The 57,671-nt window shown below is 28.8% G+C and carries 54 protein-coding genes, 3 pseudogenes, 1 riboswitch and 1 other annotated feature (1 of these 59 running past the window's edge); of the genes and pseudogenes, 7 read left to right on the top strand and 50 right to left on the bottom strand.

Annotated elements, in window-relative coordinates; translation table 11 throughout:
* The 25 genes and pseudogenes from LLF98_RS13705 to LLF98_RS13585 all read right to left on the bottom strand — a co-directional run.
* Positions 1-401 carry the 5' end (the start) of a helix-turn-helix transcriptional regulator gene (locus LLF98_RS13705; protein WP_291704531.1) on the bottom strand. Its footprint begins 865 nt before the window's first position, so the window shows 401 of its 1,266 coding nt (coding positions 1-401); the start codon lies at positions 399-401; its stop codon lies beyond the left edge, outside the window.
* Positions 402-421: 20 nt separating this feature from the next.
* Positions 422-1,723, bottom strand: a complete 1,302-nt coding sequence (locus tag LLF98_RS13700) for a helix-turn-helix transcriptional regulator (RefSeq protein WP_291704529.1) — start codon at positions 1,721-1,723, stop codon at positions 422-424.
* A gap of 268 nt (positions 1,724-1,991) precedes the next feature.
* Positions 1,992-2,165 carry a YtxH domain-containing protein gene (locus tag LLF98_RS13695; protein ID WP_291704527.1) on the bottom strand — a complete coding sequence of 58 codons (174 nt, stop codon included), beginning with the start codon at positions 2,163-2,165 and terminating at the stop codon, positions 1,992-1,994.
* 126 nt (positions 2,166-2,291) lie between these two features.
* Complete coding sequence (locus LLF98_RS13690) at positions 2,292-3,254, bottom strand: ribonuclease H family protein (protein WP_291704525.1); 963 nt, start codon at positions 3,252-3,254, stop codon at positions 2,292-2,294.
* A 116-nt stretch (positions 3,255-3,370) separates the two neighbouring features.
* The gene (locus LLF98_RS13685) at positions 3,371-4,333 is read right to left on the bottom strand and encodes a DUF1232 domain-containing protein (RefSeq protein ID WP_291704523.1); all 963 of its coding nucleotides are present in this window, start codon (positions 4,331-4,333) and stop codon (positions 3,371-3,373) included.
* A 219-nt stretch (positions 4,334-4,552) separates the two neighbouring features.
* Positions 4,553-5,386, bottom strand: coding sequence for a MetQ/NlpA family ABC transporter substrate-binding protein (locus LLF98_RS13680; protein ID WP_291704521.1), 834 nt, complete (start codon positions 5,384-5,386; stop codon positions 4,553-4,555).
* An 11-nt stretch (positions 5,387-5,397) separates the two neighbouring features.
* Positions 5,398-6,036: a methionine ABC transporter permease gene (locus LLF98_RS13675; RefSeq protein ID WP_291704519.1), complete on the bottom strand. Its 639-nt coding sequence runs from the start codon at positions 6,034-6,036 to the stop codon at positions 5,398-5,400.
* Entirely contained in the window at positions 6,036-7,001 is a 966-nt protein-coding gene (locus LLF98_RS13670) for a methionine ABC transporter ATP-binding protein (protein WP_291704517.1), read from the bottom strand. Before LLF98_RS13670 ends, LLF98_RS13675 begins: the two co-directional genes overlap by 1 nt.
* Positions 7,002-7,095: 94 nt before the next feature.
* Positions 7,096-7,210: riboswitch (SAM riboswitch) on the bottom strand.
* Positions 7,211-7,489: 279 nt separating this feature from the next.
* Positions 7,490-7,957 (bottom strand): SsrA-binding protein SmpB, encoded by a 468-nt coding sequence (gene smpB, locus LLF98_RS13665; protein ID WP_291704514.1) that lies wholly within the window; start codon positions 7,955-7,957, stop codon positions 7,490-7,492.
* 119 nt (positions 7,958-8,076) lie between these two features.
* Complete coding sequence (gene rnr / locus LLF98_RS13660) at positions 8,077-10,281, bottom strand: ribonuclease R (protein ID WP_291704512.1); 2,205 nt, start codon at positions 10,279-10,281, stop codon at positions 8,077-8,079.
* A gap of 428 nt (positions 10,282-10,709) precedes the next feature.
* Positions 10,710-10,943: a preprotein translocase subunit SecG gene (gene secG, locus LLF98_RS13655; protein WP_291704510.1), complete on the bottom strand. Its 234-nt coding sequence runs from the start codon at positions 10,941-10,943 to the stop codon at positions 10,710-10,712.
* Between the two features lie 112 nt (positions 10,944-11,055).
* A complete protein-coding gene (eno, locus tag LLF98_RS13650; protein WP_291704508.1) occupies positions 11,056-12,348 on the bottom strand; it encodes a phosphopyruvate hydratase in 1,293 nt (430 codons plus the stop codon).
* Between the two features lie 228 nt (positions 12,349-12,576).
* On the bottom strand, positions 12,577-13,176 hold the full coding sequence (locus LLF98_RS13645; protein WP_291704506.1) for a protein kinase: 600 nt from the start codon (positions 13,174-13,176) through the stop codon (positions 12,577-12,579).
* Positions 13,177-13,292: 116 nt separating this feature from the next.
* Positions 13,293-14,831 carry a 2,3-bisphosphoglycerate-independent phosphoglycerate mutase gene (gpmI, locus tag LLF98_RS13640; RefSeq protein ID WP_291704503.1) on the bottom strand — a complete coding sequence of 513 codons (1,539 nt, stop codon included), beginning with the start codon at positions 14,829-14,831 and terminating at the stop codon, positions 13,293-13,295.
* Between the two features lie 283 nt (positions 14,832-15,114).
* The gene (gene tpiA, locus LLF98_RS13635) at positions 15,115-15,861 is read right to left on the bottom strand and encodes a triose-phosphate isomerase (RefSeq protein ID WP_291704501.1); all 747 of its coding nucleotides are present in this window, start codon (positions 15,859-15,861) and stop codon (positions 15,115-15,117) included.
* Positions 15,862-16,024: 163 nt separating this feature from the next.
* Positions 16,025-17,200, bottom strand: a complete 1,176-nt coding sequence (locus LLF98_RS13630; protein ID WP_291704499.1) for a phosphoglycerate kinase — start codon at positions 17,198-17,200, stop codon at positions 16,025-16,027.
* A gap of 128 nt (positions 17,201-17,328) precedes the next feature.
* Complete coding sequence (gap, locus tag LLF98_RS13625) at positions 17,329-18,330, bottom strand: type I glyceraldehyde-3-phosphate dehydrogenase (RefSeq protein ID WP_291704496.1); 1,002 nt, start codon at positions 18,328-18,330, stop codon at positions 17,329-17,331.
* 54 nt (positions 18,331-18,384) lie between these two features.
* Positions 18,385-19,464, bottom strand: a complete 1,080-nt coding sequence (locus LLF98_RS13620; protein ID WP_291704494.1) for a sugar-binding domain-containing protein — start codon at positions 19,462-19,464, stop codon at positions 18,385-18,387.
* Between the two features lie 837 nt (positions 19,465-20,301).
* Positions 20,302-21,138, bottom strand: coding sequence for a DegV family protein (locus tag LLF98_RS13615; protein WP_291704492.1), 837 nt, complete (start codon positions 21,136-21,138; stop codon positions 20,302-20,304).
* A gap of 20 nt (positions 21,139-21,158) precedes the next feature.
* Positions 21,159-21,620, bottom strand: coding sequence for a tRNA (cytidine(34)-2'-O)-methyltransferase (locus LLF98_RS13610; RefSeq protein ID WP_291704490.1), 462 nt, complete (start codon positions 21,618-21,620; stop codon positions 21,159-21,161).
* A 265-nt stretch (positions 21,621-21,885) separates the two neighbouring features.
* Positions 21,886-23,319 (bottom strand): VanW family protein, encoded by a 1,434-nt coding sequence (locus tag LLF98_RS13605; RefSeq protein ID WP_291704489.1) that lies wholly within the window; start codon positions 23,317-23,319, stop codon positions 21,886-21,888.
* 354 nt (positions 23,320-23,673) lie between these two features.
* Entirely contained in the window at positions 23,674-24,615 is a 942-nt protein-coding gene (locus LLF98_RS13600) for a glycoside hydrolase family 25 protein (RefSeq protein WP_291704487.1), read from the bottom strand.
* A gap of 102 nt (positions 24,616-24,717) precedes the next feature.
* Positions 24,718-24,870 (bottom strand): annotated as a pseudogene (locus tag LLF98_RS13595) (HAMP domain-containing protein); the annotation flags it as partial.
* A gap of 6 nt (positions 24,871-24,876) precedes the next feature.
* Positions 24,877-26,796, bottom strand: a complete 1,920-nt coding sequence (locus tag LLF98_RS13590) for an ABC-F family ATP-binding cassette domain-containing protein (protein ID WP_291704485.1) — start codon at positions 26,794-26,796, stop codon at positions 24,877-24,879.
* A gap of 362 nt (positions 26,797-27,158) precedes the next feature.
* The gene (locus tag LLF98_RS13585) at positions 27,159-27,629 is read right to left on the bottom strand and encodes a hypothetical protein (RefSeq protein ID WP_291704483.1); all 471 of its coding nucleotides are present in this window, start codon (positions 27,627-27,629) and stop codon (positions 27,159-27,161) included.
* Positions 27,630-27,872: 243 nt separating this feature from the next.
* On the opposite strand from LLF98_RS13585, the gene LLF98_RS13580 reads away from it, so the two are divergent.
* The gene (locus LLF98_RS13580) at positions 27,873-29,174 is read left to right on the top strand and encodes an aminotransferase class V-fold PLP-dependent enzyme (protein ID WP_291704481.1); all 1,302 of its coding nucleotides are present in this window, start codon (positions 27,873-27,875) and stop codon (positions 29,172-29,174) included.
* A gap of 99 nt (positions 29,175-29,273) precedes the next feature.
* Here the strand turns inward: LLF98_RS13580 and LLF98_RS13575 are convergent, their stop codons facing one another.
* Positions 29,274-30,491, bottom strand: coding sequence for a 6-phosphofructokinase (locus tag LLF98_RS13575; RefSeq protein WP_291704479.1), 1,218 nt, complete (start codon positions 30,489-30,491; stop codon positions 29,274-29,276).
* A gap of 188 nt (positions 30,492-30,679) precedes the next feature.
* Here LLF98_RS13575 and LLF98_RS13570 point away from each other — a divergent pair, with 188 nt between their 5' ends.
* On the top strand, positions 30,680-31,231 hold the full coding sequence (locus tag LLF98_RS13570; protein ID WP_291704477.1) for a manganese efflux pump: 552 nt from the start codon (positions 30,680-30,682) through the stop codon (positions 31,229-31,231).
* A 169-nt stretch (positions 31,232-31,400) separates the two neighbouring features.
* Positions 31,401-31,814: a Fur family transcriptional regulator gene (locus LLF98_RS13565; protein ID WP_291704475.1), complete on the top strand. Its 414-nt coding sequence runs from the start codon at positions 31,401-31,403 to the stop codon at positions 31,812-31,814.
* Between the two features lie 160 nt (positions 31,815-31,974).
* Here the strand turns inward: LLF98_RS13565 and LLF98_RS13560 are convergent, their stop codons facing one another.
* The 5 genes from LLF98_RS13560 to cysK all read right to left on the bottom strand — a co-directional run bounded on the left by LLF98_RS13560 (position 31,975) and on the right by cysK (position 36,332).
* Positions 31,975-32,880 carry a D-alanine--D-alanine ligase gene (locus LLF98_RS13560; protein WP_291704473.1) on the bottom strand — a complete coding sequence of 302 codons (906 nt, stop codon included), beginning with the start codon at positions 32,878-32,880 and terminating at the stop codon, positions 31,975-31,977.
* A 186-nt stretch (positions 32,881-33,066) separates the two neighbouring features.
* Complete coding sequence (nth, locus tag LLF98_RS13555; protein WP_291704471.1) at positions 33,067-33,684, bottom strand: endonuclease III; 618 nt, start codon at positions 33,682-33,684, stop codon at positions 33,067-33,069.
* Between the two features lie 20 nt (positions 33,685-33,704).
* On the bottom strand, positions 33,705-34,409 hold the full coding sequence (locus LLF98_RS13550) for a lysophospholipid acyltransferase family protein (protein WP_291704469.1): 705 nt from the start codon (positions 34,407-34,409) through the stop codon (positions 33,705-33,707).
* A gap of 304 nt (positions 34,410-34,713) precedes the next feature.
* Positions 34,714-35,304, bottom strand: a complete 591-nt coding sequence (epsC, locus tag LLF98_RS13545) for a serine O-acetyltransferase EpsC (protein WP_291704466.1) — start codon at positions 35,302-35,304, stop codon at positions 34,714-34,716.
* A 116-nt stretch (positions 35,305-35,420) separates the two neighbouring features.
* Complete coding sequence (gene cysK / locus LLF98_RS13540) at positions 35,421-36,332, bottom strand: cysteine synthase A (RefSeq protein ID WP_291704464.1); 912 nt, start codon at positions 36,330-36,332, stop codon at positions 35,421-35,423.
* A gap of 99 nt (positions 36,333-36,431) precedes the next feature.
* Positions 36,432-36,698: a binding site (T-box leader), on the bottom strand.
* Positions 36,699-37,033: 335 nt separating this feature from the next.
* Here cysK and LLF98_RS13535 point away from each other — a divergent pair.
* A complete protein-coding gene (locus LLF98_RS13535) occupies positions 37,034-39,070 on the top strand; it encodes a YgiQ family radical SAM protein (RefSeq protein WP_291704462.1) in 2,037 nt (678 codons plus the stop codon).
* Positions 39,071-39,218: 148 nt separating this feature from the next.
* Here the strand turns inward: LLF98_RS13535 and LLF98_RS13530 are convergent, their stop codons facing one another.
* Together LLF98_RS13530 and LLF98_RS13525 are read right to left on the bottom strand one after the other, a co-directional pair.
* Positions 39,219-39,884, bottom strand: coding sequence for a hypothetical protein (locus tag LLF98_RS13530; protein WP_291704461.1), 666 nt, complete (start codon positions 39,882-39,884; stop codon positions 39,219-39,221).
* Positions 39,885-39,935: 51 nt separating this feature from the next.
* Positions 39,936-40,814, bottom strand: coding sequence for a YegS/Rv2252/BmrU family lipid kinase (locus tag LLF98_RS13525; protein WP_291704459.1), 879 nt, complete (start codon positions 40,812-40,814; stop codon positions 39,936-39,938).
* Between the two features lie 316 nt (positions 40,815-41,130).
* Between LLF98_RS13525 and pssA the strand changes: the two genes are divergently transcribed.
* On the top strand, positions 41,131-41,652 hold the full coding sequence (pssA, locus tag LLF98_RS13520; protein WP_291704457.1) for a CDP-diacylglycerol--serine O-phosphatidyltransferase: 522 nt from the start codon (positions 41,131-41,133) through the stop codon (positions 41,650-41,652).
* Between the two features lie 87 nt (positions 41,653-41,739).
* On the opposite strand, the gene LLF98_RS13515 is transcribed toward pssA, so the two are convergent.
* The 8 genes from LLF98_RS13515 to LLF98_RS13480 form a co-directional block, all read right to left on the bottom strand.
* Entirely contained in the window at positions 41,740-42,087 is a 348-nt protein-coding gene (locus LLF98_RS13515) for a hypothetical protein (protein ID WP_291704456.1), read from the bottom strand.
* A gap of 18 nt (positions 42,088-42,105) precedes the next feature.
* Positions 42,106-42,468, bottom strand: a complete 363-nt coding sequence (locus LLF98_RS13510; RefSeq protein ID WP_291704454.1) for a hypothetical protein — start codon at positions 42,466-42,468, stop codon at positions 42,106-42,108.
* The gene (gene rbr, locus LLF98_RS13505; protein ID WP_291704452.1) at positions 42,465-43,022 is read right to left on the bottom strand and encodes a rubrerythrin; all 558 of its coding nucleotides are present in this window, start codon (positions 43,020-43,022) and stop codon (positions 42,465-42,467) included. The genes LLF98_RS13510 and rbr overlap by 4 nt, the downstream gene beginning before the upstream one ends.
* A 190-nt stretch (positions 43,023-43,212) precedes the next feature.
* Positions 43,213-44,583 (bottom strand): SpoVR family protein, encoded by a 1,371-nt coding sequence (locus LLF98_RS13500; protein ID WP_291704450.1) that lies wholly within the window; start codon positions 44,581-44,583, stop codon positions 43,213-43,215.
* Positions 44,584-44,587: 4 nt separating this feature from the next.
* Positions 44,588-45,760: a sporulation protein YhbH gene (gene yhbH, locus LLF98_RS13495; RefSeq protein WP_291704448.1), complete on the bottom strand. Its 1,173-nt coding sequence runs from the start codon at positions 45,758-45,760 to the stop codon at positions 44,588-44,590.
* An 8-nt stretch (positions 45,761-45,768) separates the two neighbouring features.
* Positions 45,769-47,691 carry a PrkA family serine protein kinase gene (locus LLF98_RS13490; RefSeq protein WP_291704564.1) on the bottom strand — a complete coding sequence of 641 codons (1,923 nt, stop codon included), beginning with the start codon at positions 47,689-47,691 and terminating at the stop codon, positions 45,769-45,771.
* 236 nt (positions 47,692-47,927) lie between these two features.
* Positions 47,928-48,356, bottom strand: a complete 429-nt coding sequence (locus LLF98_RS13485; RefSeq protein ID WP_291704446.1) for a UDP-N-acetylglucosamine pyrophosphorylase — start codon at positions 48,354-48,356, stop codon at positions 47,928-47,930.
* A gap of 139 nt (positions 48,357-48,495) precedes the next feature.
* On the bottom strand, positions 48,496-48,642 hold the full coding sequence (locus LLF98_RS13480; RefSeq protein WP_291704444.1) for a hypothetical protein: 147 nt from the start codon (positions 48,640-48,642) through the stop codon (positions 48,496-48,498).
* 62 nt (positions 48,643-48,704) lie between these two features.
* Here LLF98_RS13480 and LLF98_RS13475 point away from each other — a divergent pair.
* Both LLF98_RS13475 and LLF98_RS13470 read left to right on the top strand, forming a co-directional pair.
* Positions 48,705-49,084, top strand: a pseudogene (locus tag LLF98_RS13475) (hypothetical protein); the annotation flags it as partial.
* A complete protein-coding gene (locus LLF98_RS13470) occupies positions 49,080-49,289 on the top strand; it encodes an efflux RND transporter periplasmic adaptor subunit (RefSeq protein WP_291704442.1) in 210 nt (69 codons plus the stop codon). The pseudogene LLF98_RS13475 and the gene LLF98_RS13470, both read left to right, overlap by 5 nt.
* 92 nt (positions 49,290-49,381) lie before the next feature.
* Here the strand turns inward: LLF98_RS13470 and larB are convergent, their stop codons facing one another.
* From larB to LLF98_RS13425, 9 genes and pseudogenes are all read right to left on the bottom strand, one after another.
* Complete coding sequence (gene larB / locus LLF98_RS13465) at positions 49,382-50,128, bottom strand: nickel pincer cofactor biosynthesis protein LarB (RefSeq protein ID WP_291704440.1); 747 nt, start codon at positions 50,126-50,128, stop codon at positions 49,382-49,384.
* A gap of 145 nt (positions 50,129-50,273) precedes the next feature.
* A complete protein-coding gene (larE, locus tag LLF98_RS13460) occupies positions 50,274-51,095 on the bottom strand; it encodes an ATP-dependent sacrificial sulfur transferase LarE (RefSeq protein WP_291704438.1) in 822 nt (273 codons plus the stop codon).
* Positions 51,096-51,128: 33 nt separating this feature from the next.
* Complete coding sequence (gene larC, locus LLF98_RS13455) at positions 51,129-52,505, bottom strand: nickel pincer cofactor biosynthesis protein LarC (RefSeq protein ID WP_291704435.1); 1,377 nt, start codon at positions 52,503-52,505, stop codon at positions 51,129-51,131.
* An 88-nt stretch (positions 52,506-52,593) separates the two neighbouring features.
* Complete coding sequence (locus LLF98_RS13450) at positions 52,594-53,751, bottom strand: aldo/keto reductase (RefSeq protein WP_291704433.1); 1,158 nt, start codon at positions 53,749-53,751, stop codon at positions 52,594-52,596.
* Positions 53,752-54,194: 443 nt separating this feature from the next.
* Positions 54,195-54,974, bottom strand: coding sequence for an iron export ABC transporter permease subunit FetB (gene fetB / locus LLF98_RS13445; protein WP_291704431.1), 780 nt, complete (start codon positions 54,972-54,974; stop codon positions 54,195-54,197).
* 55 nt (positions 54,975-55,029) lie between these two features.
* Complete coding sequence (locus LLF98_RS13440) at positions 55,030-55,659, bottom strand: ATP-binding cassette domain-containing protein (protein ID WP_291704429.1); 630 nt, start codon at positions 55,657-55,659, stop codon at positions 55,030-55,032.
* Positions 55,660-55,916: 257 nt separating this feature from the next.
* Positions 55,917-56,062: pseudogene (locus LLF98_RS13435) on the bottom strand (energy-coupling factor ABC transporter permease); the annotation flags it as partial.
* A gap of 104 nt (positions 56,063-56,166) precedes the next feature.
* The gene (locus LLF98_RS13430; RefSeq protein ID WP_291704427.1) at positions 56,167-56,877 is read right to left on the bottom strand and encodes a FadR/GntR family transcriptional regulator; all 711 of its coding nucleotides are present in this window, start codon (positions 56,875-56,877) and stop codon (positions 56,167-56,169) included.
* Between the two features lie 158 nt (positions 56,878-57,035).
* Positions 57,036-57,671, bottom strand: a 636-nt coding sequence (locus LLF98_RS13425; RefSeq protein ID WP_291704425.1) for a transposase, incomplete at its 5' end; no start/stop codon positions are given.

Raw genomic sequence — 57,671 nt, 5'->3', positions numbered from 1 at the left:
TGAGAAACTATCAATTGAATATTCTCAGTCTTATTTTCTTCTACATAATAAGAAAATAATATATGTGTTAATTTAAATGCTAAATCATAATATTTATATTTAAGTGCATAACTTAAATTATCCTTCAACTTATTTTCAGAATCATTATCGCATGAAATATTATTTTTTATAACCTTTAAATTATTTAATATTTGTTCATAAACATCTTCTATTAAATAATCCAAATCAATTTCAATTTTTTCTGATATATATTTAAGTAACTCATTATCTGCCTTAATCTTGCCATTTTCTATGCAACTCATTTTAGCAATTGAAATTTTATTTTCACATAATTGCTTCAATGTAATTCCTTTGAATATTCTAGCCCTTTTTATTTTTTCACCAGTAGACAGTATTTCCAAATATATCACCCATTTACTTCTTAATTTTTTAATTTTTCTGCCCCGTTAAATAATTGTATTCCTTGGCTTAAATAGTATGAAGCTTCTTCATCTTTATTCTTCTCTATAAAGAATTTTCCAATCCTCATAGCTAATTCACCGGCTTTAACTAACCTTCCACTATTTTTTGCCAACATATACGTGTCAACTAATACATTCTCTGCTTGTTCCATTTTTTCGTCAATATTAAATAAAGTATATTTAATTAATTTACATTCAATTTTTCTGTCAATATCATTTTCTTCAATACTATTTTCAATATTATTCAATATTATGCTACATTTTTCAGTATTCTTTAATTTTAAATAATTTTTACAAATATCTATTAATATATCATTTATATAACCAACATGATTTTGAGCACTAATGTTTTTTGATATTTCATAATGTTTAAGTGATTCATCTAAATGACCCAATTCATAAAATAATTTTCCTAAGTTATGTTCGATATTAACTATATCTTTGTTATATTGTATTTTTTTATAAACTTCTAATGTTTTCTTTGAATACTTTATAGCATTTGATAAATCACCTTTTTTGTTAAAATCCTCTGCTAAGCAAAATAAATTTTTTGCATAATCTTCATCATTATATATTTGTTCAAATCTTTTTTTTGCCAAATATGAGTACTCCAATGCTAAATCTAATTCTTCTATATCATAATATGTTCTAGCCATATTATAATGTATTTCTCCAATCAAAAAATCATCTACAAAATTATTATCTAAGTATACTTTTTCAGCTTGTTTCAAATAACTACTAGCTGAATGATATGCTTTTAATTCTAAAGCTATATTGCCTACATATAAAAAAGTTTTTATTATTTTTTCATAATGATTATTTTTATTAAAAATTACATTTGCTGATAAAAAAAATTTTTGTGCCATAGGAAAATCTTTCTTATATATATAAGCTTTAGCTGTTATAAAATATATCATTGCTTTTCTATCTTCTAAGTTATATTTCTCACAATAATATAAAGCATTATCAATATATCTTTGTCCCTTTTCATAGTCTCCTTGTAATACACATGATTCTCCTAATTGTTCATAATAAAGACTAATTTTCTCAGCTTGACTTTCTTCTGATTCCATTAAATATTCTACAGTTGTATTTAATGCATCAGCCAAATATTCTAATAAGTCAACCGAAGGGTTCGAACGACCTGATTCAACCAAGCTTATTTGTCCTGGAGTTATTCTGTCTTTAGCTAGATCTTTTAAAGTCATATTTAATTGTTTTCTTTTTCTTTTAATTTTTTCTCCTAATGATAGAATTTCCATTTCTTCAATCCTTCTCTATTCAACAAATTATTTAATTATTTATTATAATTTTCTTTAATTATACCATAAATCCATAAAAAACTGCATAAAAATATACTGTACTCCAATTTTTATATAATTTAATTTTATTATCCATTTTTCTAGTTAAATTTATAAATCTAATATATTTTTATATTAATTTCTAAATAAAAAAAGATGAAAATTTAATTTTCACCTTTTTATATTAAATTAAAGTTTAAATTTTATCAGCTAGCTAGTTTAAAATTATTTATCTCATCCAATCTTGTATTCCACTGTAAGTGGATTCAGCCATATTTCTCATTTTTCTTCCTGCTCTTTTCATTGTTCTTCGAGTATTTCTATCATAATATGGCATCATAGCCATTTCAACAGCTACTCCAATTAAAATTCCTGCCATCATTCCCTTTGAAAATCTTTGCATAATCAACACCTCTTTAATATTAATTTATTTTCTATAAGTAGATTATGCATTAATCAAAAAGTTATCCAAGTTAATTTTTTCTACATTTATTATCTATTTCAAGCTTAGGAACGTAAAAGAAATATACTAGTTATTTTCTTGAATATTATTTAACAAATATAAAATAAATTTTTCTTTTTCCTTGCTTAATAGTTTTGAAATCGCCTTTTTACCTTCTTTAGAATTACTTTTATATAAACTCATAATTTGCTTAAATCTAAGTTCATCAGCGATTTTATCATTTTTATTTATTATTTTATCACTTTCTGCAATCTCATGAATAACTTTATTTTCACCACTAACTATTATATTATTTCCAGAATTAGGTGCTATACTTAAAATTTCATTTTTCACTTCATTGCTAGAAACTTCTATAATATTTTTATTAAGCCATTTTTCGACTATTCTATCAGAAGTTATGCCTAAACATTCTTTACATTTTTCATCAACAAGCTCGTTAAATAAATCTCCCGTATGGCTGTCTACCTTGACAAATATAACTTCAATTCCAGAATTCATTAATTTTTGCATCTTATTATAATATTCTTTAGATGATTCTTCCTTTCTATCCCAAGCACCAGTTGCATGATGAGCTATTCCTTCATAATCATGAAATAAAATTATTTTTGTCTGATTTTGTTTTAAAGCATATTCAACAGCTCTAATAGCACCTTCAAGCTCTCCTGCTATTTGTCTTATATTCTTTTCTGATGCATCCTTTGTAGCATTACTTTCTATGTATTCTACAACGTTATTATTAACACAAATTACCCCATAAGAATATCTTCCATCAGAAGAATTATAGCTACCATCAACATAAGCATGAAGGCAATCCTTAGGATAGTTTTCATCACTCTTTTTAAGCATCCTATTTCCTTCATTTAAATACATATTTGCATCATCAATACTTTCAAAACTCTTGTATTTGGCTCCTTTTGCTCCTTTAACATATTTTAAGCATTCATCCCATGTATTAACTATAATATTTTCTATCTTCTTATTATTCTTAACATCAAATCCACATTGTATTGCATAAACTTTCTTTGCCATACTTTTATTCCTTTCTTTTTTAATTCCTTATTCAAGCCTCTTCTAAAAAATAATTAGTCAATATATTATCTTTTTCTAATGTGTATCTATATTATATTCAAATATCACAAGTCCTTCTATAATGTAGATAATTCTTCTACAATTTCACATAATTTTTTTACATTTCTAGCTCCTGTAAAATTAACTAAATATTCAACTCCATTTTTCAATACTAAAAATAACTCATTTTTACCTTGCCAATTTTCTACTATTATTGATAATGGAACATCATTAAAAATTTTGTTTAAAGCAAAAAATCCAACTCCAATATCATCAATTGCACCAATAAAAGGTACTTTATTAGGTATTATATCTGTAGGTATTGTTATGTATGCAATAGCTGCTGACATCATTAATTTAGTTTTTATAGGTACTCTTTTATCCTTAAGCAATCTATAAATTAAGGACATTATATCTGGTAATATAAATATATATTCTTTATACTCTTTTGCAACTTTCGGTAGCTTGTCCCCTAAAATCTTTCTTCCATTAGAATAATTATCTTCAACCTTATTTACAACTTCCAGTGTAGCTAAATTATCCTCCTTTTCTTCCTTAACCTCTTCAGCTTCAACTTTCTTTATTAATTCTCCAGGCATTGAAGCATTAATATCACTAGCTTCAACCCATACTTCTGATTTCTTAATAAAAACTTCATTAATATTTAAATCAACAAAATGTACATCCTTAAGTATTGTATTTATATTAACTATCACTTTATCTTTTTCACTATCTATTCCATATTCTTTAAATGTTTTTGCTAGTTGTTTTAATGCAAAACTTCTTAAAATTCTAGAAATTCCAAGATTTAAAATCTTCACTTTAACTATTCTAGCAATAATTTTATTATTAACGCATTCAATTAATTCTACTTTAACAAAAAATTCTATATTAATTCCCTTTTTGAAACTTCCTTCTAATATTATTCCATTATCAATATTTACACTTTTTATAGCTAAGCCTTCAATCTTAACAAACTCATTAATAATGCTTAATATATCACTTCCAAGTAATTTAACCTTAACCTCTGATATGTTCATAACACAATCCCCTTTTAATATAATTCCTACTTTTACCATTTTACCTTTTTATACTTTCACTTACAATTAAAAACATTATTTTCTTAATTATGATTAAAAGTATACATTATTTTTATTAAATATTAAAGATAAAGAAAAATCCTCCACAAGTATTTGCTCTACTTGCAGAGGAAATTATTTTCAAACACTAAACTATAATATTTTATGATTTATAATTTATTAAAATACTGGAATTACTGATCCATTACTATATTCTTTTTCTATAAATGCTTTAACTTCTGGTGAAGTCAATGCCTTTACTAAAGCTTGAATCTTTTCTTGTTTTTCATTGCCTTCTTTTACAACAATTATATTTGTATAAAGCTTAGCCATTTCTGAACTCTTATCTTCAATAATAATTGCATCTTTTGCTGGATTAAATTTAGCTTCTATTGCATAATTACCATTTATTACAGCTGCATCAACATCATCTATTGATCTTGGAACTGCTGCACCTTCTAACTCTGTGAACTTTAAGTTTTTAGAATTCTCTGTTATATCTTTTGGTGTAACTAATTCACCGTCTTTAATTTTTATTACTCCATTGCTTGCTAATAATTTTAATGCTCTAGCTTCATTTGGTGGATCGTTAGGAATAGCAATTGTAGCTCCATCCTTGAGTTCATCTAAGCTCTTAATCTTCTTAGAGTATAATCCCATTGGCTCAAAATGAACACCTCCAACTGAAACCAATTTAAATCCTTTTGATTCATTTTGTTCTTTTAAATAAGGCGCATGTTGAAAGAAGTTTGCATCTAATTCACCTTCAGATACTGCAGTATTAGGTTGAACATAGTCATTAAATTCAGTTATTTCTACTGTATATCCTTCTTTTTCAAGTAATGGTTTAGCTATATTTACTATTTCTTCATGTGGCTTTGGTGTTACTCCAATCTTTATTACCTTATCATTTTTAGAATCTTTACTTGCTGTATTCGTCGTTCCTCCGCAACCTACTAATCCTAATGCCACTATTCCGGCTAAAACTACTGATAAAATTGATTTCTTTTTCATATTCATTCCCCCTATTTTGATAATTTATTATAAAAATAATTTCCTAAAAATTGTAGTCCTTGTACTACTATAATTAAAATAACACATGTTACTATCATTACATCGGTTTGGAATCTTTGGTATCCATAGCTTATTGCAACTTGACCAAGTCCTCCACCTCCAATAGCCCCTGCCATTGCAGAATATCCAACAATGCTTATTATTGTAAGAGTTATTCCTGACATTATTGAAGGAACTGCTTCTTTAAGCATAACCTTAAATATAATTTGAGTATTTGAAGCTCCAAAAGATTTTGCTGCTTCAATTATTCCTTTATCAACTTCTCTTAAAGATGATTCTATAACTCTTGCAACAAAAGGTGCTGCTGCAATTGTAAGTGGAACCATAGCTGCTTCTGTACCTATTGATTTACCAGCAATTAATCTCGTTAAAGGTATAATTATTACCATCAATATAATAAATGGAAAACTTCTTAATGTATTAACTATAAAATCTAAAATAGTATAAATTATTTTATTAGGTTTTAATCCATCCTTAGCAGTAACTGTTAATATTATTGCAGGTATAAATCCTAAAATAACTGAAAAAGTAGTTGATACAAAAACCATTTCTAATGTTTCTATTAAAGCTTTTCCTATTATCTGACTCATTATTCAAGCACCTCCAATAGAATATCTTTGTTTTCAAGATATTTTATAACTTTGTCTTTGTCTTCTTCTCTTATATTTATTACAAGTCCCCCTAATACTTCATCTCTAAATTTTTCAAGTTTACCCCAAACTATTGAAAAATCTACTTCTAACTCTCTAGCCATTTTAGTAATTAGTGCATTTTCTGAAGAATTGCTTGGGAAGAATAACTTAATATTAACTCCATCCTCTGGTAATATGCCATCATCTTCTTCTCCCAAGAATTTTTTTAGTGAAGTTCCTGGTTTTAAAAACAAGTCCTCTGCTTTTCCTTCTGCTTTTATTTCTCCACCATCTAGTAGTGCAACCTTCTCACAAACTTCTTTTATAACTTCCATTTGATGGGTAACCATTACTATTGTTATCCCTAGTTCTTTATTAATTTTAGAAAGTAAAGATAAAATATCTTTTGTAATTTTAGGATCCAATGCTGATGTTGCTTCATCGCAAAGTAATATCTTTGGATCTAATGCCAATGCCCTTGCTATTGCTACCCTTTGTTTTTGCCCACCACTAAGTTCTGATGGCTTGCTTAATTTCTTGTCTTCTAAACCAACTAACTTAAGTAATTCTAATACCTTATCTTTTATTTCATTTTTATTGTAACCCCATACTTCAAGAGGAAGTGCAATATTATCAAAAATATTTTTTCTTGCCATAAGATTAAAGCTCTGAAAAATCATCCCTAAATCCTTTCTAAATTCCCTAAGACTTCTACCTGTTAATGAAGAAACTTCCTTACCCATTACATTTATAGATCCTCCATTATAAGATTCAAGCCCATTTATACATCTAAGCAATGTAGATTTTCCTGCACCACTATGTCCTATTATCCCATAAATTTCGCCTTCTCTGATGCTTATTGATACATCTTTTATAACTTGTGTTTCCCCAAAACTTTTAATTACATTTTTAATTTCTATCAAAACACATTTCCTCCTTTGACTTTGTTTCCAGATAACTAAAACAAAAGCGCCAGAGAATAAATCTCTAGCGCATAAAACACGTTGCAAATTTATCCTCTCATCTATCAGCTAAAAGCTGTTGGAATTAGCACCATAAAAATATTGATAAAAACCAACATTTCGGTTGCTGGGTTTCACAGGGCCAGTCCCTCCACCACTCTTGATAAGATATACGATTATTTAATTTAGTTTCTGACATGATTATATAAGCATTTCTTTTATTTGTCAATAACTAAAAATAATCAACAATTTCAAATCCACACTATTATTATCAGATTTATTTTATTATATACTTATTCTTGATATTACAAGTACTTTTATATCAATTTATAAATTTCATATACACATAAATAATAACCTGCATACTTAGATGATTAATTCTATCAAAAAAGCATGCCTCAGAGAAGATCCCAAAGGCATACTTTTTAATATTTATTTCTTTTATGACTTTATCTATATTTCTCTTTCATTGCTCTATCTATATCTCTCTTATGATCTTTTTCTAACATAGAATCTCTCTTGTCATAGTTTTTCTTACCTTTGCATACTCCAAGTGCAACCTTAACCTTACCTTCTTTTAAATAAAGTGATAATGGTATTAAGGTATATCCATCTTGAGACACTAAACCATCAAGTCTTCTTATTTGATCTTTATGAAGTAGTAATTTTCTTTCTCTTACAGGATCCACATTAAATATATTCCCTTGTTCATAAGGGCTTATATGCATATTTTTTATAAATATTTCACCATTAGAAATATCAGCATAACATTCTTTAAGATTAACCCTGCCCTTTCTTATAGATTTAACTTCTGTTCCAACTAACACTAACCCAGTTTCCATTGCTTCTTCCACAAAATAATCATGTCTTGCTTTTCTATTTTCTGCTAAGGAATTCTCATTCTTTTTTCTTGCCATTTTAATCACCCACTATGGTTTATTTTCTTAATAAAATTATATTATACCCATCTTTGTAAATCAAATAACTACATCTCTTACCTAAAAATACTCTGCTTTTGTAGCTTATTTTATTATATTTATTCTGGTATTTCGACTTTCAATATGTCAACATTATCCTTAGATATCTTTAACGCCTCACTATCTTCTCTTTTAGGTTCTTGTGTAATTCTAAAGAATACTTCTCTATTAGCTATATCTACATTTACACATTCTACTTTTACTTTATCTCCAAGTTTATATATTTTCTTAGTTCTTTCACCCATTAAACTAAGGTGTGCTTCATTAAATATATAATAATCATCATCTAAATCTGTAATATGAACTAAACCTTCAATTGTATTTGGCAGTTCAACAAATACTCCAAAGGATGTAACTGAAGATATAATTCCTTCAAACTCTTCTCCAACTCTATCTTCCATATATTCAGCTTTTTTAAGATCATCAACTTCTCTTTCTGCATCTTGTGCTTTTCTTTCCATTTCCGATGATTGCTTAGCTGCATAACCTACTATATTTTTTAATTTATTTATTCTCTTTTCGTCCATCTCTCCATGCAAATATTCTTTTATAATTCTATGAATTTGCAAATCTGGATATCTTCTTATTGGAGAAGTAAAATGACAATAATACTCAGCTGCAAGTCCAAAGTGGCCACTACATTCTGGTGCATACCTTGCTTGCATCATAGAACGTAACAATAAAGTACTTACAACAGTTTCTTCATTTTTCCCCTTAACTTTTTCCAAAATTTCTTGGAAACTCTTTGGGCGTATTTCTTCTGTCCACTGAACAGTATATCCTAAGTTATAAACAAATTCTTTAAATTTAGCTAACTTCTCCTCATCTGGATTTTCATGTATTCTGTACACAAAAGGCAAATGAGTTCTAAACATATGCTCTGCAACTGTTTCATTAGCAGCTAACATGAATTCTTCTATCATTCTATTTGATATTTCACGATCATAAGGTTTAATTTCAATTGGCTTTCCAAGTTCATTTAATGTTATTTTTGCTTCTGCTATTTCAAAATCAATAGCTCCTCTTTTAGTTCTCTTTGTTCTTAATATATAACAAAGTTCTTCCATAGTCTTAAAGTCTTCATAAAGATAATCATATCTCTTTATTAATTCTTCATCATGATCTTTTAAAATCTTTGTAACATCTGTATATGTCATTCTTTCATTAGTCTTAATAATAGATTCTACTATTTCATGATCTACTACTTTTCCTTTGTGATCTATCTCCATAAAACAAGTTAATGTCAATCTATCTACTTTGGGATTTAAAGAACATATACCATTAGATAATTTTCTAGGTAACATTGGAACAACTCTATCTATTAAATAAACTGAAGTTGCTCTTTTTAATGCTTCTTTATCTAAAGGATTATTTTCTTTTACATAGTTAGTTACATCAGCAATGTGGACTCCTAATTTAAAGTTTCCATTACTTAATTTTTCAATAGATACAGCATCATCTAAATCTTTAGCATCTTCTCCATCTATTGTAACCATTCTTAAATCTCTTAAATCTCTTCTGCCTTTATACTCTTTTTCATCAATTTCCTCGGAAATACCCTCAGCAAAGTTCAGTACTTTATCTGTAAATTCTTCAGGAAGTCCAAGTTTTTTGATAATCATTAAAATATCTATTCCTCTATCGCCTTTTCTTCCTAGAACTTCTGTTACAACACCTTCTGCCTTTCTGTTTTCACCTGGCCATTTCGTTAGTTTAACTGTAACAACATCCCCATCTTTAGCACCATTTCTATCCTTTTTTGAAATAAATACATCTTTAGATATTCTAGTATCTTCTGAAACTACAAATCCAAAGTTCTTGCAATCTTCATATACGCCAACTACCTTAGTTGTATTTCTTTCCAGAATTTCAACTACTTCCCCTTCTCTTTTCTTAGTATTTGTATCTTCTCTAGTTACTTTAACAGATATTTTATCACCATTCATAGCTCCATTAATAGAAGTACTTGGAATAAAGACATCCTTTTGTCCTTCTTCATCCGGAATTAAAAATCCAAATCCTTTTGCATGTGCTTGAAGTTTTCCTATAACTAAGCCTTCTTCTTCCTGACTGTGCTCAGCTATTCTATACTTATTTTTATTCGTTCTCATAATTAAACCTTCATGTTCCATCATTCTTAAAGTCTTTTTAAACGCATTATATTCATTTTTCTTTATATCAAATATAGCAACCAAATCTTCAATCTCCATCGGTTTATACGCAGATTCTTTCATAAAACTTACTAACGTTTGCTTAATTCCCATGACAATTACCTCCATTATACAATTTACTATATATTATTCCTATATACCTATATACTACCACATTAATGTCCTACAATATATATTTTATCTTACTTATGTTATTAGTATTGACATATATACACTAATTTATTTATTCATTTTTGTTTAGTTAATTTAACAATATCAAGAAAATCTGTTTTTTAGATTGTTTTATTGTTATATTCTTTTATAAGTAATTAATTATTGCTTTTATAAATATTATTCTCAACTTTCACATCTTATAACTTTTCCAAAAAGAGCAAAGTGGCTGAGCCACGTTCTCTCTTAATCACATTTTTTACAAGCCAATGTTTGCTTAGCCATTGATATAACTGGCTTTCAAAATCTAAAAATTCTATATTTTCCTAGACATAAAAAAAGGCTACTTAAAATAAAGTAGCGCAGATTTATTATTTTATTAAGTTTAACACAATTGTATTTATTGCAAAAAGTGCCATAAACATAATTGTTAATCTTACAAGAATTACTTCCTTAGTTCTTGATTTATTTTTTGAAAAGAATGTATCTTGTGTACTTCCTTGTATTAAACCACTTAAGGCATCAGCTTTACTAGGTTGCATAAAAATTGTTATAACAACACCTAATCCAAATAGCACCTCAAATACTAATAATATATTTTGCATAGGTAACACCTCCTATAATAGTCAATAACATCAATCTAAATAATATCATATTTATTGATTCATTACAACTTTCTGTAGTAAAAATTACATCTAAGCCTACTTATAGAAACTTTTACTTTATATTAAAAAAGGCTTTCTTACCTCTATATTCAGCCACATCATCCAATTCTTCTTCTATTCTTAATAATTGATTATATTTTGCAACTCTTTCAGATCTAGCTGGTGCACCAGTCTTTATTTGACCTGCATTTACAGCTACAACTAAATCAGCTATTGTTGTGTCTTCAGTTTCACCTGATCTGTGTGACACAACTGCTGTATATCCAGCCCTATTAGCCATTTCTATAGCATTTAGAGTTTCTGTTAATGTACCTATTTGATTTAACTTAATAAGAATTGAGTTACCTACACCAAGTTCAATACCTTTTGTAAGTTTTTCAGTATTGGTAACGAATAAATCATCACCCACTAATTGAATTTTCTTTCCCAATTTTTCAGTTATTAATCTCCATCCATCCCAATCTTCTTCAGCCATACCATCTTCTATTGATATAATTGGATATTTATTAACCCATTCTTCAAAGAAATCAACCATTTCTGCACTTGTTAATGTTCTTCCTTCATTTTCTAATACATATTTACCATCTTTATAATATTCTGATGAAGCTGCATCAATTGCAATAAAGATTTCTTCTCCAGCTTTATAACCAGCTTTTCCTATTGCTTCAATTATAACATCAAGTGCTTCTGCATTTGACTTCAAGTTCGGAGCAAATCCACCCTCATCACCAATACCAGTTGCATATCCTTTATCATTTAAAATCTTTTTTAATGTGTGATAAACTTCAGCACACATTCTTAAAGCTTCACTAAAAGTTGGTGCTCCAGCTGGCATAATCATAAATTCTTGTAAATCTACAGAGTTATCAGCATGTGATCCTCCATTTATTATATTCATCATAGGAACTGGTAATACTTTTGCATTTATCCCACCTATATATCTATACAAAGGCATACATAAAGCATTTGCTGCTGCATTTGCAACAGCTAGTGATACACCTAATATTGCATTAGCTCCTAATTTTCCTTTGTTATTAGTTCCATCTAATTCAATAAGCATTTTATCAATATAAGTTTGATCAAATACATTACATCCAATTAATTCTTCTGCAATAGTATCATTTACGTTCTTAACTGCATTTAAAACACCTTTTCCTAAAAACTTATTTTTATCTCCATCTCTTAGTTCTACAGCTTCATACATTCCAGTTGATGCACCTGATGGTACTGCTGCTCTTCCCACAGTTCCATCTTCTAAATATACTTCTACCTCTACTGTAGGAAAGCATCTTGAGTCTAAAATTTGTCTTGCAACTACATCTACAATTTCTAAATAATCTTTCATTTAATATTACCTCCTCATTTTATAAATTATATTGATAAATATTATCAATATAATTTTGCTACATAACATACCAATTGAAAAGCATTTTTTCATTTACCATAATATTATTAGTAAATTATTTAGTGAATATTCATATTAATATAGCATAATAAAAAAATTCGAAATTATATAGATACCCAAAGTCTAAGAGTAGCTTATACTTTGGGTATCTATATTCAATATTTACTTCTATTCTAACATAGATAAATTTGTCCTTTCACAGTACCTTTTAAATTTCAATTCCCATGATGCTGCTTTCTTTGAATCTATTTTTCTTATACCTTTAAAAAATTCCTCTAATACTCCAATTTTATTTAATCCTTTCATTAAATGCCTTGGATGATCAACTTTTCTAGTATAAGCTTTTTTAGGGTCTATTATCATAAGCTTTTCATTATTTGAAACATATATATCTTTACATCTAATATCCTGTTTTTGGAATTTAAGCCTTTTAAATTCTAATAGTAAATCATATATATTTTCGATTAATCTTTGACTTAATCCATTTTGCTTTATATGTTTATCAAGTCTTTTACCCTCTACCATATCTCTTATCACATAGAACTTCCCCCTTTTATATAAATGTGGAAAATACTTAGATCCATTAGTTTTAGCAAGGATACTTCCTTCATCATTACATACCTTTTTTCTTAAAAATATTTTGATAGCTTTCTTATCTGGTAATTCGTACACCACACCATTATTTCCCTGGCCTAAATAATTAGCTTCTCTAAATAAATTTTCAGTAATTTCATCAAAATCAGCAGAATATGCAAAATTTTTTTTCATATCATCAACCCTAAATCCTTTTTATAAATATATTAATTCAAGATTTAGTTTATGCAGTAAAAATAATAGTCTAATCTAATTAGACCATTATTTTTTTCAGATACCTTAATTTTAAATTATTTATTTACTATTAAATTTTCTCCAGTCATCTCAAGAGGAATTTCAAGTCCTAATTGAGTTAACATTGTTGGAGCAATATCAGCAAGTTTTCCATCACTTAACTTCTTATTTTCTGTATGATTTGACACCCAAGCAAATGGTACTGGATGTGTAGTATGAGCTGTAAATGGATTTGCTGTTGAGAAATCTATCATAGTTTCTGCATTACCATGGTCCGCAGTAATAAACAAGCACCCATCCATTTCTAAAATTTTATTTGCAATGTTTCCTACACATTCATCAACTGCTTCAATTGCTTTAACAGCTGCTTCAATAACTCCTGTATGACCAACCATATCTGGATTAGCAAAGTTTAATATTATCATATCATATTTATCACTATCTAATCTTCTTAGCAATTCCTCTGTTACTTCATATGCGCTCATTTCTGGCTTTAAATCATAAGTTGCAACCTTTGGTGAAGGAATTACTTTTCTATCTTCACCTGGATTTTCTTTTTCTACTCCACCGTTAAAGAAGAAAGTAACGTGAGCATATTTTTCAGTTTCAGCAATTCTTAGTTGATTTAATCCTTTGCTACTTACATATTCTCCAAGAGTATTAGTTAAAGTTTGTGGATTATAAGCTACATTTACGCCTTCTAAAGTCTTATCATATTGAGTCATTGTTACAAAAGTAAGATTTAAGGTTTCTCTCTTAAATCCAGTAAATTCTTTATCATTAATAGCTCTAGTTATTTCTCTAGCTCTATCTGGTCTAAAATTAAAGAATATAACCGAATCTCCATTTTTAATATTAGCAACTGGGTTACCATTTTCAGTTATTACTGTTGGTAAAACAAATTCATCTGTTTTATTATCGTGATATGAATTTTCCATAGCTTCTACCGCACTATTTGTAGTTTCACCCTTGCCTAAAACTAATGCGTTATATGCGAGCTCAACTCTTTCCCATCTATTATCTCTATCCATAGCATAATATCTACCACTTACAGTTGCAATCTTACCTACGCCTACTTCAGACATCATAGCTTCAGTTTTTACTATGAATTCTTTTCCTGATGAAGGTGGTACATCTCTTCCATCCATAAATGCATGAACGTAAACATTTTGAACCCCTTCTTTTTTAGCAAATTCTAAAAGTCCTCTTAAATGATCTATGTGTGAATGAACTCCACCATCTGATAAAAGTCCCATTAGATGAAGGCTTGATCCGCTCTTTTTAGCATTATCCATAGCAATTTTAAGGGATTCATTTTTAAAAAAATCTCCATCTGAGATTGCTTTTGTAATTCTAGTTAATTCTTGATATACTATTCTACCTGATCCAATATTTAAATGTCCAACTTCTGAATTACCCATTTGACCTTCTGGTAATCCAACTTGTAAGCCACTAGCTTGTAGCTCTGAAGTAGGATATTTTTCAAATAATTTATCTAAATTAGGTTTCTTTGCTAAACTCACAGCATTTCCTTCTGATTTCGGTGCAATTCCAAAACCATCTAATATCATTAACATAACAGGTTTTTTTGACATTTTCCTATTCCTCCAAATATTTTATTTAAAATAATAACATATTAAATATTATCTTTTATTATACAGGTCTTATAAATCTCTTAAATTATATTATTCTTTTATATTTGTTGCAACTTATAAACATTGAAAATCAAAGTATAAGGTAATTTAAGCATATCTACCCCAAAATCTCCTTATATGGTTTGAAAAATACTCAAGTTGCCTTATTAATTACTATTGTAAAAAAGCTACCTAAAAAATGATTTTCTATTAATCATCTTTAGATAGCTATTTAAACTAAATCTTAATAATTAGCTATTGCAGAAAAATCAGCAGCAACTAAACTAGCTCCACCAACTAATGCTCCATCTATATCAGACATTTCCATTTGAGCTTTTATTGTGTTTGGTTTAACTGATCCACCGTATTGGATTCTTACTTTATCAGCAACTTCTGATCCATACATTTCAGCAACCATAGCTCTTATTGCTTTAATTGTTTCATTCGCTTGTTCATCAGTAGCAGTTTTACCTGTCCCAATTGCCCAAATTGGCTCATAAGCAATAACAAGCTTTTCTGCTTGGTCATTAGTTAATCCAGCTATATCAACTTTAATTTGAGCTTCTATAACTGTATTAGTAGTTCCATTCTCTCTTTGTTCTAAAGATTCCCCACAACAAAGGATTGGAGTAATGTTGTGTTCAAAAGCCTTTTTAACTTTTTTGTTTAATGCTTCATCAGTTTCATTGAAGTATTCTCTTCTTTCACTGTGTCCTAAAATAACATAGTCAATTTCCATAGCTTCTAACATTCCTACAGAAACTTCTCCTGTGAAAGCTCCGCTTTCTTCAAAGTGCATGTTTTGTGCTGCAACCTTTATGTTTGATCCAGCTACTGCTTTTTTAACAGCATCTAAACATACAAAAGTAGGACATATAACTACATCACATGTAGCATCCTTAACTAAGGACTTTAATTCTTCAACCATTTTAACTGCTTCTTCAACAGTTTTATTCATTTTCCAGTTACCTGCAATAATTGCTTTTCTCATTACATACACCTCATAATTAAAATTTTAATAAGAAGCTTTTGGCCGAGAGCTTCTTAAATCTGTTTAATCTATTATTTTTTAGTAATTACTATTTTGAGTTTATTTAAGTTTATTCCAATCAATATACTTAAATAAAATGTATTAATTTCCCTTATATTAAAAATTAATCGTTTAATGAAGCAATTCCTGGTAATACTTTGCCTTCTAAGAATTCAAGTGATGCTCCACCACCAGTTGAAATATGAGTCATTTTATCTCCAAATCCTAAGATGTTAACAGCTGCAGCTGAATCTCCACCACCGATTATAGTTGTAGCATCTGCATCTGCCATAGCCTTAGCTACTGCAATTGTTCCTTTATTGTAGTTTTCGAATTCAAATACTCCCATTGGTCCATTCCAGATAACTGTCTTAGCATCTTTAATAGCATCAGCATATAAAACTTCTGTCTTTGGTCCGATATCTAATCCCATGCTTCCTGCTGGAATATTTTGATCTTCTGTTACTGTAGCTTCAACATCTTTAAATTCTGCAGCAACTCTGTGATCTACTGGTAATAAGAATTTAACACCTTTTTCTTCAGCTTTAGCAACCATTTCTTTAGCATAATCAAGTCTATCTTCTTCAACTAATGAAGTTCCGATTTCATATCCTTGAGCTTTTAAGAATGTATAAGCCATTCCACCGCCAATTATGATTGTGTTAACTTTATCTAAAAGATTGTTTATAACAGCAATCTTATCAGAAACTTTTGCTCCACCTAAGATAGCAACGAATGGTCTTACTGGACTTTCAACTGCATTTCCTAAGAATTTTAATTCTTTTTGAATTAAATATCCACATACAGCAGTGTCAAGGTAATCAGTTACACCAACAGTTGAACAGTGAGCTCTATGAGCTGTTCCAAATGCGTCATTAACAAATACATCAGCTAATGAAGCCAATTCTTTAGAGAAATCTGCAATATTCTTAGTTTCTTCTTTTCTGCATCTTGTATTTTCTAATAATACAACATCTCCATCTTTCATATCAGCAACAGCTTTTTTAGCATTTTCGCCAACAACTTCTTCATCTCTAGCAAAAACTACTTCTTTTCCAAGCATTTCACTTAATCTTGTAGCAACTGGTGCTAAAGATTTAGAAGCATCTTTTCCTAAATGTGAACAAAGAATAACTTTCGCATTATGTTCAACTAAATATTTTATTGTTGGAAGTGCTCCAATTAATCTATTTTCATCAGTTATAACACCATCTTTTAATGGTACATTAAAGTCACATCTAACTAATACTTTTTTTCCATTTACATCTATATCTTCAATTGTTTTTTTATTGAAATTCATTAAAACTCACCTCAAAAATTTATTTTTATAAATATTTTAAAATAGTCTGGCTTTATAGCCTTATACTACAAAACCAGACTTATTTACTTTAACATAAATTTGCGCAATTATGTTTAGTTAGTTTAATATTACTTTAAGTTAGCGAAGTATCCTAAAGTTCTGATTAATTGGTTAGTGTATGACATTTCATTATCATACCAAGAAGCAACTTTAACTAATTGTTCTCCATTAACTTCCATAACCTTAGTTTGTGTAGCATCGAATAATGATCCGAAGCTGCTTCCTATAATATCACAAGAAACTATTGGATCTTCAGTATATCCGAAAGATTCAGTTGCAGCAGCTTTCATAGCAGCATTAATATCTTCTGCAGTTACTTTCTTATCTAAAGTACAAACTAATTCAGTTAATGAACCAGTGATTGTTGGAACTCTTTGAGCTCCTCCATCTAATTTTCCAGCTAATTCTGGAATAACTAAACCGATAGCTTTAGCAGCACCAGTTGAGTTAGGGATTATTGAAGCTGCAGCAGCTCTAGCTCTTCTTAAGTCACCATTTCTGTGTGGAGCATCTAAAGTATTTTGATCGTTAGTGTAAGAGTGGATTGTAGTCATGAAACCTTTTGTTAATCCAAATTTATCGCTTAATACTTTAGCAAATGGAGCTAAACAGTTAGTAGTACATGAAGCACCTGAAATAACTGTATCATCTGCCTTTAAAATATCGTGGTTTACATTGTAAACTACTGTTGGAAGGTCGTTTCCAGCTGGAGCTGAAATAACAACTTTCTTAGCACCTGCTTCAATATGAGCTGAAGCTTTTGCTTTTGATGCAAAGAATCCAGTACATTCTAAAACGATATCTATGTTTAATGCTCCCCAAGGTAAGTTTGCTGGGTTAGAATCAGCAGTAACCTTGATTTCCTTTCCGTTTACTACGAAAGCTCCTTCTTTAACTTCGATTTCTCCATCGAATTTTCCTTGAGCTGAATCATATTTGAATAAGTGAGCTAACATTTTAGCATCTGTTAAATCATTGATTGCAACCACGTTAAATTCAGGGTTGTTAATCATTAATCTTAAAGCCAATCTACCTATTCTCCCAAAACCATTAATTGCTACGTTTACCATTATAATTACCTCCTAATAATGTTTTTCTTTTTTTATAAAAATAAATTTTACAAGCTACTTTAATAACTGAATTTCATTATCTAGTCTCTTTAGTAGTCCATAGGCTGTTGCCTCATCTGTAACTAATACCCCATTTATGTCATTAAATTCAGTTGATATTATGGACTCAACTTTATTCTGCCCACCTGCCACTGCAATATGTGTTTTTATTTTTCTTGCTTCATTAATTTTAATTCCAACAGCGGTAGTTTCTAAGATTATTTTTGAGTCTTTGTTAAAATAACATCCAAATGCTTCTCCAACAGCTCCTTGATTAATTAAATTATCTATTTCCAGCTGTGGAACCCCTCTTTTTCTAGCCATCTGAACAGCATTACCTATACCATATATTAAGATATCTGCTTTATGTATAGTATCTATTACTGTCTTAAGAGCTTCTTCCTTAAGTAATGTATCTATTGTATCTAAACTTAAGTTTTCTGAAATATGAAGCATTTTATAGGTACCATTTAGCTTTTTAGCTAAAGTTGCAGCTAAAGTATTTGCTTGTGTTTCAACTTTCTTACCCATGCCACCTCTTGCTGGTACTACTTGAATATTTGATAAATTTGTTATTTTAGGAAATGCCTCTACAACTTCTTTTAATGTGCTTCCACCTGTTAAAGCTATAATAGAATTATCCTCTAAAACATCTTTCACATAATTTGCACAAGCTTTTCCCAAATCTTTTAATACTAAAGGATTTTCTTCAACATCACCTGGGACTATGATTACCTTTTTTAAATTAAGAGAAGATTCTATTTTCTTCTCAACTTCTGAAAGGCCTTTTATTTGATGAATGAAATCATTTAATTTATATATAAGGTCTATACCTTCACTTGTAACTGTCATTCCAGAAGTATTTATCTCAATTAATCCTTGTTCTTTTAACAAACCTATTTCTGTTCTAACTGTTCTTTCACCAACACTTAACGTATCCGCAAGAACTCTTCTACCTATAGGCTCATTATCAGCGATTGTTCTGAGTACGTTATACCTTTTCTCTAATGTATTTACAAGCTCAGGAACTATCTTTTTTTGTAACTCCAATATTTCCTGCAACTCAAGCACTCCTTTGGTCTCTATGCGTCCCATATTATTTCAATATGTCCCATATTTACTATTATAAAACACCTTGATGAAATTTTAAAGGCTTTAGTAAAATTTTTTTATAATATTTCCAAAAAAAACATAAAAACTCTAATATAAATAATTATTAGTAAACTTTTTTTGTAACTTATCCCATGATTTTATAATTAAATCTATTTTATCCAATATTCCCCTTAAACGTACTAGGTATCCTTATAATTATAATTTTAACTAAACTTAATTTGCGTGAAATCTCGCTCTTAAAAGTTTCACTTTATTCTCTTTATTTCATTTTTTATTTTTATAGTTCTATAACTTGTTAATAAATACTTATCTTTAACATAAGCATTTGTTTCTGAATCTTGATTGCTTTGCAAGGCATCTTTATAAGTTTTATAGATTGTTGCATATTTTGTGTTAATACCAATATCTGTTCTTACGTCATTTTCATTCTAAAATTCAAATTTATACATATTCCTCCTTATGACTATGTATTAGGCTCTTAATTAAACGTATTCATCAGACCAAGTATTTTAATTAATAATCTTTATATAGTATACCCTGTTCTACCTTCATAATGCAAGTTTACTATAATAACTTTAATTATAAAAAGATACCTTATATATTATGCTCAAGCTCATTTCAATTAATATCCAAGTACTTTAGACATAATAAAAAAATAACAAGTAAACAGATCCGATATTTGGCTTCATAACACGTAAGCATGCTTACCTAAGTGTTTAACGCAAAATATACATCACATCTTTAGCTTGTTATTTTCTTTCATATGCCTTAATTAAAATTGGTATAAATCATGTCTTTATTTTTTATTATATCTTAAAATTATTTATTTAAAAATGCTAATCCACAGCATCCTCGCCCGGAATGTATGCTTACAGTTGATCCAACTGGACATTCAATAAAGTTTACATTACTATTTTTCATATGTTCAATAAGAGCTTCTTTAACCTCAACATTATCTACATTAACTAATATTACCGGCACTTCATCATCTAAGTTTGCATTTTCTAAATCATTTATGATTTTTTTAATTGCTTTTTTATTTCCTCTAATCTTATCTTTTACAGACATAATCCCATCTTTGATTTCAACTATTAATTTTATTCCAAACACACTACCTACTATACCAGAAGTCTTTGAAATTCTGCCTCCCCTTACAAGATATTCTAGGGAATGAAAATAAGCTTTAAGCTTAACATTATCTTTTACATTGTTTATTTCTCTTTCTATTTCTATAATGTTATAACCCTTTTTTCTAAGCTTGACTGCTTTTAAAACTAATATTCCAAGAGCAGCAGAAACATTTCTTGAATCTATTACAAGTATATTATCACTTTCTAATGAATCCTTTGCTATACATGCTGATTGATATGTTCCACTCATAACTGAAGATATATGAATTGATATAATTTTATATCCCTCATTTAAATATTTTGAGTATGATTCAATAAATCTATTAGGAGTTACTTGAGCCGTAGTCGGAAATATATTATATTTTTGTATTTTTTCAAATATTGCATTAGAATTTATTTCAGCCCCATCTAGATAACTCTCTTCTCCAAAGTTTATTAATAATGGTAAAACTTCTATATCATATTTTTCATATATTTCTTTCGACAAATCAGCAGTACTATCTGTTATAATTTTTATTTTTTCCATTTTTCTTCAATCCTCTTTGATTATTTCATATCTGGAAATCTCATCTGCCTTAGAGCTTCATAAGCTACTATAGCCACTGTATTGGATAAATTTAAACTTCTAGCACTTGATTTTATCATAGGAACTCTAAATCCAATATTGCTTTCATGTACTTTTTCAGGAACTCCACTCGATTCTCTTCCAAACATTATAAAATCTCCTTCTTTAAAAGAAATCTCATCAAAATGATTTTCTGCATGAGTAGTTAATAAATAAATTGTTTTATCTCCATACTTTTTCATGAAATCTTCATAACTTTCATGTATTTCTAAGTCTAAGTCTTTCCAGTAATCTAAACCTGCTCTTCTAACTTGTTTATCGTTTATTTCAAATCCTAATGGTTTTATTAAATGCAATTTGCTATCTGTAAGAACACAAGTTCTTGCAATATTCCCTGTATTTTGAGGTATTTCAGGTTGATATAATACTATATTTAAATTCAAAATTTCACCTTCTCCTATTTTTATAAAAAAATTAGTCCACTTTTATTTTAAAATTATACTATACGGTTCATAACAAGTCAAAATTTTCATTATCTAATAATATCTATAATGAAAAATTTATACTACTTTAGGCTTTGAACTCAAACTTCTCCACAAATTTTAATCTTTTTAGCTTTTTTAGAAATAAAAAACATATTCTCTTTAATATATTAATTTAATTTTAAAGAAAATATGCTCTGTTTTGATTTTATTCTAAATATTTAATTTATGGTGCTGATTTTGCTATTAGTGGTGGTTGAGTTCCTTTTTTTACCATTATCCCAACACTTGCATAGTTATCTGTTGATATAACATCTCTCTTTACTTCTACTCCATTTTCATAAGTAATTTGATATGATTTTACTTTATATCCAGTCACACCTATACCTTCACTAACTTCTTTTCCTTCTGGTAAACTACTATCTGGCACTACTTTAGTTTCAGGAGGTATGGTTTCAAGAACTTCATTTACCATATCATATGTTTTTCCGTTTAATTCACTAGGATCTCCATATATATTATAAGTCACTACTTTACCTACAGTGCTTCCTTGAATATAAATTGGAAAATCATAAGTATTTTTAAATTTATAGTCTAAATATCCATAAGAAACTGTTGCGTCAAGTCCTGGCTCTGCGTAGCCTACTACCATAGAGTGATTTGTTCTTTCAACAGATCTTAAATTAGCTTTCATTACTGCTCTATAAAGCGTAGTAGATACTTGGCAGATACCACCACCAATTCCTGGCTCTACTTTATTCCCTACATATGTTCCTGCTTCTTGATAGCCTCTTTCAATTGTTCTAGGTCCTACGATATCATTAAAACTAAATGTTTCTCCTGGCATAACTACTGTTCCATTTATAACTCCAGTTGCTATTTCTATATTATTACTTCTCCCTGCTGCAGAGGTAGAGTAACTTGTTGAAAAAGATCCCATTACACCCTTTATTTTTGATAAATCCTCTTTAGCTACTCTTGGTTTTGTTGTTTCTAAATCCACTGTTACTTTATTTGTAGAATTAAGATCTCCATTTATGCTTTCTTTTAATTTTGAATCTAACGTCTCTAAATTTATTGTTCTTCCATCTGCTTCAGATTTAACAGCTATCTTACCCTTTTCTATACTAATTGTAGCGTCCTTTGCTGATTGAGTAACATCCTTTTGTAATTTTTCTTCATATGCTCTTAATTTTTCTTCATCATAAGAAAATCCTAATGAAATCTGATTTTTTTCATTATTTGAATTTTTTATGGCCATATATTTCTTAAAAATTCCACTTTCTTTTCCAAACTTATAAGCTTGTTCTACTGTTCCATCTATATCATATTTTGGCATTATATCTGAATAAATAAGTTCGTATTGCTTGTCCCCTATAGCTATAGATAATTTTTTATTGTCTATAGCTGTCTCAAATGTTTCAGTAAGCTTATTTTTTGCTTCTTCTTTAGTCATGCCTCCAAGATCTACATCTTGTACAGTTACACCTGGATACATTTTATTATCCCAATCTTTAACTATACCTTTTATTGATAATGAATATGCAGCTAATGCCGCGACTCCTATTACTACAACTGCTGCTATTGCTAGCATAATCTTCTTTTGTATTTTAGCAACCTTTTTGGAAGCTTGTGCTCTTTTGCCAGTACCTTTTTCCACCCGTTCTTCTCCTTTCAAGGAATTAGTATTTTAATAATCTAAAATTCATATGTTTTATCATTACTTTTAGATAAAATATTGATGAAAATTTACAATAATATTAAATTTTCATCAATATTTTTATTATATCATATTAAAACTGTTATATGATAGTAATATTATTATATATGATATCAATAGGAATTAGATTTTGAACCTAAAAAAAATAACAACCCAATATATGATGTATATTTTATACCCCATTAAGATATCTGATTCATTGGTGATAGTTATCAATGAATCGTATCAATACAGTATGGTGCAAAATTGACTCATATATTGATTAGTTATTTTTTTGAATAAATCTGATTTGGTCTATAAATTTATTTTTGCACGTGTTTTAGATGTTTCTCCGTCATAGTCAAAAGCTTCAATTGCCACTTCTACAGGAGCATTCTTTTTAATATTTAATTTATCTCTAGTTATTAAATAACTTGTAGCATTCTCATCAACTGTGCCTACCCATTCCTTATTTACAAAAATATTATATCCTAATAAATCTATATCTTTATTCCTATTCCAAGAAACATATATATTTCCCTTTTCAAATCTTGCTTGCAATCCAGTAACAACATCTGGTTGAGTTAATAAATCTACATTATCTGGTCCCCAATTAGCATCAACAGGATTTCCAATTCCTGCAATGTTTTGATCTTCACTATATTGCCAGATCCTCCATCTAGTCCATCCTCCAACATTTGGTGGAAAGTCAGGATTAATAGGAATCTTTGTATACATAGCAATCCATAAAGGCATATTCTTTAGAGGATAACCGCGTCCCGGAATATAGAAATTATCATAAAGTTCTACAAAATTTGTTCCTGTATAAATCATAAGTCTTCTTCTAGTTTTTCTTTCAAATCTTTTTCTAAATCTATCAATCCAATTAATCAATGTTTTTGTAGATATTGATTTATCTAATGGTGCTTCTACGTCTATAACAGGGAATAAATCACCATAATCCTTGTTCCCAAAACCATCCTGTAATGTATTTATAAAATCATCACATTGTCTATCAGCATCTGTTAAATCATACGATGGTAATGAAAAATGATATGCTCCAACTGGAATTCCATAACTTCTACTAGTCTTTGCATAGTCTACAAATTTTTGATCAGCTCGAAACCTTCCTGTAGCTGATCCTGAAGCTCTCAAATATAAAAAGTCTACTTTTGTTGCCAGTATATCAAATTGAACATTTTGGGTATATTCATTTATGTCTACTCCAAAACGACTATTAGGGTTTTTATCTTGCATATTTCCTCCAAAATAAAAAATACTTCTCTAATATAAATATTACTTTATCTCAAAAAAATACCTATAATTAATAAATAATCATAGGTTTAGTTGTGCATAGAAACTTATTTTATCGCCTATTCCCTTAGCCATATAATTTATATTGTAAGCTATATTTTTAATTTCATCTGTGCCTTTTTCTTGTAATCTATAATTAAGATTTTCACTTGCTATTATTTTAAGGCCAGTTGCAATTTCATCTAAATATTTCATCTTCTGATGTTATTTTGAAATTTCTTCCCACTGTTCGTAGAGTTTTTCTATAATTTCTTCAAGAACTTTAATTTCCTTATTTACTCTTTCACTTTCCACTGGATTTGAGTAAATTTCTTCTTTGCAAAGTTCTTCTTGTAATTTTCCAAGGGCTTCTTCATTTGTACTTATGTTATTTTCCACAGTTCTAATCTCATTTTGCTTAGCTTTAACTTCTTTTTCTAAAGCTTTTTTCTTTTTCTTATCTTCATTTAATTGAGTTTTAGTTTTTCCTGTAGCTAAACCTTCATAAGTTTCAAATCTTTGAGGATTTTTTTTCTTTTCAGTATAATAGGTATAATTACCAAGATATTCGTAAGCTCCATATTCTTGTAGTTCTAATATTCTATGAATTACTTTATTTAAGAAATATCTATCATGTGAAATTACAATTAATGTACCATCATAACTTAACATTGCTTCTTCAAGTGCTTCTCTAGAAGGAATGTCTAAATGGTTGGTAGGTTCATCTAGAAGAAGTAAATTTGATTTTGATAGCATTAATTTCAAAAGATTTATTCTGCATCTTTCTCCACCACTTAATTTATTTATTTCTTTAAATACATCATCACCTCTAAAGAGGAATGAACCAAGAAATGATCTAAGTTCACTTGTGGTGAGCTCCGGAAAATCGTCCCATACTTCATTTAATACTGTTTTATCTGGATTTAGATTGGATTGTTCTTGATCATAATAACCAACATTAACATTTACCCCCAATACTTTAACTCCAGAATCACTTTTAATTTTATCCATTATAATATTGAAAAGAGTAGTTTTACCACGTCCATTTTCACCTATTAACGCGATTTTTTCTCCTCTTTTTAAATCAAAAGATACACCAGAAAATAATTTCTTATCAGCATAGCTTTTAGTTAAGTTTTCAATATGAAGTACATCATATCCACTTTTAACCGATGCTTCAAATTTAATCTTGGATGCAGCTTTTTCTTTATCCGGAGCATCTATAATTTCCATTTTATCAAGTGCTTTTTCCCTACTTTCAGCAGCTTTAATACTTTTTTCTCGGTTAAATGATCTAAACTTTTCTATTATTGCCTCTTGCCTTTTGATTTCTGATTGTTGCAGATTATAAGCTTTTAATTTAGCATCATAATCTTTTTTCATTAATTCTAAAGATTTAGTATAAGATGCACTATAACAATTCACATGACCATTTATAACTTGAAATGTTCCTGTTGTTACAGAATCTAAGAAAAATCTATCATGGGAAATTACAATTACAGTACCTTTGTAAGTTTTCAAATATTCTTCAAGCCATTCAATCGCTTCTAAATCTAAATGATTAGTAGGTTCATCAAGTAATAATATATCTGGATTTAAAAGTAGCAATTTACAAAGAGCAACTCTAGTTTTTTGTCCCCCACTTAAGGTTGAAATATGTTTACTGAAGTCATCTTCCGTAAATCCGAGACCTTTAATTACACGGGATATTTCGCCTTTATATGTATACCCACCTCTATTTTCATAAAGGTCTTGAGCATTTCCGTAATCCTTTATAATCTTATCATGATAAGAAGCATTTTTTTCATCGTAAGGCTCATTCATCTTTACTTCTAAATCCAAAATTTTATTTTCCAATTTTGTAAGGTCTTCAAAAACAAGTAACATTTCATCATAAATTGTGTTACCTGAATCCAATGCTAAGTGTTGAGCAAGATATCCTAAAGACTTATTCCTATCTATAAAAACTTCCCCATCATCTTGCATAAGTTCTTTTGAAAGTATCTTAAACAAAGTTGTTTTTCCCTCTCCATTTGAACCTATTATGCCAACCTTATCCCCCTCATTAATCGAAAATGTTACATCTCTTAAAATAGTATTTATCCCATAACTTTTACATATATTTTTACAACTTAATACAATCATTTTTATCCTCCAGTAGTTTAACTGAAAACCAAAAAACATGTTCAAAATTTCTTTAAGATAAAAGTTTCATTTTATATTCTATTACTTAAACTTCATAAGAAACATAGTTTAGCTAGATTTTCTTTACTAATTATACTATTTTATAAGGGTTATATCAATTCAAGCATATTCATAAAAATAACAATTCAGTATACTAATCTATTTTCTTTCATATGCCTAACACTTTACAGGTTATCAATTTTATTTCTGCCTATCTATAGCACATCCGTATTAATAGCAAAAGCCTCTACATATTTTGAACTGTTTTATTTCAAAATATGTAGAGGTTTTTGCATAGGGCTAATTTAACATTTATTCTATTATCAATAATTATTTTCTTTATTACAATATGACAATGTTAATCTTATCAGTCGCTTAACGATTACTCTTACAATTGCACTTGGAATTCTATATGAATAAAGTGTAGCTAAAATTCCTGGATTTCTTTTCTCCATTATTGAATAAATCTTATTAACATCATTGTCAGAATGAACTCTTTCAAGATCTTCTGTTTCATCTAAATCCAAGTCAAGACTTCTTAAAATGTCAAAAGTAGTCGGAATTGTATACTTAGCTGTATTTATATTCGTATTAATGTTTTTACTACTAGAATCTTCAGACTCATTTGAATAATAACATAATTCTGGAAGTCCTGCTTCAGATGGAAATAAATCTAAATTATGACCAGTATTAACATCGTCACGAAAACTTTTATTAATAACTGACAGTGGAACAAATTTAATATCTGCATTATCTAAATTAACTTGAGACATATATTTTTTATCAGGGTTCATTTTATATTACCTCCTTAAAATAAATAATATTATTACTCTTAATAATATTCAGTATAAATGTATATAGTACAAAATTTTGAAGAAAATATATTGATCTACATCAAATCATTATTAAAGGAAGTTAACTCGTATGCACGAGTTAACTAAGTTCGAGGAACCAAATCAGAGATTTGGACTCTCACTTATCTACTTAAGTGCACAATAAATATATTTGGGGAATAATATATATTGGAGGAGATGCATATGAAGATGGAAAATAAAAAAAACATCAAAGACTTATTTATTGGATTAGATGAAAAAGTTTGTGATTCAAATGGACATTGTATAGATGGAATAAACTTTGATAATGCTGCCACTACTCCACCCATAAAGTCAAGTATTGAATATATTGAAAATTTAAGCAATACTTATGCTTCCATAGGAAGGGGTACAGGTCAAAAAGCAGAAATAACTACTAATTTATATAAAGAATCTAAAAATTTTTTGATGGATTTTTTTAATATAAAAGATAAAGAAAAATATGTTGTTATTTATGTTAATAATACAACTGAAGGCATAAATAAATTAGCAAAAACTCTTATAAAAGAGCCAAATGAAATAATATTAACTTCAAGAATGGAGCATCACTCAAATGATTTACCATGGAGAAATAGAGGAAAAGTAGAATATATTGAAGTGGATCAAGATGGTAGGCTTAAAATTGAAGAATTAGAAGAAAAACTAAAGACGAATTACGGTAGAGTAAAGTATGTGTCTCTTACTGGAGCGTCTAATGTAACAGGTTATATTAACAATATTCATTTTATAGCTAAGCTAGTTCATAAGTATAATGCTAAATTAATTATAGATGGTGCACAGCTTGTGCCACATAGAAGAGTTAATATTAGTGGAAATACAGATAATGAGCAAATTGATTTTTTGGTGTTTTCATCACACAAAATTTATTCTCCTTTTGGAGTTGGAGTAATAATAGGCTTAAAAGAAGATTTTGCAAATGCAGATCCAGATTATTTAGGTGGTGGAACTGTTGAGTTAGTCCTTGATAATGAAATCACATACCTTCCTCCACCAGACAAAAATGAAGCTGGGACACAAAACTTTTTAGGAGTAATGGGCTTAATTAATTCATTAAGGATTATAAATACAATTGGATATGATTATATAGATAGACAAGAAAAAATTCTTTTAGATCATACCCTAAAAGGATTTAATAGCATCCCTAAAGTAATAAATTATGGAGATACTAAAGATATAAGTGATAGACTTGGAATTGCAACTTTTAATCTAGAAAACATGTATCACCATGATGTTGCAGAAATTTTAGCTAAAAAGAAAGGGATTTCTGTAAGGCACGGATGGTTTTGTGCTCATCCTTATTGTAGAAGACTTATGAATGTAAGTGAAGCAGATGCTAAGGAATTTCTTGAGAATCCTTCAAAAAAAATGATGGGAATGGTAAGAGTAAGCTTTGCATTATATAATTCAATTGATGAAGTTAATATGTTTTTAAATGCATTGGAAGATATTTCATTAGGAAAAATATAGCAATAAATTTTTTATCACTAAATTTTAAAAATACTATTAATTATTTTATGGGATGTAATAAATATTCACATTATACATCCCATTCTTTTTTTATTAAAATTATTGATTAAATACTTTATATTTTGGAAGATTCCCTTCAAAAGTTAAATTAGGAATATCTTTTATTAATGGTTCAAAATAGGAACATGCTTCATCAGTTACAAAATTTCCTTCTTGATTAATCCATTCTGTAGGAAAATATTTTACATCATTAGCTACTTTATGTGCATCAACTAAAGAATAAACAACTTCATAAGGTTCATTACATTTTCTATTAATGTTAACCATTTTACCAGTTTCACCTTCAGCCGCATATTTCAAAGCCATTTTACCAACATTATATGCTTCTGTTAAGTCAGTATCTGAAGCACAGTGCATTGCGCAACGTTGAAGAATACCCAGTTCTAATGCTTTAACTCGCGTTGTAAAACCTTCTTGAAGAATTAGCATTCTTAGATAATGTGAAACACCACCTAATTGAGTATGTCCAAATTTATCTTCAGATACACATTGAAATTCAGAAATAAACTTTTCATCTTTATCTTTTATTCCCTCTGAAACTATTATGTAGACTTTATTTTGTTCTTCAAATTTTTGTTTAACATCTTTTATAAATTTATCTTTATCAAATACAACTTCAGGAAGATATATAAAATCCGCTACTGGTTTGTTATTCAGCTTTGCAATACAAGCCGAAGCTGCAAGCCATCCAGTATCTCTTCCCATGGTTTCTAAAATGAATATCCCATTATTAATATAAACTGATGCATCTAAATACGTTTCAAGTGCTGTTGTTCCAATAAATTTTGCTGCACTTCCAAAGCCAGGAGTATGATCAGTAAATTTTAAATCATTATCTATAGTTTTAGGAATACCTATAAATGTTATATCAATATTATTAAGCTTTACATATTTTGAAAGCTTAGCAATAGTGTCCATAGAATCATTTCCACCAATATAAAAAAATGATGTTATATTATATTCTCTAAGAATTTTTATTAAGTTTTCATATTCTTGACTGCAAGAATCTATATCTTTTAATTTATATCTGCAAGATCCTAGTCCAGAAGATGGAGTAAATCTAAATTGATTTATTTCTTCATCAGAGATTAATGATAAATCAATTATGTTTTTATTTAATATGCCCTCAATACCATTTAAACCACCATATACCTTTTCAAAAGTTTTTAACTCTTTATTGGCATTTAGAAGTCCTACTACACTTGAATTAATTACTGATGTTGGACCCCCTGATTGGGCTATTATACAATTTGACATGAAATTTCCTCCTTGTTTGTTATACTAAACAGTTTATATGTGATATACTATTAAGCTATAGTAATACTCTATTTATTAATATACAATAAAAAAAATATTTAATAAAGACTTTTTTTATTTTTTTTGCATATATTTAAAAAAACTTTAATTATTATGAAACAAGTTTAATATTCAGAGGAGATGAGAAAATGAATTTATATGATGTTATAATAATAGCAATTGCATTAGCTATGGATGCTTTTGGAGTAACCTTAGGTATTGGTTTAAATCCAATACTTAAGAAAGAAAATAAAATAAAATTTGTATTATCTTTTGCATTTTTTCAATTTTTATTTACATACATCGGAGGAAGCTTAGGATATTTGTTTGATACGTATATTACTAATATCTCTTCGATTGCAGGTGGGATAATTATGGGAATTATAGGAATACTTATTATAATAGATGGATTTAAAGAAAGGGAAAAGGAGCTCCTAATAAAAAATAGTACCTGCATAATACTTGGAGTATCAGTTAGCATAGATGCTTTAGTTATTGGCTTTACTGCATTTCATCAAGTTTCCAGAAACTTATTACTTTGTGTTAATTCAGTTTTAATTGGACTAATAACACTATTTATTTGTACATTAGGTTTTTTTATTTGTAGATATATGAAAAGAATAAAATTTATTGCAAGATATGCAAATTTTTTCGCTGGCATTGCTCTTATATTCTTCGGACTTAAGATGATATTTTTTTAGGAATATGTAAAGAGATTAACAAGTCAAAGATGAGATGTATACGAGTCGAGCTTCCTCATGACGCAAAATAGACTAGTATACTCACTTGTTATTTTTTTGAATATGCCTTAATGAAACTATTGATATATGATATAATATATTTAATATATAGTTGTTAGGGGATATGAAAATGGAACCAAAAGAATTTTTAAAAGAAAAAGAGATTAAACTTACTAAAGGAAGAATAGAACTCTTAAATATATTAAAAAATTCAGAAAACAGTTTATCTGCTGAAAAAATATATCAGATTTATAAAGACAATAACATAAATATTAATTTAAGTACCATTTATAGAACGTTGGAATTATTTGAAGAAAAAGAAATTACAGAAAAAATAACTCTAACTGATGGAGTATTTTCATATAAGCTTAAAGGAAAAACACACAAACATCATTTAGAATGTGATATTTGCCATAAAGAAGTGGAAGTTCCATGTCCTATGCTCCAAATTCAAGAAATAGTCCAAAATTCTACTGGTTTTACTTTAACAGACCACAACTTGATAATGAAAGGCGTCTGCAAAGACTGCAAGAAGAAACAATAACGTTGTAAGTAAATAAAATAAGAAATGTGCCATCATTTTATGGAGACTCTCTATAAAACTGGAATAAGAGGCTTGCTTGCGAAAATTACATGCCCCTTATTTGGGTAGCTTATATGCATAACTCTAGTTTTTTTGCTCTAACTATCTGTATAAACAAGTATTATCTAATTATTTTCATTGAATCTTCTATGATCATATCAATTAATTTAGAAAATCCTATATTCAAAGCTGCTGCGCTTTTAGGAATCAAACTATTTTTAGTCATTCCTGGAAGTGTGTTTACTTCTAAGATATAAGGTATTCCCTGTTCTGTAACTATGATATCAACTCTAGAGTATACTTCACATTTTAGTGCTTTATACGTTTCTAATGCCATTTTTTCTACTTCTTCGTTCAATTTTTCTTCTAATTCTACTACAATTTCTTCAGCTCCACCATCTTGATATTTTGAAGCAAAATCAAAAAACTCTGATTTGGGCTTTATTGCAATTACTGGTAACATCTTATCACCATAAACAGGACAAGTTATTTCATCACCTTCAATAAATTTTTCTATCATAACTTCACTGTCCCATTTAAAAGCTTCTGCTACATAATTTTCAATGTCTTTCTCTTCTTTTACAATAAAGGTAGCCACACTTGAACCCCCATGAGTTGGCTTAACTACAACTGGATATCCTAATTCATTTATTTTGTTAAAATCTATATTATCATTTTTTCTTAAATTAATCCAAGGTGCAGTTCTAATTCCTGCTGCTTCTAAAATAGACTTTGATATATCTTTATCCATACACATAGCACTACTTAAAGGTCCACAACCTGAATATGGTATTCCTAAAGTTTGAAGTACTGCTTGAACAGTTCCATCTTCTCCAAATTGACCATGTAATGCTAAAAGAGCAAAATCTATTCCTTTCGTTTTAGTTATTATATCCTCTTTTTTATCTATAACTACTGATATTACTTGATACTTTGTCTTATCTATATTCTCAATTATAGAATTTCCACTTTTTAATGATATCTCTCTTTCTGATGATATACCACCCATTATAACTCCAATTTTCATGAATTCCCTCCAAATATTTCTTAATTCTGACTGAATAATCAAAAATATTAAATAATTATTATAGCCTATACTCATTTTAATAAATTAATCCAAACATTAAAAGAACCACTAAGTCTTCGAATTTTCTTAACTGTGGCCCATTTAATTAACCCCAATTATTTACATATAACTTTCAACTAATTTAATTTAAGCATATTTACATAATTTACTTAAAGCACATTCTGTACATTTAGGATTTCTAGCAGTGCAACATCTTCTCCCATGAAATATCAAAAGATGATGCATAAGTGTCCACTCTTTTTTAGGTATTTCCTCTTGCAACTGCATTTCTACTTTTAAAACATTTTTCGAATTTGCAAGGTCTAATCTATTTGAAACTCTAAACACATGAGTATCTACGGCTATAGATGGCACATCAAAGGCATTCGATAAAACAACATTAGCTGTTTTTCTTCCTGCTCCAGCAAGTGACATTATCTCTTCCATAGTCTTTGGAACTTCCCCATTAAACTTTTCTTTAAGCTGCCTAAACATAAGGATTAAATTTTTAGATTTATTTCTATATAAGCCTATTTGCTTTATTCTTTCCTCAAGTTCATCATTTGTTAAGGTTAAAAAAGCATCTAAATCTGGATAATCTCTAAATAAGTCTTTAGTAACTTCATTTACCTTTTTATCTGTTGTTTGAGCTGACAATATTGTAGCTATAAGTAATTGAAGTGGTGTCTCGTAATTTAATTCACATTTTGCATCTGGATATGTTTCTTTTAAAATATCTGCAATCTTTTTTGTCCTTGCTTTCATATCTTTTGTATTCTCCTTATCTAGGCATAAATTCCCTTATACTTTTTTGGCAAAAGATTTGCTATACTTCTCATTAGAATATCCATACATCTATCTTCATATTCATGTTTATCTTCATCTTTTTCCTTCTTAGGAAATACAATTTTTTCTCCTATATTTATAGTAACATCTGCATGTTGCCACTTTTCTGACCCCATATTGCCCTCTTCACTTATAGGTAATAGCTTATCAGTTCCAGCCATACCAATTGGAATTATTTCTGCTTTTGACATTCTAGCAAATAATAATATACCTTTTTTACCTTCTATCATTCCACCAGTCCTGCTTCTAGTACCCTCTGGGAATATCAAAATATCATTTCCACCTTTAAGAGCCTTAACTACCTTAGTAATAGCTTCTTTATCAGCTGAACTAGGTTTAATTGATATATTCTTGACTATTTTAGTTCCTAATTGAGTTATTGGGTCATCTGATAACTTTACTCCTGCTATAAAATATGGATCACTTTTTTCTTTTAATATTTTTGATAAAACTAATCCATCTGAATTACTTAAATGATTGCATACAAATATTCGTGGTTTCTTAACATTAGTTATATTATCTATGCCACTAATTGTTATGTTTGCATACTTTCTCATATAGTTAGCAACTATTTTTTGTGCTATTTTTATAACTAATCCTTCTGGTAATCTTTTTATGATTGTTATTGCAATTGGTGATAACATATTTTCCCAACCTTTCCTCTAAAAAACTATATATTTATTATATTATATATTTTTTCATATATCTATGCAATTCTTAAAACATTCATATGTACAAGTTAAGGTTTTCATAACACTTTTCAATCATTTATGCTTCACTATTATTAGTATTGCAAAAAATTGTCCCTAAACTTTTTATCCCGAAAACAAAAAAAGTATGAAAATTAAACCTAATAGTTCAAACTTTCATACCTTCATATGCTTTAAGCTTTTTAACTAATGAAAACTTCTATAAATAAATCATACTGAATCTATATTTAATATAACACTAAATAATCATTTCATTAAATATTTTCTTTTTACGTCCTTTTATATCATTTATTTCAATTATAGTTGCTGCTTTTTCAGTTCTTACAATATTTTTAGCTGGACTTCCTACTGCTGTTGATTTTGTTGGTACATTTTTTACAACTACGGCATTAGCTCCTATTTTAGCGCCTTTTCCTACAGTTATAGGACCGAGTACCTTAGCTCCTGTTCCTATTAATACATTATCCTCAATAGTTGGATGTCTTTTCCCAGTATCTTTTCCTGTCCCCCCAAGTGTTACTCCATGATAAAGAGTAACATTATCTCCAACCTCAGCAGTTTCCCCAATTACTACTCCCATTCCATGATCTATAAATAATCCTTTTCCTATTTTAGCTCCTGGATGAATTTCTATACCTGTAAAGAATCTAGATAATTGTGAAATCAATCTAGCCAAGAAAAATATTTTATTCAAATAAAGAAAATGTGTTATTCTATATGCTATTAATGCATGGATACATGGATATAATAATAATACTTCTATTTTACTTTTAGCTGCTGGATCTTCATTTAAAACTCTTTTTAAATCATAATTTAATCTTTTAAACACAGCTTATTCTCCTTTTTCAATAGTTTTCAGTAGAATTTTAATGAATGCACAATTATTGATTAAATTCTTTCACAAATCATAAAATGATTTGTTCCTTAATTGTACATTGTGAATTGTTAGTCATATAATCCCATTGATATATATTTCTCTCCTCCATCTGGAGCAATAGCTAATACCTTTTTGCCTTTTCCAAGCTTTTTAGCAACTTCTATAGCTGCATATACTGCGGCGCCTGAAGAAATTCCAATTAATATGCCTTCAATTTCAGCAAATGCCTTTGCTGTTTTAAAAGCATCTTCATCTTTTACTTGTAGTATTTCATCTACATATTCTTTTTCATAAATTCCAGGAACAAATCCTGCTCCAATCCCTTGAATTTTGTGTCCTCCTGGATTTCCACCACTTAATACTGGTGAATTAGCTGGTTCAACTGCAATTGCTTTAATATTAGGATTTTTCTTTTTTAAATTCTTAGATAGTCCCACTATAGTTCCACCACTCCCAACTCCGCCTACAAATGCATCAAGATCTGGAATATCCTTATATATCTCTTCAGCTGTTGTTTCATAATGTTTCTCTGGATTAGCTATATTTTCGAATTGTTGTGGAATGAAAAATCCTTCTCCGCCTCCTATTTCTTCTGCTTTTTCTATAGCGCCTTTCATGCCCTTAACACCTTCTGTTAATATAAGTTCTGCTCCATAAGCCTTGATTAAATCTCTTCTTTCCTTACTCATTGTTTCTGGCATTATGATAATAACTTTATAGCCTTTAAGTTTACCTATTAATGCAAGCGCTATTCCTGTATTTCCACTTGTTGGCTCTACAATTGTTGTTCCTGGTTTTAGTATTCCTTCTCTTTCAGCCTTTTCAATCATCCCAAGGGCTGCTCTATCTTTAACACTTCCACCCGGATTAAACTTTTCAAGCTTAACATATATATCTGCAATATTTTCATCTTTATTTAAACTGTTAACCTTTAAAATTGGTGTATTTCCGATTAGTTCTAATCCTCCATTATAAATCATATTATTTTCCTCCTCAAATTGCTATATATTTTTAATATTTTATTTTCATATTCTTTTATACTTATTTAGATAACAAAAAAACCCCATCTCTTATACAAATATAGAGACGAAGTAAACTTTCGCGGTTCCACTCTAATTGGATTAAGTAATTAATCCCTCTCAGTTAAAGCACTTTAAAATGCCCTATCACTATAACGGGTGAACCCGGAGAATCTTACTAATACATATACTTTTATTTTTTATATGCCTAATATTCAGATTTCAACTCCAAAGGGCACTTCACATAAATTCTTGATGAAAAGTTCTCAGCTTTCTTTTCTCTCTGTAAACTTCCTTAATGTTACTTTCCTTTTTCATAGTTTTTAATTCTTACCATTTTGATATGGTTTATATTAGTATTATATTCTATATAGAAAAAAAGTCAACACTTTTTAAGAAAATCTTCTAAAAAGTTTCCACTTTAATTATTATTTTGTCTACTTAATTATATTGCATAGTCATAAAAAGATAATAAATTTTTATATGTGAAATGTTTTTGGTTGTGCTTCGCACTCTTTTTTATATGTGTATATTATTTGTAAACTAATTATTGTTATGTTAATATACTTTAAGGTGCATTCAAAATATGTGGCACATCTTTAAGCTATTATTTTCTTTCATGCATCTAAAAATAAAATTTAAAGAATTGGAGTTAATAATATATGAAACTTTGCAAGGAATTTTTACCTATTAGTAAAGAGGATTTAGAAAAAAGAAAAATTAAACAACTAGATTTTATTATTGTTTCTGGTGATGCTTATGTAGACCATCCTTCTTTCGGAACTGCTATTATAGGTAGAACACTTGAAGCGCAAGGTTTTACGGTTGGAATCATAGCTCAACCAAAATGGCATGATTGTGAGGACTTTAAAAGACTTGGTAAACCTAAGTATGGATTTTTAGTAAATTCAGGAAATATAGATTCTATGGTAAATCACTATACTGCTGCCAAAAGGACAAGACGCGAAGATTTGTATTCTCCTGGTGGCGAAGCTGGTCATAGACCCGATAGAGCTGTTATAGTTTACTGCAATAGAATACGAGAAGCCTATAAAGATACGACTATCGCAATTGGTGGAATAGAAGCAAGTCTTAGACGATTTGCACATTATGATTATTGGGATAATAAAGTTAGGCGTAGTATTCTTGTAGATTCAAAAGCTGATTTGTTAATGTATGGTATGGGTGAAAAGACTGTAGTTCAAATTGCTGAATTGTTAAGATATGGAGCAAGTATTAAAAATATTACAACTGTACGTGGAACTTGTTATTTAACTAAAGATATATCAAATATTAAAAATGCAATTACAGTACCTTCTTTCGAAGAAGTATCTAAAGATAAAAAGACTTATGGTGACGCATATAAATTAGAGTATTATGAACAAGATTCTATAAATGGTAGAACTATAATTCAAAAATATGGTGATAGATATTTAGTTCAAAATCCACCTCAAGAAGACTTAACTCAAGCAGAAATGGATATAACTTATGATTTGCCTTATACAAGGACTTATCACCCAATATATGAAGCAAAAGGTGGAATACCTGCAATAAAAGAAGTTGAATTTTCAATAACTAGTCATAGAGGATGTTTTGGTTCATGTTCCTTCTGTGCTTTAACTTTCCACCAAGGAAGAGTTATTCAAAACAGAGGTCAAGAATCAATAATTGAAGAAGCAAAATTATTAACAACTTTACCGAACTTCAAAGGATACATCCATGATATTGGAGGTCCTACTGCAAACTTTAGGCATAGAGCTTGTAATAAGCAAATAGAATATGGTACTTGTAAAAATAAACAATGCATGTTCCCCGCTCCTTGTAAAAATTTAATAATAGATCATACTGAATATCTTTCACTTTTAAAGAAAGTTAGAAATCTTCCTGGAATAAAAAAAGTATTTATTCGTTCTGGACTTAGATATGATTATCTTATACATGATAAAAATGAATCATTTTTCAAAGAATTATGTGAGCATCATATAAGTGGCCAATTAAAAGTAGCTCCAGAGCATGTTGTTCCGAAAGTATTAAATCAAATGGGGAAACCAACAAAGGAAATTTATGATAGATTTGTTAATAGATATTTTCAAATAAATGATAAAATAGATAAAAAACAATTCTTGGTTCCTTATTTAATGTCTTCTCACCCCGGTTCAGATTTAAATGCAGCAATAGAGCTAGCTCAATATATAAAACAAATGGGATATACACCAGAACAGGTACAAGATTTTTATCCTACTCCAGGTAGTTTATCAACTACAATGTATTACACAGGTGTTAATCCAATTACAGAAGAGCAAGTGTATATACCAAGAACTTATGAAGAAAAAGATATGCAAAGAGCATTAATACAATTTGCTGTACCTAAGAATTATCTAAAAGTTAAGAAGGCTTTAATTAAGGCTCATAGAGAAGATTTAATTGGTAACGGAAAGGATTGCTTAATAGGTTTTGCTCCTGGAAAACTTGGATATCAGGGTAAACATAAATCTAATAGTAAATCTTCTAATAATAATGTAAATAAAAATAATAATGATTCTTCTAATAAAAACTCAAATGCTCCTAGAAATAATAATTCAAAAAATACTTCCGATATAAAATCAAAGAGCTCAAAGAGTAATTTAGGTAATAGTTCAAATAAAAATACAAAAAATTCTGATAAAAAGAACAACAATACTAAAAAAAGAGTCCATTAGAAAATCTATTCAATAAAAAAACATTTTTCTTTAATGCGTCCGCAGGATTTCATGTCTTTATCTGGTTTAGATTTAGTTTACTATGGAAAATTAGCAGACTATATGATATAGCAAAAAATGGGCTGTCTCTTTTGAAACAGCCCATTTTTTATTCACCAGTTATTCTTTTTGAAGATACTTTGAAACTTTTTAATACTAAATTCATAATTATGAGGAATATCATATCTCCTATCACTGAATATGGAAAAATTTTAATTCCACCTAAAATCATAACATTTTCTATCATTACTATTGAAATTGCTATGATTACAAACCATATTCCCATTTTATTTACAAATGGTTTATCTAATAGGATTACATTTAAAATAAATAGTGTTCCAAGTAATATCAAGGAAAATAAAAATAAAATTGTTTCTTTATCTATTTTCAATATGAAACCATATAAGTAGCTTACTTCTACTATTACCTTAGAAATGTGTATTATTCCCATGTAAATAGCACATGTGATCGTTGCAATAATATAGCTTCCACCAAAATTTAATTTCTCTGATCTTAAATAAACATAAGTTAAAGCTAGTGCCATAAGTGGAATTGATAAGTGATTCAAAAATATTATTGGTTTTAAGTAATATATTATAGTGCTATTTTTTAATATGCATAAAAGAAATAATGCTACATGTCTTAATAAAAATAATGTAATTACTAGTGTTAAATAGATCTTTATTTTCTTTGGTGAAACTTCTAAATTCTTTTTCATAATTGAAAAAGACAAAAAAATTATAAGTAACAAAAACAAATAATATGCAAAGTTCACAAATTACGCTCCCATCCACATTCCTGTTACTTATATTTATTATAATTTATTTTATTTTATACCTAAAAGTTTAATTCCACCCTTAATACATTGAATTCTTAAAGGAAAATCTGGTCCTCTTTCTCCATCAATGTCTGTAACAATATCTTCTGAAGATTCAATATATACATCATCTGTTTTAAAATAAACAACCTTATCTGAATCTAAATGTTCTCCTTTTAAAAGTTTTATAAATAGAGGTATTAATTCCATTATTTGTATAGCTTTAAACATTATTACATCCAATTTTCCATCTATAATTTCTGCTTCTGTAGCTAAATTAAGATTTCCAGCTGTTTTACCATTAAACACTAAAAGTAAATACATCTCTCCATCATAATTACATTCTTTTGATGATAGCTTTATTTTTAATTTTCTAAAGTTAGGTAATTCTTCAATACCCTTTAAATAATATGCTAATTTTCCTATTGTATTTTTCAAATTTGTATCTATTTTTTGAGATATGTCAGTAAAAAGTCCTGTACTAGCCACATTTATAAAGTAATCGTCGTTTATTTTCCCTACATCAACTGCTACAGGTTTTGAATCTAAAATTTGCTTACATGCTTCCTGTATGTCAGTTGGCATATTAATAAAATTTCCAAAATCATTTGCAGTTCCAACTGGTAATATACCTATAGGGATATTTATATTTCTATGTTTCATAGCATTTACTAGAGAATCTACGGTTCCATCGCCACCAGCTATTAAAATATAACTATAAGTTTCATCTATTATATCTAGTGCTTCTGCTAAATCTTTACCTTTTTGAATTCTATATGGAACAACTGTTAATTCTACTTCTTGATGTAACTTTATAACATTGTCTAATTCATTTATTATGTTATTTTCTCCCGAGTATGGGTTGTATATGAATCTCACCTTTTTCATAAATTAATCTACCTCCCCATAAATTTCCATAATTAAGTTATTCTTAATTTTATATAAAATAAATCAACAAAAATTTTTTATTTTTTTAAATATTATGCTTAAATTAAGTCTTAAATTATATGTATCTGTTAAATTTTAATAAAATATTACATAATAATGGACATCACATAAACTTTATTATATCATTTTACTTATTTAATGTCGATACCAGCTAATCTTAATAAAATTTTAAAGTTAATTTATATCTTATATTATTTTCATTTATATGCTATAATAATTCTTTGTAAGTATTTTTTATAATTTTAGGAGTGATTTTATGAGGAAAAGCTGTATTCCTAATGTATTTACCTTTATTAATTTATCTTGTGGAATTATATCTATATTATCAGTAATGGATGAAAAGTATGCATACGCAGGTGCATTTATTTTACTAGCAGGATTGGTAGATAGGTATGATGGAAGAATTGCTCGTTTCTTGAATGTTTCAAGCGATTTAGGTAAAGAGTTAGATTCTTTGGCTGATTTGGTTTCTTTTGGAGTAGCACCATCTATACTAGTATTTATATATTTTAATCTCGATAGCTTTGGGCCTAAGGGATTATTAGGGTTTGCAATTTTATTATTATTTCCAATCTGTGGCGCATATAGATTGGCTAGATTTAACACATCTGATTTTGATGGCGCCTTTACTGGTGTACCAATAACAATAGTTGGTTGTTTTATGGCCGTTTTTTCATTACTTAACTTAAAAGTGACAACATCAATTTATCTTGCAGTTTTTTTAATGATTATCGGTTCATATTTGATGGTAAGCAAAATTAAATTGAGGAAAATTTAAAATGTAAGAATTAATAAAAAAGTTTTCTTGTTTAATTAAAAAACTCTGTCTTATAATTCTCTAGACAGAGTTTTTATATACTCCATTTTAAAACTCTTCTCTTTCAGAGTTTTGAAGGTTTAATTCATTATCTATTTCAGTGAATATCTTATCTTTTTCCGTGCTTGTTGTTATATACTCATTTTTAATCTTGCAATATTTTAAATATGATCCTTCACATTTATCTAATGTGTTCACTAGTTTATCTATTAATTCACCAACCTGTTCAACTCTATCTAGTGCTTTTCTCACCTCACTTTTCTTTGCTAAATTAACATTATACAATTCTGATGCTCCTGCAATTAATAATCTATAAGCATCTACATAATTTTTTAATAATACACTTAAATTATCTATGTCTTCATATTGCTTTTTAGCTAAATCATCAAACTTCATACATAATCCTTTATAAAATTAATACTCACTCTTATAGATACCTGAAGTTTCACTATTGGCATACTCTTCATCTATATTATTTATAATATTTTGATACTCTGAACTATCGTGAGCTTTACTCTCGTTAATGATAAATTCATTATAAGGCTCTTGTAATGATTTTCCCTCCGCATTTAAAGAATCTATGTCTTTATATTGAAAATCTCCGTATATATTTATTTCTTCTAGAAATATTCCATCTTCCTGTAATTCTTTATTAGGGATTAAGAGTTTATCTTCATGTGAAGATTTATACTTCTTGTCTCTATGCATATCGTTATCGCCTAAATCCTTAACATAAAAAACAGGAACTATAAATACTTCTGGATATTCATAAATCATCTCTTTACCCCCCATTTGCAATCCTTATTATCTAATTTCTTAAAATACGATCTTGGATATTTGCATAATGGACATCTCATAGGTGCTTCTGTGCCTTCATAAATATATCCACAATTTAAACATAACCATTCAGTTTCTTTATCTGACTTAAAGATTTTGCCATCTTTAATTTCTTTAGCTAATTTTAAAAATCTTTCTTTGTGATGTTCTTCTACCTCTTGAAGTTCTTTATAGAAATCTGCAATTTCATCAAACCCCTCATCTCTAGCTATATCTTCAAATTCCTTGTAAATAACTTTACTTTCTTCTGACTCTCCGAGTGCTGATTCTATTAAATTATTCTTTGTATTACCAAGCTTATCTAAGAATCTTCTATAAACCTCTCTAGCATGAGCCTTTTCATTCTCTGCAGTTTCATCAAATACATCTGCAACATACATAAATCCATCAGATCTGGCTTTATCTGCATAGAAAGTATATTTATTTCTTGCTCTAGATTCTCCCGCAAATGTTTTATATAAATTTTTTTCAGTTTTACTTTCCTTTAAGTTCATCGTGATCTCCTAAATATTATTTTCTCACACAAATAGAATATTCATTTCTACTTTTTTTGTTACTTTCTTACCAATTTACAACAAACAATGTAAAATTTATGTCCTTTATGGGTGCCCTGTGAGCAATTAAAGATGACGCAATTGACCACTGGTTCCCCTAACTGACATCAATTTTACATTGTTAATTAATTTAAGATACAATTATTTTCTTTTCTTGATTACAAAGTAAAATCACATCTTGTTTATCACTTGACTTAGTAATTAATTTAACATCATGCCCCCATAGTTCTTGCACATACTTTAATGTCTCTTTTGCATAAGAAAGTTCTAAAGCTCTACCATCAAAGACATTTTCTAAAGTTAAAGTATAATTTTTCTTATTTAAATCTATGACTCTAATGTATGGTATATTTCCCATACCTGCAGTATATGAAAGCGTATCTCTTATGGTTTTCCAACCAGTCTTATCTGATATTTCTTCAATAACAGTATCAAAGGTCCTCACATTATACTGAAATAAATTTAATTCTTCACATAATTCTCTAGTTAGATAACGTCTTAAGAAAGAAGAATCACGTTCAATTTCTCTAACTTCAAATATTTTTTCTTTTCCATATCTCTTTTCAATATCTTCAAATATTTTAAAACCAATGTAATATGGATTTAATCCACCTATAGCAGGCGCTATTACATCATTATGTCTTTTTAGAAACTCAAGATGTAGCTCTTGTGGCAATTCTAATTGCTTTAAAATATTATAATGAGTATAGCTTGCCCATCCTTCATTCATTATTTTAGTTTCAATTTGAGGGATAAAATATTCTGTTTCTCTTTTAACTATTTTTAGAATAGTTTTTTCCCATTCTTCTAAATGTCCATAATTTATTATAAACCCAATAATGTCATCTACAGGTTCCAATGGAATTTTCTCCAAATCCGGTAGTTTTATTTCTTTATATGAATCTAAAATTCCTCTATTTTCTCTTTTATTTTCATACTCTTTTAGTATATTTTCTTTAATCTCATCATTTGATAATTCTTTTATCCCAATATTTCTTTGAGATTGAAATCTTATAGCATGAGCAGCATCTAATATTCTCTCAACTTCAGAATATCCTATACTTGGATCATCAATATATTCTCTTATTATTTTCGCATCCAAATTAAACATTTCTAAAGTATATTTCGCATTAGTTCCTTGTTTAAATAACCTATTATTTTTGAAAAAATCATTATGTCCATATACATGGGCCATTGTTAATATTTGTAATAGCAATGTATTATCTTTCATTAAATATGCTAAACAAGGATCTGAATTAATTACCATTTCATAAGGAAGACCTGTAAGATTTAAAGAATATAGAGTTTTATTCTTTTCATAGGATTTACCAAAACTCCAATGAGGATATCTTGATGGCATTCCAACATAAGCTTCATATCCTATCATCTCATTACAACCTATGACTTCAAATTCCTGAGGATAAAAATCTAATCCATATTCTTTAACCTTTTTTTCTATTTTTTCATTCCAGTTCTCAATATCACTAAAACTATACTCCAACTTCTTATTCCTCCTTTAACTCCTTCCTAAGCATAATCTTAAGTGCTTCCCATAAATCCTTTTTTTCTTTTATAATTACAGGCACAAATTTCTCATCTGTTATTTCTTTTTTGAACTTATGATACATTGTTGTAGTGAATGTTGATGGTAAAAGTTCTGCATATCCGAACATATTACTCACTTCACATATATTTTTAACTGCTGCAACTGCTCTTTCATTATCCTCCGACCAATTGTCCCCATCACTGGCATATACGCTATATATATTCCAAGCTGCTGGCGGATACTTTTCTTCAATTAATTTTAATGCTTCATTAATGCCACTTGATATATAAGTACCACCTGATTCAGATTTATGAAAAAATTCATATTCATCTACCCTTCTTGCAACAGTCGTATGGTATATAAACTCAAAAGCTATATTGTTATACTTTTTTTTCAAAAAAGTTGCTAAAACAAAAAAATATGATCTTGCTAAATACTTCTTTGTTATGTCCATTGAACCTGAAGCATCCATAATAAATAGCATAACTGCATTGCTATCTTTTTTAGGCTTCATCTTAACCCTATAGTATTTTAAATCTTCTTCTCTAAATGGAAATCTATCTAATTCCTGTTCATTTTCTAATTCCCGTAGTGCTCTTTTCTTCCCTTGTTTTCTTGCAATCTTAGACATAACTGTTTTCTTTTTTGCAAGTCTAGGTCTTATTCCATGTGTTTGATAGCCTCTTTTTTTGCTGCTAGTTTCAGTAACTATTTCAGAATACTTCTTTTGATCCAAATTAGGCAAATTTAAATCTTCTGATATATAATCCATTAACTCCTCAAGGGTGATTTCTGTTTCATAAACATCATCCCCCTCTTCAGTTCCTGCACCTTGATTCCCTTTGGCTAATTTCTTATTTCCATTTCCTAATTTTTCTCCTCTTTTTTCATTTCCAACCCCACTAGCTACACCCTTAGAATTTTTACCATAAACAAATTGATATTCTTTTATCCCTTTAATTGGTATCTTAAATTTCTTATTTTTGCTCTCTCCAACAATGCTTTCTTCTGATAATATATCTCCTAAATTTTCTTTTATTGATTTTTCTACAAGTTGCCTATGCCTTCTTCTATCTTCTATGGATCTGTCGTGATCAATTGGATTATTAGTGTAATCTCTAAATATTGCCATAATTTATTTTAATCTCTCCATAAATTATTAGCAGCATATTTTAAAATTACATCACAACAATGAAGACAATACCCATTCTCTTTCATTTCTTCCACCATAGAATCATATTTTTCAGCTTGTTCTTTATCTCTAACTTTTGACCTAGTTATAATTCTAGATAAATCTTTAACTGAAGCTGTTAGTTTCTTTTCTATAGCTTCTTTTAAAGGCTCATAAGAAGTATAATCTAATCCTCCACCGTTTCTAACTATATAAAACATATATGAAGTAACATCGGATCTAAAGCCTTTAGCAGATGCAGCATATACACCTATTTGTTCTTCTATACTTCTCATGAAGTCTTCATCTGGATTAAGTTCTTCTCCAGTTGAAACATCTTTTATTTTGCTCTTATTTACATAAGCTTCTGCATTATCTATATAATTATTAAACAAACTCTCTGCTTGTTCTCTAAATGAATGTATAAATGCCTTAGTAATTTCTTTCTCAAGGATTTTATTATATTCTTTTCTAATATTATCTTGAATAAATCCTAAATATCTTTTCTTTTCATCAGCTGCAATATCAAGTTCTTTAACTGATCTTATTATATTTTCCATTATGCTAAGTGGATTTATACAATTATACCCTGATTCTGAAAGAGCATTATCTATAGTTTTTATGATAAATCTTGTACTTATTCCCTTCATTCCTTCGTATTGTCCAGCTTCTTCTCTTAGCTCTCCAATATCAATTTTCTTTGTAGTTCCTTTTTCAACAATTTCTTCTCCATTATAAATTTTGAGCTTAGTCATAGCATCTGCTTTAGCTGAAGGTGTAAGTCTTGAAAGTATTGCAAACATTGCTGCTATTTCAATAGTATGCGGTGCTATATGAGCATTAAAATTGCTCCTTTTTAATATTTTTTGATATATTTTAACTTCTTCATCAAGCTCTAAGCAATATGGAACTTCAACTTTTACAATTCTATCTAATATAGCTTCATTTGTATGATCTGACTTAAACTTATTCCATTCTGCTTCATTTGAATGAGCAACTATAACTCCATCAAAATAAATCATAGACCCTTTACCTGGTGATGGTACAGATTTTTCTTGAGTTGCTGTAATTATTGTATGAAGATATTCAACATCATTTTTAAATACCTCAATAAATTCTACAAGGCCTCTATTTCCAACATTGAAAGCACCATTTAAAGAAAATATTCTTGGATCATCTTCTGAATATAAATCCATTTTTGATATATCAACTGAACCTGTTAAAATTGAAGTGTCTTGATTATTAGGATCAACAGGTGGCACTACACCTACACCTTTTCTTGATCTAATAGAAAATTCTGTTCTTTCAACTGGAAAATCTTCATAAATTCCTTTAAACTCATGAGTTAACCTATATTTACATACAGGACATAAATCACCTTCAATTTGTACTCCAAGCATTTCTTCAAATCTAGGTCTTAAACGTTTTGGAATAAGATGAAGTGGTTCCTCATGCATTGGGCATCCTTTTAATGCGTAAACAGGTTCACAATCCTCTAATGCAGATTTTAAACTTTCAACTATAGATGATTTACCAGCACCAACTGGACCAACAAGATATAAAACTTGTCTTGCTTCTTCCCCCTTCATAGCTGCTGATTTAAAATAACTAGCAAGCTTCATAATAACTTTATCAATTCCATAAAACTCATCCCTAAAAAAGCCATATTTTCTTATTAAGTCATTCCCATATATTTTTCTTATTCTAGGATTTTCCTCTGCTTTTAATTCTTCTACTCCTCTGCTATTAATCATCTCATGAATTCTTTTATGGGCAAGAATAACTACTTCTGGATTTTCCTTAACAATCTCTAGATAATCTAAAAAACTTCCTTCAAACCTTAGGGTGTTACCCTTTTCTCTATCTATTTCTATAAATTCCTTAAAGTTCATACTCATAAACATTCCTCCCTCCCTTATAACTAAAATATATTCAATTAAGTAAAGACATTATGACTACTTTTTTTAAATAGTTACTCTTTATTTTTTTTAATAGTTACTCTTTATTTTATTAAATATATTTTATTATAATGCTTTTCTTCAAATATCCCCATTAAATGTAAATAAAAAAAGAATACTTGAAGTTTTGTCTACCTCAAATATTCCTCTATTTTATATATTGGTTATATTTACCCTTTTATAATCTTTGCTACTTCATCAACTGATGCTTGTATAGTAAATATTATGTCTTCATCAATCCTAAGCTTACTTTCATTCTCGTTTATTTTTATTTTGTTTATAGTTAAGTTGTTGGAACGCAATTCCTTATATCTAGTGCTTGATATATCCACATTAAACATTTTATTTTTAGCTCCTGTAAGTTTAACAATAATCCCTTCTTGATTATCTTCTGTTTTAATCTTTATATCTATGATATTATCACTTTTCCCACCACAACCAATTTTTATATCACTTAGAGTTTTTAATATAATTGCTTCACCTGTAATTGTCATCCAACCACCACTCAATGTTGATTTAATCAATATATCTAATTTAAATTTTTCTTCTATTTTCTTTAAAGCTTCACCCAATTCACGTACAGTTAATTCTAATTTCATTTTAACATTCTCCTTCTGCATATATTTAATATAATACTTTATCATATAAGATTTTTATATTAATAAAAATCTTATATGATAAGAATAAAAAAAGATATATCAAATGATTAAAGAATCATTTGATATATCTTCTTTATTCTTATAGATGATCCTTTTCTTTATATGGAGGTGCACCTACTTTTTTGCCTTCAATAATGCCTAAATCTTCATTTCCCTTTGGATGTATCTTTCTAAGTTCTGCATTGGATTTAGGTCTATCTTTTAATCTATTTTTATTGTTATCCATTTGTATCACCTCATATATTAGGATTTACATTTCAACTTATTTTATACTGTTTAATATTTATTGATTTATTTGAAAAAATTGAAGCTTTTTCTAATGCTGAATTTGATAAATTTGCTACATCTTCTCTTATAACAAGAACAACAAATGATGTTACACAAATTCAAACTCTGATTTTTATGTTCATACGAATACTAATCTTTTTATAAATAGGCTTACGTCTGGAATGATGCCTGCTATGATGCTTATAATGAATTTAGTTACGGTTCTAATTGTGTGGGTTGGTGCAAATCAAGTTTCAGCTTTTAAGATGGATGTTGGAGAAATGATGGCATATATGCAATATGTTATTCAAATAATATTTGCCTTTCTAATGATGACAATGATGTTTATTATGATTCCAAGAGCTTCTGTTTCTGCTAATCGTATTGCAGATGTTCTTGAAACAGAACCTTCTTGGAGAAGATAATACTTCATATGTATATATTATTGATGGTGATAAATTAACTAAACACACAGTAACAGTTGGAGATCCTAAAAATCAATATTTAGAAATCAAAAATGGGTTATCTGAAGATGACCAAGTTGTAGTTCAAGGTAGTTCTAATATGAAAAATAATGGAAGATTTAATATTGTGAAGAGTAACTAAAATATATAACAAGCCAACTTGTAATTTAAATAAATTACAAGTTGGCTTGTTATTTTCTTTCATCTGCCTAAATTACAGTCCCATTTCCATTTTTATAACTTATTAATGATACTAGCATTATATGCTGCACCAAATCCATTATCTATATTTACTACGCTAACACCACTGGCACAGGTATTTAACATAGCTAATAAAGCTGCAACGCCTCCAAAACTTGCTCCATAGCCAATACTAGTTGGAACTGCTATTACAGGCTTATCTACAAGTCCTCCTATAACACTAGCTAAAGCTCCTTCCATTCCTGCAATTACTATAACTACTTTAGCTCCTCTAACAACATCTAATCTTGAAAAAAGTCTATGTATACCTGCAACACCTACATCTGTTATTCGTTCAACTCTATTTCCTAATATCTTAGCAGTTTCAACAGCTTCTTCTACCACCGGTAAATCAGAAGTCCCAGCTGAAACAACTGCAATATAACTATCCGTAAGAGGTTGTTCTTTTTTCTTAATTGTTATCGTTCTTCCAAGTTTATTATATTCTGCATCTTTGCATATTTCCTTTACTACATTATACATTTCTTCTGTAGCTCTAGTTCCTAATATATTGTTATCTTTTGTAAGCATAAACTTAACAATATCTCTAACTTGTTCTACTGTTTTTCCAGCACAATATATTACTTCAGGATAGCCTACTCTTAATTCTCTATGATTGTCTATCATTGCAAAACCTAAATCTTTAAAAGGCAAATCTTCTAATTTTTCAAGAGCTTCTTCTATATTTATTTTATTATCTTTTACTGATTCTAGTAGAATTTTAAGTTCTTCTTTATTCACTATTTTTTTACCTCCTGATATTCATTACTATAAGGTAAATATACATCTTCATTTGATGCAAAATTTATATAGTTTGACTTATTATTTTTTCCATATGCTTAAATTTAATTCTTAAATATCACATATTGCTAATTAATATATTTACTTAACTTTCTTCTGTCACGTTTTTTGTTATAGTCTCATTGAAACTTCCTACTCTATATCCTTGTAAATCTAATGTTACATATTTAAATCCACATTCTTTTATCTTACTTGCTATTGTATCTAAAAGCTCTTCATCAAACAATTTACTTCTATCATTTCTATCGACTTCCACTCTTGCTAAATCTCCATGACACCTTACTCTAATAGCTCTGAATCCTATACTCATCATAAACTTTTCAGCATTTTCAATCTTTTCAAAATCATCTACTTTCAATTCATTTCCATAAGGTATCCTTGTTAAAAGGCAAGCGTACGAAGGCTTATTCCAAGTATTTAGATTTAATTCCTTAGAAAATTCTCTTATTTCTGCTTTAGTTAATTTACATTCTAGGAGTGGACTTTTTACTTCTAACTCCTTTAGTGCTCTGAGACCTGGTCTATAATCACTTATATCATCAAAATTTGTTCCATCAATTACACAGTTATATCCTTGTTCTTTAGCTATAGCTGTTATCATACTAAATACTGCAGTTTTACAAAGATAACATCTATTTTCTGGATTATATTTAATAGAATCAATAATTGGAGCCTCTATAATTTCATGTTTAACACCTAATTCTTTAACTAAATCCTTAGCTTCTGCTATTTCCCATTTAGGAATGTATGGAGACATGATCGTTACTGCCTTTACATTATCTCCAAGGGCTTCTTTAGCTGCTTTGAGTAAAAAGGTACTATCTACTCCTCCTGAAAATGCTAAAACTACCTTTTCTAAGCTTTTAAGATAATTTATTAATTTATCATATTTTTCGCTATTTATCATACATTTCTCCTCCCTCTCATATTTAACTGTCATTTAATACTGGCTATCTTCTATATCTGAAACTTCTTTATAAACTTTTCCCAGAGTTATATTTTTTTCTTTTGCTATACTTCTACATTCCTCATATTCTGGCTTATATTTAATTAACTTTCCTTTGTAATAAGATTTTTTAATTGTAATATCGCCATATTGAGTTTTTACCTTTGAAAACTCTCTATTAAGCATTATTTTTTCAACTTTATATTTCCTTACACCTATTGAAGTAGTTTCTTCAAAAATTACGTCTAGAACACTTTTTTCACATTGCTCATTAACTAGTACGCTTAATTTTACTCCCAGTCTTCCTTTTTTCATAAATATAGCTGTCTTAAATACATCTAAAGCACCTTTTTCAAAAAGCTTTTCTTCAACATACCCATAAAATTCTGGATTCATATCATCTATATTAGTGTCCAAAATGTACTGTTCTTCTATTTTTTCAAAAGTTTCTTCTTCGCCTAAATAAACCCTCAAAACATTGGGTATTTCTAAATCTCTATGTCCTATTCCATATGCTACTTTCTTTATAGAAAAATCTATTTTAGGAGTAAATTCTTGAACATTAGCTGCTAAAATAGCTGCTCCTGTAGGTGTAGTTGTCTCAAAAGGTACTATCCCAGTGTTAATTGGTATATTCTTTAATATTTCTACCGTTGCTGGTGCAGGAACTGGCATAAGACCATGGGCACACTTAACAAAACCTCCTCCTACTTGAACAGGAGATGCAATAATCTTATCTACCTCTAAATAATCTATGCAAATAGCTGCTCCCACCATATCTATAATAGAATCAATAGCACCTACCTCATGAAAATGTACCTCATATAATGTTTTTCCGTGAACCTTTGCTTCAGCTTCTGCCACCTTCATAAACATATCCATGCTTAATTTTTTAACTTTAACCTTTAAAGCACTTGAGTTTATTATATTCTCAATATCCTTTAAATTTCTATGATGGTGCTCATGATTGTTTGTATGAGTATGATTTCCATCTTGTGGATGATTATGCTCATGATCATGATGTTTTTCATTAATATGTTCATGAGTATGGCACTCTTCATTAGTACTGTCATGAATATGATGATTACTATTTTCATGAACATGTTCATCTTTGTGTTGATGATGATTATCTAATACTTTCTCAACAACATCACCCTCATTTATAGTTTGATTTTTTAATATAACATCTACCCTAGTTCCGGTTATTCCATGTTTTTCAGCCTTGTTAATTTTTATTTCATATTCAGAATCTAAATTAAGTTTTGAAATTTCTTCTATTAAATATTCCTTTGGAACTCCTAAGTCTAATAATGCTGCTAAATTCATATCTCCACTTATACCACAAAAACAATCGTAATATAATACTTTCATCTACTAATCACTCCACTCTATATTTTTATATCCTCACAATGGATACATTGTCTGCGAATTGTATTTATTAGACGTTATGCCAATCGATTTAAGCAAATAATGCTGTAACATTTTTTAATTCTTCACGAATTTTAATTGCCTGCGGACAATGACCTTCACATTTACCACACTCTACACATTTATCTGCCCTTTCTTGAACTCCTACAGAGTTGTATCTTTCCTTAAGTTCTTTTTCTGTCGCTGGAGTTATAAATAAACTATACTCATTGTAGTAAGCAAAATTTTTAGGAATATTTACTCCTACTGGACAAGGCATACAATATTCACAAGCTGTACAATTAACCTTTATTCTTTCTTTAAATACTTTTTTAACATTATCCATTATTTCTAATTCTTTTTCTGTTAATGAATTAGGTGCAGCAATACTTGCAGTGTTTATATTTTCTGTAACATTGTCCATTATGTTCATACCACTTAATACTACAGATACCTCTGGATGATTCCATACCCATCTTAATGCCCATTCAGCTGGAGATCTTTTAATCTCAGCTTTATCAAAAATATCCATAACAGCTTCTGGAAGATTTTTAACTATTTTCCCGCCTCTAAGAGGTTCCATAATAACAACACCTAAGCCTTTATCTGCAGCATATTGTAATCCTTCTGTTCCTGCTTGAAAATTCTCATCTAAATAATTATATTGAATTTGGCAAAAAGACCAATCATAATAATCTACTATTTCTTTAAATACTTCTAACTTGTCATGAAAAGAAAATCCTGCATATTTTATTCTTCCATCTTTTATTGCTGAATCTAAGAATTCATCTATTCCTAATTTCTTTAGATTTGCCCAAGTACCTGCACCTAAAGCATGCACTAAATAAAAATCTATATGATCTGTTTGAAGACGTTCTAATTGTTCATTTAAATATTTATCCATATCTTCTCTAGTTTTAATTAACCAACTAGGAAGCTTTGTAGCTAGCTTAACCTTTTCTCTATATCCATTTTTTAAGACTCTACCTACAAATGGTTCACTTTCTCCTCCATTTCTCATTCCAGTTCCGTGATAAGGATATGCAGTATCTACATAATTAACTCCTTCATCAATAGCATGACGAATCATTTTAATAGCCTTTTCTTCATGAATCTTAGTATTATCTCCATTAATAATAGGTAATCTCATACATCCAAAACCTAAAATCGAAACCTTTTCATTTGTCTTCCCAAGTGTTCTATATAGCAAAATAATTCCTCCTTAGAATATAAACATATATCAAATAATTTAATATATGTTTATATTACATCTTAGAGTAGACTCTAAGTCAATACTTTTTAAAAAACTTTTCATTTTAATTTACAGACTCAATTCCTTACAATATACTCTAATATATAAAATACGGAAATACTGGTTATTAGAAGGGGATATAGCAGACTAAAGATACTTTTTAGTTTTTTCAATATGCCTTAAATAATACCATACATGTAAATAAAATAGAGTTATGTTATACTTATCTTCAATATCAGCTGATGGAATTTCACTAAGTAATATTACAACCCCAACTCTTGCAAGAATTAAACAACCTATAAGATATATTGCAAATTCGAGTGGAGTTTCATACTCTGCCTGAGTTTATTTGAAATAGTATGTTGATATTTAATTTAAATTATTATTTTCTTAAATACTTTTTATTTTAATCTATTATCCTTTGTAAAAAATGTTCTATATCCGAGAGTTACGAGCAAAACAGTAGCTAAGGCTGTACTACCTAAAATAGCAAGCATAATTCCAATTTGATATTTAATTGCAGTTAGTGGAAATGTTCCAGAAAGAATTTGTCCAGTCATCATACCAGGGAGTGATACAATTCCCATAGTTAACATGTTATTCATAGTTGGCAAAATAGCACTATCAAAAGCATTGTTAACAATTTCCCTAGTTGCAGCTACAGGACTTGCTCCTAACATTAATGAATTCTCAATCTCAACCTTTTTGTCCTCCATATCACTACATAATTTATTTGCTCCTAAAGCAATTCCTGTCATGCTATTACCAACAATCATTCCAGAAATAGGAATAAAGTATTGTGGATTAAACCATGGTCTTACTTGTAAAACTACAATAATGAAAAATACAGCAGTAGCAAGAGCCCCACATATCATAGAAAAAGCAATTATTTTTTTTAGTTCCTTTGACATTTTGGTCTTTACTCTCTTAATAGAATTATAAATTGCATAAGTAATCATAATTGTAATCATCAAAGAAGTAAGCCACCAACTCGAATTTTTAAAAACAAACATTAACACATAGCCCATTAAAGTAAGCTGTATAGTCATTCTTGTAGATGCTATCAATATTTGCTTTTCTCGCTTAATACCTCTTGATTTAAAAATAACTAAAAGCAATAAAACAAAAATATATGCAATGGATAATTGTAAAACCGAAAGATTCATTACTGTATCATTCATAAATATGCCTCCATAACTCTTTTATATTCAAATATTTAATCTCCTTTATGTTTGGCTAATATGCTTCTATAACCTTACCATTTTCAATTCTTATAATTGAATTTGAAAATTTTTCTGCAATTTGTTCAGAATGAGTAACCATGATTAATTTCTTATTTTTTTCTAAAACAAACCTTGATAGATTTTCTATGATAAATTTTTCTGTTACTTTATCTAATGCTGCAGAAGGCTCATCTAAAAGATATGTTTCTGCATCCATAAGCATAACTCTAGCAAGGCATAAGCGTTGCTTTTCGCCGCCTGAAAGATTGCCACAACCATCGCTTAAACACTTATCTAATTCTACTCTTGTAAGACTTTCTTTCATTGCTGAAATAGATGCCTGTAGCCTTTTTGAAAAATATAATCCTATTTGCAAATTATCTTCCACTGATCCACTGTAAATTACTGGAGTTTGCCCCAACATAACCACTTGACGACGTAACTTTAAAGTGTCCATTTTTGAAATATCATTACCATTATAGATGATTGTTCCATTATCGGGAATATTTAACTTATTAAACATACGTAATAATGTTGTTTTTCCACTACCAGAAGACCCAACAATACATGTTATTGGGTTATTAATACATAAAAATGGAATATCTAAAATATTCTTGAATTTTAAATTACTTACTTCAAACATGAATTCACTCCCTTTCTTTACTATTGACTTATTATTTTATATTTGGTTCTTTATACGTTACCCCTTTTGTATCAACAGTAATTGATTTTTTAAAATTATTGTTATGTAAATTTTAACATCATCACAAAAGAAACATTGATTGTTTATTACATTTTATAAAAGTCTTGTTTTTTCTATGAATTCTTCTATGAAATTGATACTGACAACGGATACAGACTGTATAACGGTTGCCCAGCTGCATTTTTAAATAGCAAAGGAAAGGCAGCTCCTATACCAAGGAGCGGCATTTTAACCTTTGATATTTCGTTTTTCACCTTTTTACTGATATCGTCTACATTGGAACCATAGTTACTCCCATAACTGCACAGGTTGATGGACTCAAACAATTATCTGGAATATGCATGCTTTTAACACTCCTTCAAGAAAAAATTAAACCCACAGAGTACTGTTTCTTACGATGTCCTCCTAATTTTTTATTCATATTTCATAAGTAAAGCTTTTATCTTTTCATTCATTTATTTTTGTTTTTTTACTAATATAACTATTTGTATATTCCAGATGTTTAAGCATAGCTATAGATGCGCCAACAGGATCGTGATTTTCTAAAGCCTGAACTATATCTTCATGTTGGTTTCTAACTATATTTTTATTCTCCTCATTTTGAAACATATTCATTACTACATCTTCAATATATGTTTCTACCAAAGTTGATACTGAAAGCATTATATTAGAAACCAGGTAATTTCTTGATGACTGTACAATTCTATAATGTATTTTTTTATCTATTTCTGCACATTTTTCTTGATTCTCTGTACTATTTAATAAATTAACTAATTCCTTTATCTCTTGAAGCTGCTCATCATTTATGTTTTTTGCTGCTAAAGCTGCTGTTCCAGGTTCAATAAATTTCCTTAAATCTATAATTTCATCCGTTTTGCTTCCATTAAGCATAAACGTCATCGAAAGTGGTTCCAACAAACTATCTTGAAAATTGTCCTTTATAAAATTTCCTTCGCCTATTCTGCATTGAATGATTCCTAATACTTCTAAAACTCTTAAAGCTTCTCTTACCGATGTTCTACTTACATTAAGCTGTCCACACAAATTTCTTTCCGAGGGTAATTTATCCCCACATCTCAATTGGCCTTTTCCTATTAAATCTTTAATCCTTTCTATTACCTGTTCATATACTCTTGTATTTTTTATTGTATTTAACATTCAAGCCGTTGCCAAAAATCTATAAAAATCTATAGTTTTGTTTAATTCCCTGTTCCACGTGTCCTATTTTGCCTAAGCTACTTTAGTTTGATATAACACTCCAAGGGCTTAAATTCCGATACAACGCACCGTACATATTAGTAGTATCGTTTAAGTGATTAAACTACTAATTCATATCTACTTAGATTTATACTTGCATTATAATCTCTATCTATAACACAACCACATTCCTCACAGATATATGTCCTTTCTGATAATGAAAGCTTTGGTTTTATATGGCCACACTCGCTACATGTCTTTGATGATGGATACCATTTATCAGCTTCAACAAACTCAATTTCATTAAATTCACATTTATATTGAAGTTGTCTTTTGAATTCATATAATCTTTGCTGTGCTATAGCTTTTGATAAATGCTTATTTTTCATCATTCCTTTAATATTAAGTGTTTCCATAACAACTCTTGATGGCTTGGTTTTCACTATCATATTCGTTGCTTGGTGACTATGATTACTTCTTATATTTGCTAATTTTCTATGAAGTAATCTAATTTGCTTTTCGATTTTTATAATATTACTTGTTTTGACAAACTTACCCCCTTCTTTATTTTTTAGGTATTTGCAAGATACCCTACGTTGTAATCTACGTAGCCCTTTTTCAAGTTTCTTAACTTTCTTAGTTTTATTAATATTTTTAAAAGTCATTCCATTGGAGCATATGGCTAAATCTTTTACTCCAACATCTATACCAATTGATTCAGTAGTTAATTCCACTACTGGTTGCTCTTTTTCTAT

Source organism: Clostridium sp. (assembly GCF_021372645.1).
In the GTDB taxonomy this organism is placed as follows: Bacteria; Bacillota; Clostridia; order Clostridiales; family Clostridiaceae; genus Clostridium.
Note: the sequence above shows the minus strand (reverse complement) of the source record. Positions and strands in the feature narration are given on the sequence as shown.

Coding starts and splice junctions, on each gene's coding strand:
- LLF98_RS13620 (WP_291704494.1), bottom strand. CDS start 19,464: ATGGGACGCATAGAGACCAAAGGAGTGCTTGAGTTGCAGGAAATATTG.
- LLF98_RS13615 (WP_291704492.1), bottom strand. CDS start 21,138: ATGGAAAAAATAAAAATTATAACAGATAGTACTGCTGATTTGTCGAAA.
- LLF98_RS13700 (WP_291704529.1), bottom strand. CDS start 1,723: ATGGAAATTCTATCATTAGGAGAAAAAATTAAAAGAAAAAGAAAACAA.
- LLF98_RS13550 (WP_291704469.1), bottom strand. CDS start 34,409: ATGTTATCACCAATTGCAATAACAATCATAAAAAGATTACCAGAAGGA.
- pssA (WP_291704457.1), top strand. CDS start 41,131: ATGAGGAAAAGCTGTATTCCTAATGTATTTACCTTTATTAATTTATCT.
- LLF98_RS13685 (WP_291704523.1), bottom strand. CDS start 4,333: ATGAACATATCAGAGGTTAAGGTTAAATTACTTGGAAGTGATATATTA.
- LLF98_RS13480 (WP_291704444.1), bottom strand. CDS start 48,642: ATGGATAACAATAAAAATAGATTAAAAGATAGACCTAAATCCAATGCA.
- LLF98_RS13525 (WP_291704459.1), bottom strand. CDS start 40,814: ATGAAAAAGGTGAGATTCATATACAACCCATACTCGGGAGAAAATAAC.
- LLF98_RS13515 (WP_291704456.1), bottom strand. CDS start 42,087: ATGAAGTTTGATGATTTAGCTAAAAAGCAATATGAAGACATAGATAAT.
- LLF98_RS13575 (WP_291704479.1), bottom strand. CDS start 30,491: ATGTCAAATTGTATAATAGCCCAATCAGGGGGTCCAACATCAGTAATT.
- LLF98_RS13440 (WP_291704429.1), bottom strand. CDS start 55,659: ATGTTTGAAGTAAGTAATTTAAAATTCAAGAATATTTTAGATATTCCA.
- eno (WP_291704508.1), bottom strand. CDS start 12,348: ATGAAAGATTATTTAGAAATTGTAGATGTAGTTGCAAGACAAATTTTA.
- LLF98_RS13570 (WP_291704477.1), top strand. CDS start 30,680: ATGAATTTATATGATGTTATAATAATAGCAATTGCATTAGCTATGGAT.
- gpmI (WP_291704503.1), bottom strand. CDS start 14,831: ATGTCAAAAAAACCTGTTATGTTAATGATATTAGATGGTTTTGGAATT.
- cysK (WP_291704464.1), bottom strand. CDS start 36,332: ATGATTTATAATGGAGGATTAGAACTAATCGGAAATACACCAATTTTA.
- LLF98_RS13430 (WP_291704427.1), bottom strand. CDS start 56,877: ATGTTAAATACAATAAAAAATACAAGAGTATATGAACAGGTAATAGAA.
- larC (WP_291704435.1), bottom strand. CDS start 52,505: ATGAAAGTATTATATTACGATTGTTTTTGTGGTATAAGTGGAGATATG.
- nth (WP_291704471.1), bottom strand. CDS start 33,684: ATGAAAGCAAGGACAAAAAAGATTGCAGATATTTTAAAAGAAACATAT.
- LLF98_RS13690 (WP_291704525.1), bottom strand. CDS start 3,254: ATGGCAAAGAAAGTTTATGCAATACAATGTGGATTTGATGTTAAGAAT.
- rbr (WP_291704452.1), bottom strand. CDS start 43,022: ATGAACTTAAAGGAAAGTAAAACTGAAAAAAATTTATATAAAACATTT.
- LLF98_RS13680 (WP_291704521.1), bottom strand. CDS start 5,386: ATGAAAAAGAAATCAATTTTATCAGTAGTTTTAGCCGGAATAGTGGCA.
- LLF98_RS13645 (WP_291704506.1), bottom strand. CDS start 13,176: ATGAAAAAAAATTTTGCATATTCTGCTGATTTTGATGAAATTACTGAA.
- larE (WP_291704438.1), bottom strand. CDS start 51,095: ATGATAAATAGCGAAAAATATGATAAATTAATAAATTATCTTAAAAGC.
- LLF98_RS13560 (WP_291704473.1), bottom strand. CDS start 32,880: ATGAAAATTGGAGTTATAATGGGTGGTATATCATCAGAAAGAGAGATA.
- rnr (WP_291704512.1), bottom strand. CDS start 10,281: ATGGGAATTAAGCAAACGTTAGTAAGTTTTATGAAAGAATCTGCGTAT.
- tpiA (WP_291704501.1), bottom strand. CDS start 15,861: ATGAGAAAAGCAATTATTGCAGGTAACTGGAAAATGAATAAAACTGTT.
- fetB (WP_291704431.1), bottom strand. CDS start 54,974: ATGAATGATACAGTAATGAATCTTTCGGTTTTACAATTATCCATTGCA.
- LLF98_RS13535 (WP_291704462.1), top strand. CDS start 37,034: ATGAAACTTTGCAAGGAATTTTTACCTATTAGTAAAGAGGATTTAGAA.
- LLF98_RS13585 (WP_291704483.1), bottom strand. CDS start 27,629: ATGAACCCTGATAAAAAATATATGTCTCAAGTTAATTTAGATAATGCA.
- LLF98_RS13630 (WP_291704499.1), bottom strand. CDS start 17,200: ATGAATTTCAATAAAAAAACAATTGAAGATATAGATGTAAATGGAAAA.
- LLF98_RS13675 (WP_291704519.1), bottom strand. CDS start 6,036: ATGAGTCAGATAATAGGAAAAGCTTTAATAGAAACATTAGAAATGGTT.
- LLF98_RS13510 (WP_291704454.1), bottom strand. CDS start 42,468: ATGATTTATGAATATCCAGAAGTATTTATAGTTCCTGTTTTTTATGTT.
- LLF98_RS13600 (WP_291704487.1), bottom strand. CDS start 24,615: ATGCAAGATAAAAACCCTAATAGTCGTTTTGGAGTAGACATAAATGAA.
- smpB (WP_291704514.1), bottom strand. CDS start 7,957: ATGGCAAGAAAAAAGAATGAGAATTCCTTAGCAGAAAATAGAAAAGCA.
- LLF98_RS13565 (WP_291704475.1), top strand. CDS start 31,401: ATGGAACCAAAAGAATTTTTAAAAGAAAAAGAGATTAAACTTACTAAA.
- LLF98_RS13590 (WP_291704485.1), bottom strand. CDS start 26,796: ATGATTGTATTAAGTTGTAAAAATATATGTAAAAGTTATGGGATAAAT.
- gap (WP_291704496.1), bottom strand. CDS start 18,330: ATGGTAAACGTAGCAATTAATGGTTTTGGGAGAATAGGTAGATTGGCT.
- yhbH (WP_291704448.1), bottom strand. CDS start 45,760: ATGGCAATATTTAGAGATTACACTAATAATCCAATTGATCACGACAGA.
- LLF98_RS13695 (WP_291704527.1), bottom strand. CDS start 2,165: ATGCAAAGATTTTCAAAGGGAATGATGGCAGGAATTTTAATTGGAGTA.
- LLF98_RS13485 (WP_291704446.1), bottom strand. CDS start 48,356: ATGAAATTAGAATTAACTGTACGTGAATTGGGTGAAGCTTTAAAGAAA.
- LLF98_RS13490 (WP_291704564.1), bottom strand. CDS start 47,691: ATGAACTTTAAGGAATTTATAGAAATAGATAGAGAAAAGGGTAACACC.
- secG (WP_291704510.1), bottom strand. CDS start 10,943: ATGCAAAATATATTATTAGTATTTGAGGTGCTATTTGGATTAGGTGTT.
- LLF98_RS13580 (WP_291704481.1), top strand. CDS start 27,873: ATGAAGATGGAAAATAAAAAAAACATCAAAGACTTATTTATTGGATTA.